45 protein-coding genes and 4 pseudogenes (1 of these 49 running past the window's edge) are annotated in these 57,671 nt (G+C 58.8%); 27 read left to right on the top strand and 22 right to left on the bottom strand.

Annotation, left to right across the window (positions count from 1 at the left end; translation table 11 throughout):
• The first annotated feature begins 620 nt into the window (after window positions 1-620).
• Entirely contained in the window at window positions 621-3,404 is a 2,784-nt protein-coding gene (gene ileS / locus NW805_RS00005) for an isoleucine--tRNA ligase (protein ID WP_414421477.1), read from the top strand.
• 88 nt (window positions 3,405-3,492) lie between these two features.
• Here ileS and NW805_RS00010 read toward each other — a convergent pair whose 3' ends face one another.
• Together NW805_RS00010 and NW805_RS00015 are read right to left on the bottom strand one after the other, a co-directional pair.
• A complete protein-coding gene (locus NW805_RS00010) occupies window positions 3,493-4,839 on the bottom strand; it encodes a dihydroorotase (protein ID WP_414421246.1) in 1,347 nt (448 codons plus the stop codon).
• A 2-nt stretch (window positions 4,840-4,841) separates the two neighbouring features.
• Window positions 4,842-6,254, bottom strand: a complete 1,413-nt coding sequence (locus NW805_RS00015) for a histidine phosphatase family protein (protein WP_414421247.1) — start codon at window positions 6,252-6,254, stop codon at window positions 4,842-4,844.
• A gap of 356 nt (window positions 6,255-6,610) precedes the next feature.
• Here NW805_RS00015 and murQ point away from each other — a divergent pair, with 356 nt between their 5' ends.
• The 5 genes from murQ to NW805_RS00040 all read left to right on the top strand — a co-directional run bounded on the left by murQ (window position 6,611) and on the right by NW805_RS00040 (window position 12,632).
• Window positions 6,611-7,540, top strand: a complete 930-nt coding sequence (gene murQ, locus NW805_RS00020) for an N-acetylmuramic acid 6-phosphate etherase (RefSeq protein WP_414421248.1) — start codon at window positions 6,611-6,613, stop codon at window positions 7,538-7,540.
• Between the two features lie 356 nt (window positions 7,541-7,896).
• Entirely contained in the window at window positions 7,897-8,847 is a 951-nt protein-coding gene (locus tag NW805_RS00025) for a recombinase family protein (protein ID WP_414421249.1), read from the top strand.
• Between the two features lie 371 nt (window positions 8,848-9,218).
• Window positions 9,219-10,055, top strand: coding sequence for a ferredoxin:protochlorophyllide reductase (ATP-dependent) iron-sulfur ATP-binding protein (gene bchL / locus NW805_RS00030; RefSeq protein WP_041437180.1), 837 nt, complete (start codon window positions 9,219-9,221; stop codon window positions 10,053-10,055).
• 158 nt (window positions 10,056-10,213) lie between these two features.
• Window positions 10,214-11,191 carry a protochlorophyllide reductase gene (locus NW805_RS00035; RefSeq protein WP_414421250.1) on the top strand — a complete coding sequence of 326 codons (978 nt, stop codon included), beginning with the start codon at window positions 10,214-10,216 and terminating at the stop codon, window positions 11,189-11,191.
• Window positions 11,192-11,231: 40 nt separating this feature from the next.
• Entirely contained in the window at window positions 11,232-12,632 is a 1,401-nt protein-coding gene (locus NW805_RS00040) for a ferredoxin:protochlorophyllide reductase (ATP-dependent) subunit N (protein WP_414421251.1), read from the top strand.
• Here NW805_RS00040 and NW805_RS00045 read toward each other — a convergent pair.
• The 3 genes from NW805_RS00045 to NW805_RS00055 form a co-directional block, all read right to left on the bottom strand.
• A complete protein-coding gene (locus NW805_RS00045) occupies window positions 12,629-12,871 on the bottom strand; it encodes a hypothetical protein (RefSeq protein WP_414373570.1) in 243 nt (80 codons plus the stop codon). The two genes, NW805_RS00040 and NW805_RS00045, sit on opposite strands and share 4 nt — an antisense overlap.
• 37 nt (window positions 12,872-12,908) lie before the next feature.
• On the bottom strand, window positions 12,909-14,219 hold the full coding sequence (gene hemL / locus NW805_RS00050; RefSeq protein WP_414421252.1) for a glutamate-1-semialdehyde 2,1-aminomutase: 1,311 nt from the start codon (window positions 14,217-14,219) through the stop codon (window positions 12,909-12,911).
• An 81-nt stretch (window positions 14,220-14,300) separates the two neighbouring features.
• Window positions 14,301-14,576: a DUF4404 family protein gene (locus NW805_RS00055; RefSeq protein ID WP_414421253.1), complete on the bottom strand. Its 276-nt coding sequence runs from the start codon at window positions 14,574-14,576 to the stop codon at window positions 14,301-14,303.
• Between the two features lie 175 nt (window positions 14,577-14,751).
• Between NW805_RS00055 and NW805_RS00060 the strand changes: the two genes are divergently transcribed.
• From NW805_RS00060 to NW805_RS00080, 5 genes are all read left to right on the top strand, one after another.
• Window positions 14,752-15,096 carry a hypothetical protein gene (locus NW805_RS00060; protein ID WP_414421254.1) on the top strand — a complete coding sequence of 115 codons (345 nt, stop codon included), beginning with the start codon at window positions 14,752-14,754 and terminating at the stop codon, window positions 15,094-15,096.
• Between the two features lie 30 nt (window positions 15,097-15,126).
• Complete coding sequence (locus NW805_RS00065; RefSeq protein WP_414421255.1) at window positions 15,127-15,873, top strand: SIMPL domain-containing protein; 747 nt, start codon at window positions 15,127-15,129, stop codon at window positions 15,871-15,873.
• A 422-nt stretch (window positions 15,874-16,295) separates the two neighbouring features.
• On the top strand, window positions 16,296-17,486 hold the full coding sequence (locus tag NW805_RS00070) for a response regulator (protein ID WP_414421256.1): 1,191 nt from the start codon (window positions 16,296-16,298) through the stop codon (window positions 17,484-17,486).
• A 155-nt stretch (window positions 17,487-17,641) separates the two neighbouring features.
• Window positions 17,642-18,037, top strand: coding sequence for a hypothetical protein (locus tag NW805_RS00075; protein ID WP_414421257.1), 396 nt, complete (start codon window positions 17,642-17,644; stop codon window positions 18,035-18,037).
• A gap of 45 nt (window positions 18,038-18,082) precedes the next feature.
• On the top strand, window positions 18,083-18,949 hold the full coding sequence (locus NW805_RS00080) for a shikimate dehydrogenase (protein WP_414421478.1): 867 nt from the start codon (window positions 18,083-18,085) through the stop codon (window positions 18,947-18,949).
• Between the two features lie 63 nt (window positions 18,950-19,012).
• Here NW805_RS00080 and glnT read toward each other — a convergent pair whose 3' ends face one another.
• The gene (gene glnT, locus NW805_RS00085; protein WP_414421258.1) at window positions 19,013-20,311 is read right to left on the bottom strand and encodes a type III glutamate--ammonia ligase; all 1,299 of its coding nucleotides are present in this window, start codon (window positions 20,309-20,311) and stop codon (window positions 19,013-19,015) included.
• A gap of 103 nt (window positions 20,312-20,414) precedes the next feature.
• Between glnT and ribH the strand changes: the two genes are divergently transcribed.
• On the top strand, window positions 20,415-20,999 hold the full coding sequence (gene ribH, locus NW805_RS00090) for a 6,7-dimethyl-8-ribityllumazine synthase (RefSeq protein ID WP_414421259.1): 585 nt from the start codon (window positions 20,415-20,417) through the stop codon (window positions 20,997-20,999).
• Here ribH and htpG read toward each other — a convergent pair.
• Together htpG and NW805_RS00100 are read right to left on the bottom strand one after the other, a co-directional pair.
• The gene (htpG, locus tag NW805_RS00095; RefSeq protein WP_414348507.1) at window positions 20,993-22,852 is read right to left on the bottom strand and encodes a molecular chaperone HtpG; all 1,860 of its coding nucleotides are present in this window, start codon (window positions 22,850-22,852) and stop codon (window positions 20,993-20,995) included. The genes ribH and htpG overlap by 7 nt on opposite strands.
• Window positions 22,853-22,959: 107 nt before the next feature.
• A complete protein-coding gene (locus tag NW805_RS00100; protein WP_414421260.1) occupies window positions 22,960-24,429 on the bottom strand; it encodes an LCP family protein in 1,470 nt (489 codons plus the stop codon).
• On the opposite strand from NW805_RS00100, the gene NW805_RS00105 reads away from it, so the two are divergent.
• The 4 genes from NW805_RS00105 to NW805_RS00120 all read left to right on the top strand — a co-directional run bounded on the left by NW805_RS00105 (window position 24,428) and on the right by NW805_RS00120 (window position 29,794).
• On the top strand, window positions 24,428-25,165 hold the full coding sequence (locus NW805_RS00105) for a 4'-phosphopantetheinyl transferase family protein (protein ID WP_414421261.1): 738 nt from the start codon (window positions 24,428-24,430) through the stop codon (window positions 25,163-25,165). The genes NW805_RS00100 and NW805_RS00105 overlap by 2 nt on opposite strands.
• Before the next feature lie 208 nt (window positions 25,166-25,373).
• Entirely contained in the window at window positions 25,374-25,796 is a 423-nt protein-coding gene (locus NW805_RS00110; RefSeq protein WP_414421262.1) for a plastocyanin/azurin family copper-binding protein, read from the top strand.
• A 66-nt stretch (window positions 25,797-25,862) separates the two neighbouring features.
• Complete coding sequence (locus NW805_RS00115) at window positions 25,863-28,355, top strand: HD family phosphohydrolase (protein ID WP_414421263.1); 2,493 nt, start codon at window positions 25,863-25,865, stop codon at window positions 28,353-28,355.
• Window positions 28,356-28,576: 221 nt separating this feature from the next.
• Window positions 28,577-29,794, top strand: coding sequence for a glycosyltransferase (locus NW805_RS00120; protein WP_414421264.1), 1,218 nt, complete (start codon window positions 28,577-28,579; stop codon window positions 29,792-29,794).
• 111 nt (window positions 29,795-29,905) lie between these two features.
• Here the strand turns inward: NW805_RS00120 and NW805_RS00125 are convergent, their stop codons facing one another.
• Together NW805_RS00125 and NW805_RS00130 are read right to left on the bottom strand one after the other, a co-directional pair.
• Complete coding sequence (locus tag NW805_RS00125; protein WP_414421265.1) at window positions 29,906-31,651, bottom strand: peptidoglycan D,D-transpeptidase FtsI family protein; 1,746 nt, start codon at window positions 31,649-31,651, stop codon at window positions 29,906-29,908.
• On the bottom strand, window positions 31,600-31,746 hold the full coding sequence (locus NW805_RS00130) for a hypothetical protein (protein ID WP_414356597.1): 147 nt from the start codon (window positions 31,744-31,746) through the stop codon (window positions 31,600-31,602). Before NW805_RS00130 ends, NW805_RS00125 begins: the two co-directional genes overlap by 52 nt.
• A gap of 560 nt (window positions 31,747-32,306) precedes the next feature.
• Here NW805_RS00130 and NW805_RS00135 point away from each other — a divergent pair.
• Both NW805_RS00135 and NW805_RS00140 read left to right on the top strand, forming a co-directional pair.
• Entirely contained in the window at window positions 32,307-33,131 is an 825-nt protein-coding gene (locus NW805_RS00135; protein WP_414421266.1) for a hypothetical protein, read from the top strand.
• A 68-nt stretch (window positions 33,132-33,199) separates the two neighbouring features.
• Window positions 33,200-34,786 carry an ArnT family glycosyltransferase gene (locus NW805_RS00140; protein ID WP_414421267.1) on the top strand — a complete coding sequence of 529 codons (1,587 nt, stop codon included), beginning with the start codon at window positions 33,200-33,202 and terminating at the stop codon, window positions 34,784-34,786.
• A 24-nt stretch (window positions 34,787-34,810) separates the two neighbouring features.
• Here the strand turns inward: NW805_RS00140 and NW805_RS00145 are convergent, their stop codons facing one another.
• From NW805_RS00145 to NW805_RS00165, 5 genes are all read right to left on the bottom strand, one after another.
• Window positions 34,811-36,175 carry a gluconeogenesis factor YvcK family protein gene (locus tag NW805_RS00145; RefSeq protein WP_414421268.1) on the bottom strand — a complete coding sequence of 455 codons (1,365 nt, stop codon included), beginning with the start codon at window positions 36,173-36,175 and terminating at the stop codon, window positions 34,811-34,813.
• The gene (gene rapZ / locus NW805_RS00150; RefSeq protein ID WP_414421269.1) at window positions 36,168-37,151 is read right to left on the bottom strand and encodes an RNase adapter RapZ; all 984 of its coding nucleotides are present in this window, start codon (window positions 37,149-37,151) and stop codon (window positions 36,168-36,170) included. The genes NW805_RS00145 and rapZ overlap by 8 nt, the downstream gene beginning before the upstream one ends.
• Before the next feature lie 102 nt (window positions 37,152-37,253).
• Entirely contained in the window at window positions 37,254-37,958 is a 705-nt protein-coding gene (nth, locus tag NW805_RS00155) for an endonuclease III (RefSeq protein WP_414421270.1), read from the bottom strand.
• 6 nt (window positions 37,959-37,964) lie between these two features.
• Entirely contained in the window at window positions 37,965-39,062 is a 1,098-nt protein-coding gene (rseP, locus tag NW805_RS00160; RefSeq protein ID WP_414421271.1) for an RIP metalloprotease RseP, read from the bottom strand.
• 132 nt (window positions 39,063-39,194) lie between these two features.
• Window positions 39,195-39,437 (bottom strand): NifU family protein, encoded by a 243-nt coding sequence (locus NW805_RS00165; protein WP_011432622.1) that lies wholly within the window; start codon window positions 39,435-39,437, stop codon window positions 39,195-39,197.
• A gap of 221 nt (window positions 39,438-39,658) precedes the next feature.
• Here NW805_RS00165 and NW805_RS00170 point away from each other — a divergent pair.
• The 5 genes and pseudogenes from NW805_RS00170 (at window position 39,659) to sppA (ending at window position 45,193) form a co-directional block, all read left to right on the top strand.
• Window positions 39,659-40,793 (top strand): annotated as a pseudogene (locus NW805_RS00170) (PIN/TRAM domain-containing protein).
• Window positions 40,794-40,837: 44 nt separating this feature from the next.
• Window positions 40,838-42,583: a sensor histidine kinase gene (locus tag NW805_RS00175; RefSeq protein ID WP_414421272.1), complete on the top strand. Its 1,746-nt coding sequence runs from the start codon at window positions 40,838-40,840 to the stop codon at window positions 42,581-42,583.
• 75 nt (window positions 42,584-42,658) lie between these two features.
• A pseudogene (gene rsmA / locus NW805_RS00180) lies at window positions 42,659-43,502 on the top strand (16S rRNA (adenine(1518)-N(6)/adenine(1519)-N(6))-dimethyltransferase RsmA).
• Between the two features lie 105 nt (window positions 43,503-43,607).
• Window positions 43,608-44,312 carry a 3-oxoacyl-ACP reductase FabG gene (fabG, locus tag NW805_RS00185; protein ID WP_414373529.1) on the top strand — a complete coding sequence of 235 codons (705 nt, stop codon included), beginning with the start codon at window positions 43,608-43,610 and terminating at the stop codon, window positions 44,310-44,312.
• A 74-nt stretch (window positions 44,313-44,386) separates the two neighbouring features.
• Window positions 44,387-45,193 carry a signal peptide peptidase SppA gene (sppA, locus tag NW805_RS00190; RefSeq protein ID WP_011432617.1) on the top strand — a complete coding sequence of 269 codons (807 nt, stop codon included), beginning with the start codon at window positions 44,387-44,389 and terminating at the stop codon, window positions 45,191-45,193.
• A gap of 111 nt (window positions 45,194-45,304) precedes the next feature.
• Here the strand turns inward: sppA and NW805_RS00195 are convergent.
• A protein-coding gene (locus NW805_RS00195; RefSeq protein WP_414421273.1) for an IS5-like element ISSoc13 family transposase occupies window positions 45,305-46,047 on the bottom strand; the annotation gives its coding sequence in 2 pieces (ribosomal slippage) (window positions 45,305-45,729 and window positions 45,729-46,047; 744 coding nt in all).
• A 42-nt stretch (window positions 46,048-46,089) separates the two neighbouring features.
• Window positions 46,090-47,330, bottom strand: a pseudogene (gene coaBC / locus NW805_RS00200) (bifunctional phosphopantothenoylcysteine decarboxylase/phosphopantothenate--cysteine ligase CoaBC).
• A gap of 339 nt (window positions 47,331-47,669) precedes the next feature.
• On the opposite strand from coaBC, the gene NW805_RS00205 reads away from it, so the two are divergent.
• The 3 genes and pseudogenes from NW805_RS00205 to NW805_RS00215 all read left to right on the top strand — a co-directional run bounded on the left by NW805_RS00205 (window position 47,670) and on the right by NW805_RS00215 (window position 50,857).
• The gene (locus NW805_RS00205) at window positions 47,670-48,038 is read left to right on the top strand and encodes an AbrB family transcriptional regulator (RefSeq protein WP_011432615.1); all 369 of its coding nucleotides are present in this window, start codon (window positions 47,670-47,672) and stop codon (window positions 48,036-48,038) included.
• A 257-nt stretch (window positions 48,039-48,295) separates the two neighbouring features.
• The gene (locus NW805_RS00210) at window positions 48,296-49,099 is read left to right on the top strand and encodes an Ig-like domain-containing protein (RefSeq protein ID WP_414329004.1); all 804 of its coding nucleotides are present in this window, start codon (window positions 48,296-48,298) and stop codon (window positions 49,097-49,099) included.
• Between the two features lie 31 nt (window positions 49,100-49,130).
• A pseudogene (locus NW805_RS00215) lies at window positions 49,131-50,857 on the top strand (helicase HerA domain-containing protein).
• On the opposite strand, the gene NW805_RS00220 reads toward NW805_RS00215, so the two are convergent.
• Together NW805_RS00220 and NW805_RS00225 are read right to left on the bottom strand one after the other, a co-directional pair.
• Window positions 50,794-51,798 carry a methyltransferase domain-containing protein gene (locus NW805_RS00220; protein ID WP_414421274.1) on the bottom strand — a complete coding sequence of 335 codons (1,005 nt, stop codon included), beginning with the start codon at window positions 51,796-51,798 and terminating at the stop codon, window positions 50,794-50,796. The pseudogene NW805_RS00215 and the gene NW805_RS00220 sit on opposite strands and share 64 nt — an antisense overlap.
• 262 nt (window positions 51,799-52,060) lie before the next feature.
• Complete coding sequence (locus NW805_RS00225) at window positions 52,061-53,104, bottom strand: glucokinase (protein WP_414421275.1); 1,044 nt, start codon at window positions 53,102-53,104, stop codon at window positions 52,061-52,063.
• A gap of 181 nt (window positions 53,105-53,285) precedes the next feature.
• Between NW805_RS00225 and NW805_RS00230 the strand changes: the two genes are divergently transcribed.
• Entirely contained in the window at window positions 53,286-54,032 is a 747-nt protein-coding gene (locus NW805_RS00230; protein ID WP_414421276.1) for a DUF3120 domain-containing protein, read from the top strand.
• Between the two features lie 25 nt (window positions 54,033-54,057).
• Here the strand turns inward: NW805_RS00230 and NW805_RS00235 are convergent, their stop codons facing one another.
• From NW805_RS00235 to NW805_RS00245, 3 genes are all read right to left on the bottom strand, one after another.
• A complete protein-coding gene (locus NW805_RS00235; RefSeq protein ID WP_414421277.1) occupies window positions 54,058-54,639 on the bottom strand; it encodes a hypothetical protein in 582 nt (193 codons plus the stop codon).
• A 74-nt stretch (window positions 54,640-54,713) separates the two neighbouring features.
• Window positions 54,714-55,238: an acetolactate synthase small subunit gene (gene ilvN / locus NW805_RS00240; protein ID WP_414381146.1), complete on the bottom strand. Its 525-nt coding sequence runs from the start codon at window positions 55,236-55,238 to the stop codon at window positions 54,714-54,716.
• A 164-nt stretch (window positions 55,239-55,402) separates the two neighbouring features.
• On the bottom strand, window positions 55,403-57,671 hold the 3' portion of the coding sequence (locus tag NW805_RS00245; RefSeq protein WP_414421278.1) for a DUF3656 domain-containing U32 family peptidase. Its footprint extends 245 nt past the window's final position; 2,269 of the gene's 2,514 nt are visible here — the last part of the coding sequence; its start codon lies beyond the right edge, outside the window; it ends in the stop codon at window positions 55,403-55,405.

The raw sequence follows: 57,671 nt of genomic DNA on the forward strand, positions 1-57,671 counted from the left end.
CTGGTAGAGCAGAGCAGGCTCAGGGCTACTGAAAGCCCGCTCCGTACCGCTTAGCGGTCGGAGCCGGGTAGTTTACACGCCCGTCCATTCCAAGCCCCGCTACAGCTATCTGCAAAACTATCCGCTCTCTCCCACCCCCAAGGCAACAACAGGCGGTCAGGGAAAGAGCGGTCTAGCGGGCCTTCAACTGGAACCTGACTGCCGGGAGGAACTCCAAGCGAGCCAGAACGCGAAGACTCTTCAGCAGACTGAAGGATCTAAGTTCAGACCGTTAGAGAACAGCCCCGGCGCACAGCCGGCTGAACCCAACTTGACGACCCTTACAACTACTACTATCTGGCATCCGCAGGAACCTCCCTTACTCAACGACACCCTGAGACTAGCACAAATCTTTTCTTGTTTTCTCGATCAGGGAGTTCATGCGGTGGTTTGTTGGAGCCGTTTGAGAGCTCCAGGCGCTCTGGGTGACCGTGGGCTTCGGATCCCCTGTCCCACAAGAGGGGTGAGGGATGGACTGCTGAGGATGAGGCGACAGCGTAGGATAGAGAGACGCCCTTTAGGTTGCTCGAGTTGCCGTGGACTACAAAAGTACCCTCAACCTGCCCCGAACTCAGTTTCCCATGCGGGCAGAGGCCGCCAAGAGAGAACCCGCCATTCAAGCCTTTTGGCAGGAAGAGCAAATCTACCAGCGCCTTGCCGACCACAATCCTGGGGATCCCTTTGTGCTGCACGATGGGCCGCCCTACGCCAATGGCGATATCCACATGGGCACCACCCTCAACAAGATCCTCAAGGATATCGTCAACAAGTACCACATCCTGCAGGGGCGCAAGGTGCGCTACGTGCCCGGCTGGGATTGCCACGGCCTGCCCATCGAACTGAAAGTGTTGCAAAGCCTCACCCCGCAGGAGCGGGAAAACCTCACCCCTCTGCAGCTGCGACAAAAAGCCAAGGAGTACGCCCTGCACTACGTTGATGTGCAGCGGGCCAGTTTTCAGCGCCTGGGGGTATGGGGATCCTGGGATCGGCCCTACCTGACGCTGTCGCCGGAGTACGAAGCCGCCCAGATCGAGGTGTTTGGGCAAATGGCCCTCAAGGGCTACATCTACCGCGGCCTCAAGCCCGTCCACTGGAGCCCCAGCTCCCAGACGGCTCTGGCGGAAGCGGAGCTGGAATATCCTGACAACCACATCTCCCGCAGCATCTATGTGGCTTTCCCGTTGCACAGCCTCAGCGCAGCGGCGCAGCCGATTTTAGAGCCCTTCATGCCGGGCCTGCGGGCAGCCATCTGGACCACCACCCCTTGGACGATCCCGGCCAACCTGGCTCTCTGCTTTAACCCCAAGCTCACCTATGCAGTGGTGGAGTCTCCCCGCTTCGGCCTGCTGTTGATCGCCGCCGATCTGCGGGAGCGGCTGGAGAAGGTTCTGGAGACGCCTCTGGAGATCAAGGCCACCCTGCCGGGATCCGCCCTGGAATACAGTCAAGGACGGCACCCCCTCTTCGACCGCGCCAGCCTCTGCGTGTTGGGGGACTACGTCACCACCGAGTCGGGCACCGGCATTGTGCACACGGCTCCGGGGCATGGGGAAGATGACTTCAAAACCGGCCAAAAGTATGGTCTGCCCATTCTCAGCCCTGTGGACGATCAGGGGAGATTTACCGCCGAGGCCGGATCCCAGTTCGTCGGGTTGGATGTGCTCTCCAAGAAGCCGGAGACCAGCGGCAATGCTGCTGTCATCCAGGCTCTGCAGGCTGCGGGGGCTTTGCTCAAGGAAGAGCCCTACAACCACAAATATCCCTACGACTGGCGCACGAAAGAGCCAACGATTTTCCGGGCCACCGAGCAGTGGTTTGCGTCTGTAGCTGGCTTCCGGGAGCTGGCCCTGCAGGCCATTAAAACCGTGAAATGGATCCCGGCCATCGGGGAGAACCGCATCACTGCTATGGTGTCGGAGCGCTCGGATTGGTGTATTTCCCGCCAGCGGGCTTGGGGCGTGCCCATCCCTGTCTTTTACGACGAAGAAACCGGCGAGGTTCTGCTCACCGCCGAGACCCTCGACCACATCAAGGCCATTTTTGCCCAGGAGGGATCCGACGCCTGGTGGAAGCGCCCGGTGGAGGAGTTGCTGCCGGAGAAGTACCGCCACAATGGCCGCACCTACCGCAAGGGCACAGACACCATGGATGTCTGGTTTGACTCCGGCTCCTCCTGGGCAGCGGTGGCCAAGGCCCAAGGGCTGGGCTACCCGGTGGATCTGTATTTGGAGGGCTCCGACCAACACCGGGGCTGGTTCCAATCCAGTTTGCTTACCTCCGTGGCCGTCAACGGCCATGCCCCCTACAAGGCGGTGCTCACCCATGGGTTTGTGCTGGACGAGAAAGGCCAGAAAATGAGCAAGTCCCTGGGCAATGTCATCGATCCGCTGGTGTTAATTAACGGCGGCAAAGATCCCCAGACGGATCCCGCCTACGGGGCGGATGTGCTGCGCCTGTGGGTCTCCAGTGTGGACTACTCCGGGGATGTGCCGCTAGGTAAGACCATTCTTGGGCAAATGGCGGATGTATATCGCAAAATCCGCAACACAGCTCGCTTTTTGCTGAGCAACCTCTACGATTTCAATCCGGCTCAGGATGCCGTTCCTTTTGCAGCCTTGACGGAGTTGGATCGCTACATTCTGCACCGCCTGCACGAGGTGGGATCCGAGATCGGCGAATCTTTTGCAAGCTATCAGTTCTACCGATTTTTCCAGGCGATTCAGAACTTCTGTGTGGTGGATCTCTCCAACTTTTACCTGGATATTGCCAAGGATCGCCTCTACATTAGCCATGCCCAAAGTCTACGGCGGCGCCAATGTCAAACGGTGCTCTCCCTGTTGCTGGAGAACTTGGCCAAGGCCATCGCCCCCGTTCTCTCCCACATGGCCGAAGAGATTTGGAGCCATCTGCCCTATCCCAAGCCCACCCGTTCGGTGTTTGAGGGGGGGTGGATGAAGCTGCCGGAGCACTGGCGGGATCCCCAGTTGGCGGCCATTTGGGAGCAGCTGCGAGAGGTGCGCCAAGAGGTGAACAAGGCTCTGGAGCAAGCCCGTACCGGTCGCGTTAGCGGGACGGAGTCCTTTAAGCCCATCGGCGCTTCCACCGAGGCCAAGGTAATCCTGAAGGTAGCGGATCCCAGCCTATACGCTCTTTTGCAGGAGCGGGCTGCCGAGTTGCGCTACTTGTTCATCACCTCACAGGTGGAACTGGAGAAAACCTCAGGTCAAGGCTTGGAGGTCTCTGTTTTTCCGGCTGACGGCCAAAAGTGCGTGCGCTGCTGGAACTATTCCACCCGTGTGGGGGAATTTGCCGAACACCCAGAGCTGTGTGAGCGTTGTGTAGCCGCTCTGGCCGGGGAGTTTTGAATTCGGGACCCCGTCCCGCTGGCGGGAAGGGATCCCCCTCTTTGAATTGGCTCTTTCTCCGGACAGGTCTTGTCGGCCTTCTTCGGGATCAAGGGGCAGAGCTGCGGGATGGGATCCCCTCGACATGGGTGTGCAACACCTTGCCGCACAGGGTTTTCTCCAGCCAGGGAGTCGCTGGCGATCGGGAGTGGAGAGTGGCAACAGAAACCGTCCAAGGGTGGGTGGGATCAAACAGCACCCAGTCGCTGTGGGGGGTGAGGGTGGGCGGATCTAGGTTTAGGCAGCGGGCCGGGTACAGGCTGAGGGCAGACCACAGTTGCAGCGCTGTCAGGGATCCCGTTGCCACCAAATGTTGCCACAGCAGCGGCAGAGCCAGCTCCAGGCCCATCGCCCCCGGCGGAGCGTCGGCAAAGGGCAGGGTTTTCTCTTCGTAGGTGTAGGGGTGGTGATCCGTAGCGATCCCCAGGCTGCCGGAACGGATCCCGGCGATCAGAGCCTCTCGGTCGCCAGCGCTGGGAAGAGGGGGCAGAAGGCGAAGGTGGGGATCGTAGCGGTGCTCAAAGACGGCCTCTTCGGACAAGATCAGGTGCATCCAAGTGGCGCTGGCGGTAACCGGCAGTCCTTCGGCTTGGGCCTGTTGGATCAGCTCCAGGCTGCGGGCTTGGCTCAGGCGCATAATATGCACAGGCGGAGGGGAAGGAACGCTCCTGATCACCTCCAAGAGACGGGCCAGAGCGGCAGTTTCGGCACTGGCAGGGATCCCTTTCAGCCCTAGGCGCAGCGCCCAGATCCCTTCGTAGAGGCTACCTTGCCCGGCCAAGGTGGGATCCCAGGCCCAGAGCAGCAGGGGTTTCTTCCCCAGCCGCAAATACTCCAGAGCCCGCCGCAGCAGAGCCAGGGAGCGCAGCGGCTGAACTTCTGCAAAACCAACTGCTCCCGCTTGCGCCAGTTCTCCCCAGGGGGTTGGGGTTTCTCCCTGGCCACCCACGCTCAGGGCAGCCCAGGGCAGCCAGCGGGGATCCCCCAATTGGCGGGGGTAGCGGTTCAAGTGCTCCGGGCGATCCAGCACCGGAAAAAAGCCGCTTCCGGGAAGGGGGGTGGGCAGAAGCCCCACCTGGGTAAAGCCTCCCGCCAAAGCCGCTGCAGCCAAAGAGGTCAGGGTTTCCCGACTGTGGGCCAGATCGCTGCCAACCATCTCGCCGCTGTGGGCATACAGATCCAGCAAACCCGGCCCCACCACCCAACCTGAGCCATCGATGGTGGGGATGTCGGCAGGGATCCCTGCCGGCTCGGTGGCCCGCAGGCGACCCTCTTGCAACCACACATCGGTTACTTCATCCCGCTGGCGCAAGGGATCCAACAGGCGCACTCCCTGGAGATGCACATTTTGTCCTGTTAGTCGTCCTGTTAGCTCGCAGAGAGGGGATGAGCCCATCTTTACAAAGCTCCAGCGGTGGTGCAGTCCAGGATCTGGCCGGACAGATGGGTGGTGAGGTTCAACACCTTCAAAACCGGGGCACCCTCCTTGCCTTCTGGATAGTCGATCACCGTAATGGCGCCATTCCCCTGCTTGAAGATCCAAAAGGCTTGGGGGGAAAGGTCGAACAACTGACAGATGATCGCCTTGTTGATGGCATCGTGGGCAACAACAACCGCCGTGCCCTGAGGAAACTGGGCTGCGGTGATGGCCAAAAGCTCCTGCCAAGCGGAGCGAGTGCGCTCCCACACCTGGTGAAGGTTTTCCCCATTGGGCATCTGCACACTGGCGGGATCCCGTTGCCAGCGCTCCAGCTCGCCGGGGTATTCGGCTTCGACTTCGCTTTGCAGCTTGCCCTCCCAGTCGCCGTGGCAGATCTCTTGCAAGTCGGGCATTGGGCGCAAAATGAGGTTGCCGTGGTTGCTGCAGATGGCATCGGCTGTGGCCCAGGGGCGCTTCAGGGGGCTGGAGAAGGCCAGTTGCAGGGGTTGAGTGGCCAAAAATTCTGCCACCTTGGCTGCCTGTTCCTCCCCGGTGGCATTGAGGGGGATATCCCGCTGCCCTTGAAAACGGCGCTCTCGGTTCCATTGGGTTTCCCCATGCCGCACCAGCAAGATGCGCATCCCCTGCTTGCGCTTGGGCAGGGCTTGGCCGAGGTGAGCGGTGATGTTCAGAGATTCCAGTTGTGGCGGCCCCTGCAGGCCCTCGGGAAAATTGAGAACGCTGATGGCGCAGTTATCCTGCCCGAGGCGGTGATAGTGGTGTGGCCCCAGGCCGATGGCGGTGCTGACCAGGGCGCGATTGATGCCGCTGTGGCCCACGATGAGGATATTGAGGGGCTGCCTTGGGGAGGGATCCGCTCCATGGTTCCAGAGGCCTGCAGCCGATTGCAGATGCAGGGCCAGCATTTCCCAAAACCCCTGCGCCTGCTGCCAGAGCTCCCGCACTGGAAAGCGGCCCTCCAGCTCCAGGTTGTCGGGATGGTGCCGCCACAGATGGTAATCCTCGGGGTATTTCTCCTTCACCTCAGCAAAGGTCAGCCCTTCCCAGGCTGTCAGGTCGATCTCCCGCAGTTGATCGGTGATGTGCAGAGGGATCCCTTCTCGGTCTTTCAAAAGGATGCGAGCTGTCTCGAGGGCGCGAGACAGGGGGCTGCAATAGGCGCAATCCAACGGGATCCCGGCCAGGGCCTCGGCTACACGCTGCGCCTGCACTTCTCCAGTGGGGGTGAGCCGGGAGAGATCGGAGCGGCCTTGAATGCGATTTTCCAGGTTGAAGGTGCTCTCACCATGGCGCACGATCAAGATGCGCAGGGCAGGCTGGTCGCGGTAGCGGGACGGAGTCCTTGCCATCGCTTGCATGGACTTACTCATCGCAGTAGCGGGACGGAGTCCTTAGAACACCTTCTAGAGTACCGCCACTGGGCGGCGCTCGCCTTCGTCAATTCACCGGTTGGGCTGCCGACTGAGGCGTATTTGGGCTGGTCGCCGCTTGTGATGGGGGCATCTTTGGAGAATGGCCGCGCTGCGTTTCCGCTGGCAGAGGTTTTGGTTGAATGGACGTTGGCGAAGGGGGCCGGCTTGGTGCTCCTTGCCCTTGTTGTGGTGCTGTTGGCGCAGTTTTTCCCTCCACTGCTCCCTCAGGAGAGCCCCCTGCCACCGATAGAATCCGAGAAGACAAAGTGTAGGATCCCTGAAGGCGGATCCCTCTTGCCTGGACAAGCGCTGCCATGGTTTCTCCACAATTGGCTTGGGATCCCGGATCCCTGACCGAAAGCCCCAACCCGGCCACAGCCGAGATCGACCGTCTCAGCACCTGGGAACTGGTGAAACGGATCAACGCTGAGGATCGGCGGGTGCCGGAAGCGGTGGCTGCTCAAGCAGAGCCGATTGCCCAAGCCATCGATGCCATTGCCGAGCGGATGAGTCGCGGCGGGCGGCTGATCTATATCGGGGCAGGAACCTCAGGTCGGCTGGGGGTGCTGGATGCGGCTGAGTGCCCGCCCACTTTTGGCACTTCCCCCACCCAGGTGGTGGCTTTGATTGCCGGGGGGGAAAGGGCCCTGACCCAGGCGGTAGAAGGCGCAGAGGATGACGCGGAAGCGGCTGCCCGCGCTCTGGAGAGTCTCCACCTCCAAGCTCAAGATAGTGTGGTGGGAATTGCTGCCAGCGGTCGTACCCCCTATGTGCTGGGTGGGATCCAAGCCGCCAGAAGTATTGGGGCGCTCACGATTGGCCTGGCCTGCAATCACCCTTCTCCTCTAACCGAGCAGGTGGATATTGCTATTGCCCCTTTGGTGGGGCCGGAGGTAATCCTCGGATCCACCCGCATGAAAGCCGGCACAGCCCAAAAGTTGGTGTTGCATACGATCTCCACCGGGGTGATGATCCGCTTGGGCAAGACCTATGGCAACCTAATGGTGGATCTCCAGGCCAGCAATGCCAAGCTCAAGCAACGGGCGGAGCGAATAGTGGCTTTGGCCTGCGATCTGGATCCCACTACGGCTGCCCAATTGCTGCAGGCTTGTGATGGAGAGGTGAAAACCGCGATCCTTGTGGCCTTGATGGGGTGCTCTGCTCAAGAGGCCCGTCAGCACTTGCAACAGGCCCAGGGCAACATTCGCCAGGTGCTTGATTCCGTTCTGGCGCAGCGGCGGTGACAATAGTTGAATGGCTTGTCCATGAGCGTTTGCGGCTACCTCTACACGCCTTCCCATGCTCCTTTGCCGGAACAGGAGTTGGCCTGGCTCAAGTTGCGAGGGGCCGATCCCATCCTGCACGATTGGGGATCCCGAACCTATCTGGAGGAGCTGTTCCGGCGCATCACAGCCGGCTTGGTGCAGGAAGTGCTGCTCTTGCGCCTGTCGGATCTGGGGGATCGGGCGGATGAAATCCACGAGCGGCTGCTGCAAATCCAAAACTCCGGGATCCGACTCAGCTTGGTCACCGAATCCGGCCTGCAAACCCCACCAAGGCTGCCGATTGTATCCCCCTGCTGGCCGAGATCCCCCATCAGTTGCAAAGCCGCCGCCTCTGCTGCAGCCAAGCCCAAAACCGCCTTGCGGGCAAACCCCCCCCTGGCCCTGCCCCCTTTGGCTACCGCCGCGAAGGGGAACGCTACGTGCTGGATCGCCGGCAGGCCAGCATCGTTCAGGATTTTTTCCAGCACTTTCTCCTCTACGGATCCCTGCGGCAGGCGGTGCGCTTCTTGGAGGAAAAACACCACAAGCGGATTTCTGTGGCCACCGGACGCAACTGGCTGCTCAACCCGGTGTACCGCGGGGATCTGGCCTATGCCGACGGCACCACCCTGCGGGATACTCACCCGGCCCTCCTCAGCCGCACGGAAGCCGCCCAGATCGATCGCTGGCTCAAACGCAACCAAGGGATCCCGCGTCGCAGCGCCAGTGCTCCCCGCGCTTTGGCCGGCCTGGTTCATTGCTGCGCTTGTGGCAGCCTTCTGCGCATTGTGCAAACCACCCCTCGCAAGGGGAAAAAGAACGGATCCCCCTACCTCTATCTGCGCTGCCAAACCTGTCGCTACAGCCTCCCCTACACCGAAGTCCTGCAGGAGGTGATCCGGCAGGTGTGCGAACAACTGCCCCAACGCGCCCAGACACTGGATCGACAAGCCCTCACCCAAGTCCGCCAAGAGCTGCAAGCCCAAATCCAGGCCAACGCCGAGCGGCTGCGGCAATTGGAAGAGCTGCAGCAATCTGGACTAATGGACGAGGCCTCCCTGGCCCAGCGTCGCTACCAGTTGCGAGCAGAGACGGCCCGCTTGGCCCAAAAGCTGGAGCAACTTCCCCCCGCCAACCTCACCCAGACCATCCAAACCCTCTCCATCCCGCCCTTCTGGCAAGACCTCAGCGAGACCGAACGGCGTGCCTACCTGCGGGAATTCCTGCGCAGGATCGAGGTGGATTCTGCAGGAGCGGTGCGAGTTACTTTTGCCTTCGATCCCTGAGAGCGAAGGGTTCCCCCCACCTTCCCCCCAGAATTGAGACCATTCTTGATTCTTTCTCAGCCCAGACCTGCCTCAGCGCCAAGCCAAGAGGACGGGATCAGCGCCATGGCATAGCTGAATCCTTCCCGATTTGGGTGAATTGTCATCTGGAATTGTTTTCTTTTGATCACTGATGAAAGTATATCTAAAACTAAAATCGGGAAAAACATCAAAAATCGACTTGAGAAGCCCTGGGAACTTTCTTAGGACCATTTGCAAGATCTGGGAACTTCTAGGTTTTTTAGGGATCCACCTTTATCCTTCGCAACAGTTCTCAGGGGGCGGGTTGGCTGCCGATAATGTCCCTTGTCTGCCCCATGGAGGAACGAGCTGTGAAATTGGCGGTTTACGGAAAAGGTGGGATCGGCAAATCCACCACCAGTTGCAACATCTCGGTGGCCTTGGCCAGGCGGGGCAAAAAGGTCTTGCAGATTGGCTGTGATCCCAAGCACGACAGCACCTTCACCCTGACCGGCTTTCTCATCCCCACCATCATCGACACCCTGGAAGCCAAGGGCTATCACCACGAAGACATCTACCCAGAAGATGTGATCTACCGCGGCTACGGCGGCGTGGACTGTGTGGAAGCGGGTGGGCCCCCGGCAGGGGCTGGCTGTGGCGGCTATGTGGTGGGGGAAACCGTCAAACTCCTAAAGGAGCTGAACGCCTTCGATGAGTACGATGTCATCCTCTTCGATGTGCTGGGGGATGTGGTGTGCGGCGGTTTTGCGGCTCCCCTCAACTACGCCGACTACTGCCTGATCGTAACCGACAACGGCTTTGATGCCCTGTTTGCCGCCAATCGGATTGCTGCCTCGGTGCGAGAAAAGGCCAAAACCCGCAAGCTGCGGTTGGCCGGGCTGATCGGCAATCGCACCAGTAAGCGGGATCTGATTGACAAATACGTCTCGGCAGTTCCCATGCCGGTTATCGAGGTGCTTCCCCTCATTGAAGATATTCGCGTCTCGCGGGTCAAGGGCAAAACTCTCTTCGAGATGGCGGAAACCGATCCCAGCCTGGAGCCTGTCTGCCAGTACTACCTGAACATCGCCGATGAGCTGCTGGCCCGTCCGGAAGGGATCGTGCCCCAACCTGCCGAAGATCGGGAGCTGTTTGCTTTGCTCTCCGACTTTTACAACACTCCAGCCCGCCAACTGGCCCTGGTGTGACGGATCCCCTGCCAGCGGGGGCAGTGTGTCCAAAAATGAAGCCACTGTTTCGGAAGACTGTCGCAAACCTTATCAATTTGTTGTCCGATCCGCTTTCCCCCCCAAGATGGATCCTGTAGGGATCCCGCTTTGGGAAGGAAATGGCACAGGAGTTGGATATGCAAGGACAAGAGCAACCCACCGTCGTGATTACCGGAGCTTCCTCGGGTGTTGGCCTGTACTCAGCTTTGGCCTTGGCCAAGCGCGGCTGGCACGTGGTGATGGCCTGTCGGGATCTGGACAAAGCCTACCGGGTGGCCCAACAAGTGGGGATCCCCCAGGGCAGCTATACCCTGATGCAGATCGACCTAGCCAGCTTGGCCAGCGTGCGGCGGTTTGTCGAGCAGTTCCGCAACTGGGGCCGTTCCTTGGACGCCTTGGTCTGTAATGCCGCCATCTACATGCCCTTGCTCAAGCAGCCCTTGCGCAGCCCGGAAGGATATGAGCTGACCATGGCCACCAACCATCTGGGGCATTTCTTGCTCTGCCACTTGATGCTGGAGGATCTGAAACGCTCCACCTATCTGGATCGGCGGCTGGTGATCTTGGGCACGGTTACCCACAATCCCAAAGAGCTGGGGGGTAAGATCCCACCCCAACCCCACCTGGGGGATCTGCGGGGGTTTGCCCAGGGCTTCAAGGATCCCATCAGCATGGCCGATGGCGGCAAATTCGATCCGGTGAAAGCCTACAAAGACAGCAAAGTCTGCAATATCCTCACCATGCGCGAGCTGCACCGCCGCTTCCACGAAAGCACTGGCATCACCTTCCTCTCCCTCTATCCGGGGTGTGTAGCCACCACGGCTCTGTTCCGCCATCACTATCCCCTGTTTCAAAAACTTTTCCCCTGGTTTCAAAAAAACATCACGGGCGGATTTGTTTCTCAGGAATTGGCCGGAGAGCGGGTGGCCCAAGTGGTGGCCGATCCCGAGTTTCGTCGGTCGGGATTCTACTGGAGCTGGGGTAACCGGCAACGCAAGAATGCCAAGCCCTTTAACCAAGAAGTCTCTGACGAGGCGGCAGACGATGCCAAGGCCAAATTGCTTTGGGATCTCAGCGAAAAATTGGTGGGTGTGCCCCAGTTGGTAGCCCTCTAGTTGGCAACGTTCCCTTCTTTTATGTTTTTAGGAGACGAGCATGAATGCTGCTTTGGATAGTGCCAACGCCCTTAACTTCCAGTGCGAAACCGGCAATTACCATACCTTTTGCCCGATTAGTTGTGTAGCTTGGCTTTATCAAAAAATTGAAGACAGCTTCTTTTTGGTCATCGGCACCAAAACCTGTGGCTACTTTCTGCAAAACGCCATGGGGGTGATGATCTTTGCCGAGCCCCGCTATGCCATGGCGGAGCTGGAAGAGGGGGATATTAGCGCCAAGCTCAACGACTATGAGGAGCTGAAGCGGCTGTGCCTGCAAATTCAGCGGGATCGCAATCCCAGCGTGATTGTCTGGATCGGCACCTGCACCACCGAGATCATCAAAATGGACCTGGAGGGCCTAGCCCAGAAGCTGGAGGGGGAGATTGGGATCCCGATTGTGGTGGCCCGGGCCAATGGCCTCGACTACGCTTTTACCCAAGGGGAAGACACGGTTTTGGCCTCGATGGCTCAACGCTGCCCAGAGCAGGTGCGGGCAGAGGAGCAGGAAACCCGCGGGGGTCTCCAGGCGCTTTTTTACGGGCTCCGCTCTGGAACAAAGAAAGAGGAGGAAGGCTTCCACAAGCATCCTCCCTTGGTGATCTTCGGCTCGGTGCCCGATCCGGTGGTGACCCAACTCACCCTGGAGCTGAAGAAACACGGGATCCGCGTCTCCGGCTGGTTGCCGGCCAAACGCTATGGAGAGCTGCCGGTGATCGAGCCGGGCACCTACGTGGTGGGGGTGAATCCTTTCCTCAGCCGCACGGCCACCACGCTGGTACGCCTCAAAAAGGCTAAGATCATAACCGCTCCTTTTCCCATCGGGCCGGATGGCACCCGCGCCTGGATAGAAGCCATTGCCCGCGAGCTGGGGATCCCAACTCAAGGCTTGGCAGAGCGGGAAGCGGAAGTGTGGAGCCATCCCCAAGTTCGGGATTATCTGGAGCTGGTGCGGGGCAAAAGCGTTTTCTTCATGGGCGATAACCTGCTGGAGATCTCGCTGGCCCGTTTCTTGGTGCGCTGCGGCATGACGGTGCAGGAAATCGGGATCCCTTACATGGACAAACGCTACCAAGCGGCTGAGCTGGCCCTCTTGGAGCGCACCTGCGAAGAGATGGGAGTGCCCAAGCCCACCATCGTAGAAAAGCCGGATAACTACAACCAAATCCAGCGCATCAAGGCCCTGCAGCCGGATCTGGTGATCACAGGTATGGCCCACGCCAACCCCCTAGAGGCACGGGGGATAACCACCAAGTGGTCGGTGGAGTTCACCTTCGCCCAGATCCACGGCTTCGGCAACACCCAGGCTCTGCTGGAGCTGGTGACCCGACCGCTGCGGCGCAATGCAGCCCTCAAAGGCTTGGGTTGGGAACGGTTGGTGCGGGAAGAAGCCCCTATCTAACCTTCCGGCTCCTCATTGTCAAACAGTAGACCGTCTAGGTGATCTGGCAGTTGCTGCCGGTCGATCCAGACCATGCCCGCCAGAATAGCTTCGGCCTCGTTTTGAAAGTAGCCGTAGGCTTTGGTGCCAATCTCCGACTCGCAAGAGCCATCTTGCTGGAGCAGCCGGCAGCGAAAGATAAACCCCTTCTCTGTAGCTTGGGTGGTGATGCTCCAGTTGCGATGGATATGCTCGGCCATAGCAGGGATCCCGGCTCGCGAGGGGGTAATTGTCAACTCAGAGGGTGCTCAACACCTCTCGCGCGGCGGCTAGAGTTTTCTCCACATCGGCCTCTGTGTGGGCCAGGGAGGTGAAGCCGGCCTCAAATTGCGAGGGCGCCAGATAGACTCCCCGCTCCAACATGCCGCGATGGAAGCGGGCAAATTTCTGCAGATCAGCAGTCTTGGCCTCTTCGTAGTTGCGCACTGGGCCGGCGGTAAAAAAGAAGCCAAACATGCCGGGCAGATAGCCCCCGCACATCTCATGCCCCGTTTCCCGCGCGATCTGCAATAGCCCCGTCGCCAACTTCTCGGTAATCCGCTCCAGATACTCGTAGGTGCCCGGGCGGCGCAAAATGTCCAGTGTCTGGATCCCTGCTGTCATGGCCAGGGGGTTGCCGGAAAGAGTCCCTGCCTGATACATCGGCCCCGCTGGAGCCACCATTTCCATAATTTCTCGCCGACCGCCATAGGCCCCCACCGGCAGGCCGCCACCGATGACTTTACCCAAAGTGGTTAAATCGGGGATGACCCCAAACTTGGCCTGTACACCGCCATAGCTGATGCGAAAGCCGGTCATCACCTCGTCAAATACCAGCAGGGCCCCGTACTTTTGGGTGAGATCTCGCAAGCCTTCCAAGAAGCCCGGCTGGGGGGGAATAAAGCCGGCATTGCCCACCACCGGCTCTAGGATGACTCCGGCAATGGAGTCGGGGTGCTGTTCAAACAGGGCCTTGACTGCCTCCAGGTCGTTGTAGGGAGCCGTCAGCGTAGCGCTGGTAGCTGCCTTGGGCACCCCCGGCGAGTCTGGCAAGCCCAGCGTGGCCACCCCCGAACCGGCTTTCACCAAAAACATGTCCGCATGGCCGTGGTAGCAGCCCTCAAACTTGATCACCTTTTCCCGACCGGTATAGGCCCGCATCAAGCGCAGCACCGCCATGCAAGCTTCGGTGCCGGAATTGACAAAGCGCACCATCTCCACACTGGGCACCGCCTCAATGACCCGCTCCGCCAGTTCATTTTCCAGAACGCATGGGGCGCCGAAGCTGGTGCCTTTCTCCAAAGCTCGGCGCAGAGCCTCAATGACCTCGGGGTGAGCGTGGCCAACAATCGCCGGCCCCCAACTGCCGATGTAGTCGATGTATTGGTTGCCGTCCACATCCCAGGCGTAGGCCCCTGAGACACGGTCGAACACTACGGGATCCCCGCCCACCGACTTGAAGGCGCGCACCGGAGAACTCACTCCCCCCGGCATGAGGCTTTGTGCCCGGGCAAAAACCTGCTTGGAGCGGGTGGTGTTAAACGAGGTGGAGTGGAGAGTGCTGGTCATAGAGCATAAGGAGCTTTCAACGCATTACCAAGGCTAGCAAGCAAGGGAGCTTTCTGGTGAGCCCTTTTACCGACCATGAAACTACAAACCCATTCCCGCCAGCGTGTCGATCACCTGCTCCAGGATCAGGGTGAGGTTGGGATGGGAGGTCTCGAACAGGCCCAGCGCCTCTCCAAGGCGATCTCTATGCCCTTGGCTCTGTTTGCTCTCGGTTCGGGATTCCAGATCGGCCAGCACCGCCTCCACTTCCTGGCGAATGGTGGCAATGTGCTGCCGCTGCTTTTCGTCCAGGCCAGGGGTTTTTTGCAGCTCAACATCCAGATCGTGCAGCAGTTGTCGCAGTTTCGATTCGGCCATTCTGTAAAGAGACCTTAACGACTTGAGAACCGATTGAGTTTTGACCACCCTGCCTCAATCATACGGTCTGATGGGTTGAAGCAGGGATCTCTTTGTCCAAGGTCTGAGGGCGGGTGAGGCGACGAAGGTGAACTTTGACCGCCGGGGATCCCAGCATTGGAGCAACCTTTGTAGGATGGGCAGTAGAGTCTATCCCCATGTCTGCCCCATGTCTGAGCTGGCATTGGCCCCAGTAGGGGCGGCGGTTGCTGCTGCCCTTTTCGTTGGGATTTTCGTCTGGGAACAAAGACGCAGCCAAGAATTGCTGCAGCGGTGGGCGGCAAAGCAGGGCTACTCCCTGTTGAGCCAGGAGGCACGGTACTGGCGGCTGGGGCCTTTTTCCGGGAGCACTTCCAAGTATCAACGGGTATTCCGTGTGCGGATACGGGATCCGTGGGGGCAAGAACGCACCGGTTGGGTGAGGTTAGGGAACTGGTGGCTGGGGCTTTTGTCGGATCAGGCTGAGGAGCGGTGGGAGTAGGCTGGGATTGAACCACAGAAGGGGAAAGCAATGAACGGGATCAGGGGTTGGAAAGGGCTGAAGGGGGTAGCGTGGCTGGGCCTGGTACTGGCGGTGGCACTGTTGGGTTGGAACATAATCGCCGGAGGTGGAGCGATGGCCAGTCCTGGTGAGGGATCCCGAATGTTGACGGTTACAGGACAGGGATCGGTCTCCGTAGAGAACTCCATTGCCCTCATTCGCTTGGGGGTGGTGATCCAGGGGGAGACGGCGCAATCGGTACAACAACAGGTGGCAGAACGCTCAGAGCGGCTGGTCAATCGCCTCAAGGAGCTGCAAGTAAGCGCTCTGCAAACCACCGGCATTTCCCTCTACCCGCAATACGACTACCGGGATGGCCAGCCTCGCCTAACGGGTGTGCAGGGGCAAAACAGTCTGCAATTCGAGGTGCCCGTGGCCAGAGCCGGGCAAGTGCTGGATGAAGCCGTGGCCGCCGGAGCCACCCAGGTGGAATCGGTCAGTTTCCGGGCCGATGAAGCCACCCTGTTGGAAGCGCGCAGCCGCGCCCTAACCCAAGCCGTGAAAGATGCCCAACGTCAAGCCCAGGATGTGCTGGGGGCCTTGAACCTGAGCATCCGTTCCGTCGAGCGCATCCAGATTCAGAGCGATGGCTACATGATCCCGCCGCCGATCCCCTTTGCCCGCGCCGACTATGCCCGTCTAGAAACAGCATCCACACCGGTGGAGGGGGGACAGCAAACCGTGCGCGCCCAAGTCACCCTCGAGATCCGTTACTGAGCCTCTGCTTTGCTGCCTCGAATAATTCACAAATGTTCACCACATAGATTTCAGCTCTCCCGCCAAAGGGCTTCTGGTCAGAGCAAGCCTTGGGCAGCAACAGACAGCGGCTCTGGACGAGCGAAGTCTCAGTGATTCAAGAGTGATTCAATCCATCTAACCAACTCGGCAAAGTGGAAGCGGCTGCTGTTCGCTACCGCATCAGAATAACGATGGAGATACCACATTCATTAGAATAGCGATGGAAAGTTGCGGGTAGTTTGCTTTCCCGGATTTTCTCGCCATCCTGCCTCAGTTTGTCTATGGATCCCAGACCGGAGAGCGCTAGTGCAGCTCCTGCGCCTGAGAAGGCGAAACTCGTCTCTGGCAGAAGTCAAGACGGCAGTCTGCAAGCCCGTGTACTGATTGTGGATGATAGCTACATGGTGGCAGAGATGCTGTCCAACTTTTTGGGCAAGCAGGGCTGCAGTATTTCTTATGCTTTGGATGGCCTCTCCGCGCTGGAGCAAATTCGCCGCCAACCCCCAGATCTGATCATTGCCGATTGGGTCATGCCCTCCCTGAACGGCCTAGACCTGTGCCGTCAACTGCGGCAACTGCCGGAATATGCTTGGGTGTACTACATCATTATGACTGCCCGCGAGGGCAACGATAGCATGGAGCGGGCTTTGGAGGCAGGCGCCGATGAGTTTCTTTCCAAACCCTTTCAGGCTGCAGAGCTGCTGGCGCGGGTGCGGGCAGGGCTGCGCATTGTAGAAAGTCGCCGCCAGCAATATCTGCTCAAAACTGGGCAAAAATCTCCTCCCTCTCCCCCCAAGTCGATTGGTTTGGAGGTGGGTAACCGTCAGGATTTGGTGGCTCGTTTGCCGCTGCGGGTGGCCCAGGCCCGTGCCCAATCGGAACCCCTCAGCTTGTTTGTGCTGCGCTTGGCCAACCTCGGTTCTCTGGCACAAGGGCTGGATGCTGACGGTCGGGCTGATCTGCTCAAACTGTTTAGGGAGCGTTTGGCCAATAACCTGCGCGATGGAGACGACCTGTTTTGCTACGACGAGGGGCAGTTTATCATTCTGCTGCCGGGGAGCACCTTGGCTGCTGCGCAAATGGCTGCCGAACGCTGCTGTCAGCGGATGATTCAGGATCCCTTTGTGGTGAATGGACGGGCGCTGCCGGTACAGCTCCAGTTTGGAGCGGCCAGCCTCATGGACAGCGATGATCCCAAGGGGGTGGCTCTGTTGCGTCGGGCTGCCCAGGCTATGCGAGATAGCAAAAACGCCCACAGCTCGGTGGTGACCGCTCCCCATCCCATCCCGGTTTCCATTCGCGCTACTCGGACGGAGTCCCTAGAGCTGCTGAAACGCCTGCAGCGTCTGGAAAAAGAAAACGCCGAACTGCGCCGAGAGCTGGAAACTCGCCTCAAGCAGATTGAGGATCTCCGCCAACACCATCAAGAGCTCAGCCAAAAAATGCAGGCTTCTGCACCGGAACTGTCCACAGCGGGATCCCTGGCCCATAGACCCTTCCGCTTGCGGCGGCGAAAACTCCGGCAGCTTTGTCTGAAGCGTCAACTGAGCCGTAGAAGACCGCGCCTGGCTTTGGGACGGCTGAGCAGGTAGCGATGGGCTGAGCGAACGGGAGAGACGGAAGGGAGATGCAAAAGGCTATGATGGGCATTCTTCAGGGTCAAGTGGCCGGATCTGGGATCTGGAGACCAGCAGGAAGATGGTTCCTAAACAACATTGAGCTCATCTTGACGGCGGTAGGAATAGGGGTGATTCTGCTAAGTGGTTTTGTGGCCAGCCGCAGCGCTTTTTCGCTAGAAACGGCAACGGCGGTCAGCGCCACTTTGGTAGGGGTCGTCCACGGGATCCTCTTTTGGCTGTTGCGACGGCGGCAGAGACAGGTGAGGCGGGAGGCAATCGGGCAAATTCGGGAAATGATAGAAGATTTGGGCAAAAACCGCCTGCAAACCATCAAGATGAGCTTGTACATGGTGCAGGCGCGTCAACCGGAGCAGGAAGAGCGAACCCGAAAAAGCTTTGACCGCGTTTACCAGATCCTGGCGGAGATGAGCACCTTGATCGACCACATTTCGGAAGAATCGTTGGCCGGCTGGCGCCATCGCTACCGGCAGACTCTGCAGCGGGTTGAGTCGGAGTCTCAGTAGTCTTTAAAGTGACTTCAGGGATCCCTTGAGGAGTTGGCTGAGCCGGTGGACGGTCGGATTTCGGGAAGCACCCAATTGCTTGGTCTGGTTGGGGATCCGGTGGCCCACAGCTTATCCCCGGCCATGCACAACGCTGCTTTGGCGGCTATGGGGGAAAACTACTGCTATGTGCCGTTTCCGGTGGCTCCAGAACACTTGGCGACGGCGGTGGCAGGGCTGGCGGCCATTGGGGTGCGGGGATTTAACGTCACGATCCCTCACAAACAGGCCATTCTCCCTTTGCTCGATCAGATTGAATCGCGGGCAGCAGCGGTGGGGGCGGTGAATACGGTTTACCCCTTGCCAGAGGGCGGGTGGGCGGGCACCAATACCGATATCGATGGCTTTGTGCAGCCTTTGCTGGGTCTGGAAAAAGGGATCCCTACTCTCATTCTGGGATCCGGGGGGGCAGCGCGGGCGGCCATCCAAGGCTGTTTGGAGTTGGGGCTGGGGCCGGTGCGGGTGGCGGGGCGATCCCCCAACCCATTGCTGGCCTTGCGACAGACTTGGCCGCAGGTGGAGACGGTGAACTGGGCAGAGTTGAATTGCTACCTGTCTCAGACGCGGCTTTTGGTCAACACCACCCCCGTGGGCATGCACAAGCCGGGATCCCCTGGCGGTCAGGAGCTCTCTCCCCTGAGCCGGGAGCAACTGGGCCTGCTGTCTCCGGGTGCCATCGTCTACGACCTGATCTATGTGCCGGATCCCACTCCTCTGCTGCGGATGGCCGCCGAGTTGGGACATACCCCCATCAGTGGACTAGAGATGCTGGTTCACCAGGGGGCCAAGGCCCTGTCGCTTTGGCTGGGAGGCAAGCCTGTACCGGTGGAGGTGATGCGGCAGGCAGCTCAGCACCAGTTGGCCCAGGTTTAGGGTCACTCCAGGCCAGTTGGAAGCCCTCTCTCAAGGTGTAATGAGATAACAACAACTACCGGGCTAGCAATCCAAGGTTGTTTCCCGCTCCCAGGGCGTGATCTGACGGTTGTATTCCTGCCACTGTTGGCGTTTGAGCTTGAGGTAGGCATTCACAAAGGGATCCCCAAGCCTGCTGCGGAACAGGGTGTTTTGGTCTAAATGGTTGAGGGCTTCGACCAGAGAGCCGGGCAACGTTGGGGCATTGGGGAGGGGATCGGTGTAGGCGTTGTTGTCACAGCGGGGGCCAGGATCCCGTTGGTGTTGGATCCCGTCCAGACCGGCGGCAATGAGACCAGCAGCCAAAAGATAGGGATTGGCGGCAGCATCGGCCAAACGCAATTCAAACCGCCCGGCATCCGGGATCCGAATGGCGTGGGTGCGATTATTGCCGCTGTAGCTGATCGTATTGGGAGACCAGGTGGCCCCAGAGAGCGTGACGGGGGCATTGAGGCGGCGATAAGAATTGACCGTCGGGTTGGTGAGGGCACACAAAGCAGGTGCATGGTGTAGCACCCCGCCGATGAAGTGATAGGCCAGTTGAGAAAGCCCCAATTCCCCTTGGGGATCGGCGAATAGGTTTTGCTCCCCCTGCCAAAGAGAAATGTGGGTGTGGCAGCCGTTGCCCGTCAGATGGGCAAAGGGTTTGGGCATGAAGGTGGCTCGATAGCCATGCTTTTCGGCAATGCTTTTCACCATGTATTTGAAAAAGGCGTGGCGATCAGCCGTAACTAGGGCATCGTCAAACCGCCAGTTCATTTCAAATTGGCCGTTGGCATCCTCGTGATCGTTTTGATAGGGATCCCAGCCCAGCTTCTGCATGCCATCGCAGATGTCTCGGATCACCGAGAAACGCCGCATCAAACTTTGCTGGTCATAGCAGGGCTTGGCCTGCTGGTCGCGCTCATCGGAAATGGCCCACTCTTCGGGCGACAGAAGCATGAACTCGCATTCGATCCCCGTCTTGACTTGAAAGCCCATAGCTTCTGCTTGGGATAACACCTGCTTCAACACCCAGCGGGGGGTTTGTGGCAAGGGATCCCCGTTGACCTGGACTAGATCGGCAGGCATCCAGGCCACTTCCGGCTGCCAGGGCAGTTGAAACAAGCGCTCGCGCTCCGGCTGGGCAAACACATCGGGATCCGCTGGAGTCAAGTCCAACCAGGCGGCAAACCCGGCAAATCCAGCCTGACCCTCTGCCATGAAGTCGATAGCTGAGGCAGGCACCAGCTTGGCCCGTTGGATCCCAAACAGGTCGGTAAAAGAGAGCAGAAAGTAGCCGATCCCTTGGGCGCGGGCAATTTCAGAAAGCGGCTGTGTCATGCACCCAAGCTAGGTCTTGGCCTCAGTGAATTAGGATGGGAAAGCGTGGTTTTGCCGTGTCGGCCCGCTTGTTCTTCTCTTGGGTAGATCTGGAGCAGCGTAGATGGCAGTTTACGAGGGCAATTTTGTTCAGACGGAGGATCTGCGTCTAGCCATCGTCATCGGTCGGTTTAACGACCTGATCACCGGCAAATTGTTAGAAGGGTGCCAGGACGCGCTGAAGCGGCATGGTGTGGATGTCGGCCCGGAGAGCAAGCAAGTGGACTACTACTGGGTGCCGGGCAGTTTTGAGGTGCCTTTGCTGGCTCACCAACTGGCCCAATCTCGCCGTTATGATGCCATCATCTGTCTGGGGGCAGTGATTCGCGGGCAAACTCCCCACTTCGACTATGTGGCGGCGGAGGTCTCCAAAGGCATTGCGGCGGCAGGATTTCGTACCGGAGTGCCGGTTATTTTCGGGATCCTCACCGCCGATACCCTGCAGCAGGCTCTGGAGCGGGCCGGGGTCAAGAGCAACAAAGGTTGGGAATACGCCATGAGTGCCCTGGAGATGGCGACGCTGATGCGCCAAGTTGCCCCCGTGCTCCAAGGCAGCTACAGCCACAGCGGCAACGGGGCCGGATCCCGTCCGTCTCTGCCCGGTGGAGCGGAAGCCCTGCAGTCTACCCTGGACAGCGCTGCCTATTGAGGGCGGGTGAGGCGAGTCAGCACTTCGTTGGAACGCTGCACAAAGGCCCGCGCGGCTGCTGGATCAAAGCTTTTCTGGGTAATCAAAGCCAAATCGTAGATGTGATTGCAGATGAGGTGAACCAAGTCGGGATCCCGACCCTGATCGGCAAGAGACTGCAGGTTTTGGATAAGGGGATGGGCCGTGTTCAGAACCAGCGTGTGCTCTTCCAGAAACTCCAGCGGCTTCTGCTGGATGACGGCGTTGAGCTCCTGTAGGCGCCGCAGCGTCTCCGGCAGCAAGATCATGGCCGGAACCGACTCTGATTTAAGAGCTTCTGCTTTGATCTGCAACTTGTCTTTGCCCAGGGCCTGCCGAAAGAGATCGACCAACTTTTGGCTGCGGGTTTTTTGCGTGACCGGATCCACAATTTCGGCGGCTTTGTCTTTATCTACCAGCGTTTCGTCCAGCTCAGAGTCCACCCGCTTAAATTGGATCCCTTCTTCTTTGTATTCCCGCTCCAAAAAGCTGCTGAAGTGGCTGTCGATCCAGCTATCCAGCATGATCACTTCCAGTCCTTGAGAGCGGTGGAGATCGATGTAGGCACTCTGGGCAGCCTCATCGGTGGCGTAGTAAACTCGCTTGTTTTGCTTGTCGCGGGTGCGCTCCAGGTACGCTTTCAGGGTCACATATTCGGGTTTGTCAGCAGGGGATCCGGCCACTCGGAAAATGAGAATATCCTTAATCTGGGCAAAGAACTTGTCGTTGTTCATCGCCCCAAACTTCATAAAGAGGCTGATGTCGGGCCAGACCTTGACGTATTTTTCGTAATCTTCCCTGTACAGTTCATTGAGACGATCCGCCACCTTTTTGGCAACGTGATCCCCAATGCGTCTTACGGTGCGGTCATTTTGCAAGAAGCTGCGAGAGACGTTGAGGGGAATATCCGGACTGTCGATGGCCCCCCGCAGAGGTAGGAGGAACTTGGGGATAACTTCCTCACAGTTATCTTGGACAAAGACTTGATTGCAGAACAGCTTGACTTGACCCTTGGTGGGATCAATATCCGGGCGCAACTTGGGGAAATAGAGGATCCCTTGCACGATGAAGGGATAGTCGGTGTTGATGTGCACCCAGAAATGGGGATCCTCTTGAAAGGGATAGAGGTAGCGATAAAACTCTAGGTAATCCTCATCTTTGAGTTCGGAAGGTGAGGTTCTCCACAGGGGCTTTTGCTTGTTGATCACTTCCCCGTTTAACTTGATGGGAACGGGGATGAAATCGCAGTATTTACGAACCAATTCCCGAATGCGGCTTGGCTCCAGGTATTCTTCGTTTTCGGGGGTGATGTAAAGGGTAACGGTGGTGCCGATGCTGGAGCGCTCAGAATCGGAGAGGGTAAAAGTAGTGGTGCCGTCACAAGCCCACTTCACCGGCGTGCTGCCGGGCCGATAGGAGAGGGTGTCGATCTCCACCCGCTGCGACACCATAAAAGAGGAGTAGAATCCTAGACCAAAGTGGCCAATGATTGCTTGCTCTGCGTCTTTGCCCTTGTACTTTTGAATGAACTCTTCAGCGCTGGAAAAAGCCACCTGGTTGATGTATTTTTTCACTTCCTCGGCAGTCATGCCAATGCCGTTATCGGCCACCGCTAAGGTCTTGGCCTCCTTGTTGAGGGCAATCGTAATCTCCGGCTCTGGGAGATCTGCCACTTCGCCGGCAAGGCTGGCCATCTTCAGCTTGGTGATGGCATCAGCAGCATTGGAGATCAGCTCCCGCAAGAAGATCTCTCGATCCGAGTAGAGAGACTGCTTGATGATGGGAAAGATGTTCTCGGTGTGGATGGTGATGGATCCCTGTTCCAGCACGGTCATAGGTGGCTCAGCACTCAAACAAGCTCAGTGCTAATCTACAGAGACCGAAAAGTCCCCGACAAGCAGGCTCTTTTTCGGAAATCCGCACTCGCAACCGAACCGGCTCTCTAGAGCTGAGCTGCTCCGGGCGGAGCTTGGGTTTGGCCGTTGGCGTCAGCGGCGCGGAGTGCTTCATCCAAAGCCAACTGTTGAGCCCAATCTTGGCCGACTCGAATGGTGACATCGGAGTTGAGAACGCCAGTAGATTCTACCCGCACTTCTCCCAGGCCAATGGCGGCGCGGATCTGTTTAGCCCCCTCCCGATCCCCGCTCTGGGCGAGGATCTCCGTTTGCTGCAGCACCTGAGTGCTGTCTTCCACGGCAAAAGCATGGGCGTATCCTTGTCTCACCAATTCTTGCACCATACGGCGGGCCATCCCCGGCTCTCCGGTTGCGTTTTGCACGGCTATGCGCAGGCGGTGTGGAGGAATGCGGGCTACCTCTGCCTCCAGGCCAAAGTGGGAAACGGCCACCCGCCGAATCGCGGCGGGATCCGGCAGCCAGTAGCTGGTGGAGAATTCTCCCGGCTGACTGAAGCGGCCCGGCAGCAGCACCAGGTCGATGCGATCGCCCCCAGAGGTGAGGACAAACTTGGCCAAGCTCAGAACCTCTTCCCAGGTGAGGTTGGTATCGAGGTTGGTGCGGATAACCTGCAAAATCTTCGGGATCCGCGGCCAGACAGCAGGGGAGAGCAGTTCCCGGCTCAGGGCCCGCAGCAATTCCTGTTGCCGTTGCACCCGACCGATATCCCCCAATCCCAGGTGATCGCGGCGAAAGCGGGCAAAGTGGTGGGCTTGTTCCCCGTTGAGGCGTTGCCAGCCGGGCTCCAGGTGGATGAACAACTGCTGGGTGTGATCCACGTATTGCATCGGTTCCGGCACGTAGATTTCCACGCCGCCCACCGCATCGATCAGCTCTTCCAGAGCATCGGTATTGAGGCGAATGTAGCGGTCAATCGGGATCCCACCCATCAAGTGGCTGACCACCTGAGCCGTCAGCGCCGGGCCCCCTGCCAAGTTGGCAGCATTGATCTTGGCCACACCAAAGCCAGGCAAGCGCACACGAGTGTCGCGGGGGATGGACAAAACGGTAATCCGCCGCGCCTGGGGATCAAAGCGGGCCAAGAGAATGGTGTCGCTGCGGGTGTGGAAGCGATCTCGCTCTGTGGGCAAGGGCAGGGTGGGATCCGGGTTGTCCGTGCCGAGAATGAGGATATGCAACGAGCGATCCAGAGCCGCAGCCCGTAAGGCATCAGGACGGAAGGCTTCTTGTTCTGCAGGAGTGAGGGAAGTTGGGATCACCTGACGGGGCAACATCACGGCCAGGAGGGCACCGGCAGAACCCGCCAACACAGCCGTGAACCCCAACAACAGCCAGAGGATCCCCTGACGAATGGCCTGCTGACGAGCTGCGCGGACACGGTCAGGACGGGGGGGATAGTGGAAGGAGGGCATCAGGTCAGACCAGGCCTCGCGAGCGCGTACAGGAAAGGGTGTACTGTCTGGGTGGTGTTGCCAACTCCACCAATTCAAGGCCATGTTACCCTATCCTCAGTTTTCAGAGTTGTCTGGATCCAACTTCAGCGAGGTAGCAGTCGCCACAGGGGGATCCCTGCAGCCGTTGTCGGGAAAGTCAGAGGTGCATCTTTGGCTGCAGACAGTCCCCCCGTTGGAGAAGTTGCTCCCCCAGCTCGACTTTCTTTCTCCTGAGGAACGTCGGCGGGCAGAGCGTTTACAACTGCCGGCGGATCGGTGCCGCTTTCTGGCCGGTCGTCTTGGGTTGCGGAGCTTGCTCAGCCGCTACAGCGGCATTCCGCCCCAGGGGATCCCCCTCGACCACAGTTCTACCGGCAAACCCTACTGGCGGGATCCACCCCTACCGCTGCAGTTCAACCTCAGCCACTCCCACGAGCGCGTCCTGATCGGCCTGAGATGGCAATACCGCATTGGAGTGGATCTGGAATGGGTTCGACCTGTGCCCCGCTGGCAGCGCATCGCCCAGCGCTACTTTTCGGCTGCCGAGCAGGGCCGTTTGGCCAACTGTCCAGCTCCAGAGCGAGATGCCCTTTTCTTTCAAATGTGGACACAAAAAGAGGCACTCCTGAAGGGAACAGGCAGGGGTCTGGCCGGCTCTGCAGCTTTGGGCGAGGACTCCCGCTGGGTGACCTTACCGCTTCAGGTTGCCGGTGGCTACGTCGCTGCGGTAGCCCTTGAAATAAGGAAAGACGGAGAGGAAGCCCCAGCCGTGCGGCTCTACGAGGATGTGGATGGCTAGACAGGGCAGAAGGGAATCAAAACCTCTCCGCCTAGAGATGCTATCTTGAGTTTCCAGGCTACTCGCAGAGGAGTGAGAAGGGAGGAGTGAGAAGTGAGAAGGAGGAATCTCTTCTCTTTGCTCTTTTCTCTCTCCTCGTTGCTCTTTTCTCTTTGCTCTTTCCTCTCTCCTCGTTGTTGCAATGTTAAACAGGTTCTGTCATTTCCTGGTGCTGGGAATCTGGCTATCGGCCCTCATGATTGGGATCCCGCATCCGGTATGGGCGCGGGATCTCTCCAGACAAACGCCGCAGGAGAAGGTGGTTGAGTTGGGCACTGCCGACAATCAGTTGGTGTTTGCGCCCAAGGAACTGTCTTTTCACAACGGCAGCCTCTACCGTCTCCGCCTGAGCAACCCCAGCCAATTGAAACATTATTTCAGCGCCAAAGATTTTGCCGATGCCGTTTGGACCCGTAAGTTGGAAGTGGCCGGTGTGGAAATCAAGGGCCAGATCCGAGAATTGGAACTGAAGCCAGGCGCTTCGGTGGAGTGGCAATTTATTCCCCTGAAATCTGGGGTCTATTCTCTGGTTTGCACCATCCCCGGCCATGCAGAAGCAGGTATGGTGGGGCAGATTACCATCGGCGATTGAGATCCTCTTCCTGGGCTACCCGGCCAAAAGGGGATAGAAAAGAGAAAGACGCTGCCAGGCCAATCCATGAAAAACCCGCTCACGCCCAAAGCCCTTCGCGCCACCGACGCGAACGCGGAACACTGGACTCGGCGACGCCAGGCAGCTTCCCCTCGAAAGAGCAGGCCCCCCCTTTCGGAGCGGATTGCCGGCTATGCCCTCGCGCTTCTCTCCCTCACTGCCGTCCACGGGATCCGCTACTACAACGAACCACAACTGACCGTCGGCAGCCGTTCTCCGCAGACGTTTCTTGCCCCTGCTGCGGCGGAGATTGAAGATGTGGAGGCTACCCAGGCCCGACAAGCTGAGGCGCGACGGCGGGTGGTTCAGGCCCTCAAAATCAACAGCACCGCCAACGACAGCATGCGGCAAAACCTGGAGGGTCTCCTGGCTGAGGTGGAGGCCATCCGCCAAGAGGCAGGGCCTCTGCCCTATGTTTCTGTCCAGTTGCTGTCTCTGCCAACGCAGATCTACCTGCGCCAGCTTTCCCCGGAGGAGTGGGAACCCTTCCAGGCTCGCGTCCGACAAGAGGCCATCCGCGGAGCCACCCCATCTCCTTTGGAAGAGCCTTCTTCGGGGCGACCGGAGCAGCTTCCTCCGGAGCAGCGGGCCAAGCAAGAGCTTGTCGAGGTTTGGCAGCGGGCTTGGTTGGATGGATCGGCCACCCAGATGGCGGGGACGGATCCCTATACTCAGCTAATTGCCCAGGTGGAAGCGGCGCAGCAGCGCTATCGGGCAGCTTTGCCGGCTCTGGAGCAGCTCACCCCCCCTGTCCCGGCCACCGTTCTCAATTTGGCAGATGCGGATTGGCAGCATTTGCAAACCTTGAGTCGGCGGGTCTTGGAGCGTCTGCAGAAGATAGGGATCGTGGATGGCCTGCCCCGCGAAGTTCGCGCCGAAGGGATCCAAGCCCAACTGGACGATTTGATTTTTCCGGGCAGCGCCGCCCAACGACAGGAGCTGCAGGCCCTGGTCTATCAGTGGCTGCAGCAGGTGCTCATTCCCAACGTGGAGGTGGATCCCCAGCGCACCGAGCAGCGCATTCGCGCCGAGCTGGAAAAAGTCGAGCCGGTTCTGATCTCGGTTGCCGAGAACCAGGTGATCGTGCGAGCAGATCAGCTCATCACTCCCGAAATTTTTCTCATCTTGGACCACTTTGGGCTCACCCAGCGCGGGATCAACGTCTGGGGCTTGGTGGGGGTGGCCGGCGTGATGGGCCTGGGCCTGGCTGTCTTTGTGCCTCTGCAACAACGCTTGCGGCCAGGGTTGCGCCGCCGGGATCGAGTGTTGATCCTCATGGTTTCCCTGACCGCTCCCCTGTTGGCGGCCTTGTTCAAGCTGGAGTTCAGCTCCTTGCCGGCGGTGGGGCTGTTGCTGGGCAGTTTTTACGGGGCAGGGCTGGGCCTGGTGGTGGTGGTGGGCCAGGCGTTGTTTTTGCCCTTGGTCTCCTCTGCCAACCTGCTCACCGTCGTGCCCTTGTTGTCCGGCAGTGTGGTGGCCTCTGCCTTGGCCGGGCGTTCCCGCTCCCGAGAAGAGCTGGCCTTGTTGGGAGGAGGAGCGGCAGCGGTGCAGATGCTGGCCTACGGGGCGGTTAGCTTGGCCACCACCGGTGGCATCGACCTGTTGGCCATGGCTTTGGCAGGGGGAACCAGCTTGGGATGGAGCATTGTTGCCCTGGGAGCCAGCCCCTACCTGGAGCGCCTATTTGACTTAGCCACCCCCATTCGTCTGATCGAGTTGAGCAATCCCAATCGCACGCTGCTGCGGCGGCTGGCTGCAGAGGCCCCCGGCACCTTTCAGCACACTCTGTTTGTGGCCACTTTGGCAGAACGGGCTGCCCAAAAGCTGAACCTCAACGTGGAGCTGGTGCGCACCGGCACCCTCTACCATGACATCGGCAAGATGTTGCAGGCCCGCTACTTCATCGAGAACCAGATGGGCAGCCTCAACCCCCACGCCCAACTGGACGATCCCTATCGCAGCGCTCAGATCATCAAGGCCCACGTCAGCGATGGCCTGCGCCTGGCCAAGCAATACAACCTGCCTACCGCCGTCCAGGCGTTTATCCCTGAGCACCAGGGCACAATTCTGATTGCCTACTTTTACCATCAAGCCCAGATGAAAGCCGGGGATCAGCCGGTGCCCGAAGAACCGTTCCGCTACGATGGCCCGATCCCCCAGAGCAAGGAGACGGGGGTGGTGATGATGGCCGATGCCTGTGAAGCCGCCCTGCGCAGCATGACTCTGAGCGATGGCTTCGGCCCCGATGTGGTCGAGCGGGCAAAAGCTGTTGTCCGCAAAATTGCCCAGGCCCGTTGGCAAGATGGCCAGTTGGTTGATAGTGGGCTGACGCTGGAGGATTTGGAGGTGGTGGCGGACGCTTTTGTGGAGGTCTGGCGGGAATCCAACCACGAGCGCATTCCTTATCCCAGTTTCACCCCTGCCCCCTCGCTGCCTGAGACTGCCTCTGCTCAGGCCCAGATCCCGGTGTCGATGAGCCACTCCACGGGATCCCCTTAGCCAGGTGACCTCTCCCGTTCGCGTCAGTGAGACGGAGTCCTCAGAAGCTAAGTAGGTGGAGAAAGGTCTAGCCCTGCGGCTCATCGATCAGTACGATAGGGGATCGTTCTGTGGATCCAATGTGAACAAAGGCAGTCCTGGGATCTGCAGCCCTGGGCTGAGAGTCTTTGTTTCATTGTTTTTGGATGGCCTGCTGTTCGCGTCAGCGGGACTGAGTCTTTATGCCTTATGTAGCTCCTGCTTCATCCACCCATCCCCCTGTAGTCCCTCTTCAGATCCCGCCTTTGTCTTGCCCCAGCCCTGTGCAACTTTCGCTGGTCATTCCCACCTACAACGAAGCCTCTAGCATTGGCAGCTTAGTCAGACAATTGTGCGCCCACCTCGACACGATTCTACCGGGGGCCTATGAGCTGATTGTGGTGGATGACAACAGCCCGGATCACACCGCCAAGTTGGCCCAGGAGCTGCAGGAGGAGTTTCCCCAACTCAGCGTTATCTGCCGGCAGCGGGAACGGGGCCTGGCTACAGCAGTGGTGCGAGGATGGCAGGCTGCCCGCGGAGAGGTGTTGGGGGTTATGGATGGGGATTTGCAGCATCCGCCGGAGATTGTCCTCAAATTGTGGCCGCTCATCCAGAAAGGGGCAGATTTGGTGGTGGGCAGCCGCTATGCACCATCGGGAGGGGTGAGCCACTGGAGCCTGGGCCGGCGCATTGTCTCCCGCGGGGCCCAATGGATTGGGCTGGTTCTGCTGCCGGGAGTTTTCAGCCGTGTTTCCGATCCGTTGAGCGGACTGTTTCTGGTCAGACGCCAAGCCATTGCCGGGATCCCGCTCAACCCCAAGGGTTACAAGCTGCTGATCGAGGTGCTGGCTCGGGGCCGGGTGAAAACCATTGCTGAAGTCGGCTACATCTTTCAGGAGCGCCAGAACGGCGAGAGCAAAATTCAATTGCAAACCTGTCTCCAGTATCTCCACCACCTTATCTACTTGCGCTTTTCGCTGGGGCAGGTGGGATCCTTTTTGCGCTTCAGCACGGTTGGCCTATCCGGCACCTTGGTGGACATGGCTTTGCTCTATGTTTTGCACGATCCCACCAACTTAGGATGGGATCTCATAACCAGTAAGCTGGTTGCTTCGGAGGTGGCCATTCTCAATAACTTCCTCTGGAACGACCTGTGGACTTTTCGCCATGTGACCCGCTTGCAGCCGGGGCTCTTGAATCGCCTGCAGCGGTTGGCGAAGTTTAACGTTATCTGCTTAATTGGCTTGGTTCTCAACACTTCACTGGTGACCTTGCTGAGCGAGCGCTTGGGCATTCATTATCTATTGGCCAACTTAATTGCCATCGGTATTGTTGTATTCTGGAACTTCTACCTCAACTCCAAGCTGAGCTGGAGGAGTGCAGAGGTTAAGTCGGACTCTGTGGGTGGCCAGTCTTGAGTATGGCTTTTTCCAGGAAGAGCCAATCCGGAGGTATGGGCATTTCGCTCATTTCCTCACTGTCTGGGCCCCCTTTGGCATCCACCTTCGCCCCTTGTTCCTATGGCTGCGCTAAGTAGAGTTAGGGCGGATCCCCTCTAGGGCGATGATCTCCTGGATCACCGAGCGAACAACGGGAGCAGCCGTCGTCGAGCCGAAGGCATCTTCCCCCTGGGGCTCGTCGATCACCGCCAAGATCACGTAATTGGGGCGAATGGCCGGGAAATAGCCCACAAAACTGGTGATGCGCTTGCCGGGCAAATAGCCCCCCCGTGGCCCGGCTTTCTGGGCAGTGCCGGTTTTGCCAGCGATCTCATACCCCTCGATCTTGGCCGATTGCCCCGTGCCAAAGTCCACCACATCCCGCATTTGGATACGCACTGCCAGCGTGGCTTGCTCGGATAGTACCCGCACCGGCTGCGGCTGCGGGGATCCCCAAACCAGAGTATCCGTATCCTTCTCCACCAAGCCTCGCACCACATGGGGCTGTACTTTCAGTCCGCCATTGGCAATGATGCAGTGCATGGCAGCCAACTGTAGAGGAGTGAGGGCCAGCCCCTGGCCGAAAGCGACAGTGGCCCGCTCCACCGGCACCGTAACAAACTGTCGCAGCGGTTTCAAACGGCTGGCCGGCTCAAAGGGCAAATCCACGCCACTGCGCTCGTTTAATCCCAGCCGCAGCAGGGCGTTGTAGTACTGGCGGGGATCCAGCTTGCGCATTAGATGTACCATGCCCACATTGCTGGATTGCCGCAGGATATCCGTGACGCTCATCCAGCCATGGGCCCCTCGCTGGTGGTAGTCGTAATTTTGAATGGGCCACTGACCGATGAGAATCCGACCCTCGTCATAGACCCGCTCATCTGCCCTGAAGGCTCCAGCATCCAACCCAATGGCAATGTTGATGGGCTTGAAGGTGGATCCCGGCTCATACAAATCCGTTACGGCCCAGTTGCGAAAAAGACCGGGGTCATACTCAAAGTAGCGGTTGGGGTCATAGGTGGGCTCGCTCACCAGAGCCAAAATCTCCCCCGTGTGGGGCTGCAAGATGATCACCGTACCCCGCAGCGCTCGAAACCGTTGCAGTTGGGCTTTCAGGGCAGCGCGGGCAGCTCTTTGCAGGCGCATATCTAGGGTAAGTTGCAGCACCGTCTCGCCAGATTGCAGCAGCCCTTCCGGCACCTCGGCAGCCAACAGTCGTCCGTAGCCATCGCGAGGAATAGTAACAGGTTGAACGGTACGCTCCAGCAGCTCTTGCCGGGAATATTCGACTCCTGCTTGGCCCTGATGATCCAGATCTACATAGCCTACCACCTCAGCGGCCATCTCTTTTTGGGGGTAAACGCGTTGCCGCTCGCTCACCAGCTCCAGGCCATCCAGATGCAGAGCCTGAATTTGATCTGCCACCTCCTGGGATACCCAGCGCTCCACCCGCACTGCCTGATTGGCCGATAGCCGCTGCGCCAGTTGCTCCACCGGACGCCGCAACAGGGGAGCAAGAGCGGTGGCAATTTCCTCTGGAGTGCGTTTGCCAAAGAGGCGGGGATGGGCCCAGAGAGTATAGACGGGGCGATCTACGGCCAGCAATTCTGCCTGCTGCTTGGCAATAGAATGACGATCCACAATTGAGCGACGAGGAATGAAAGGTCTTAGCTGGGCTCGCTGCTGGGCTTCGGCTCGCTGCTGCAATAGGGGTGCCTGTTGATGTTGCAAATAAACCAGACGTGCTCCTGTTACAAATAGGGCGATGATCAAAGCTAGTCCGGTCATGCCGGCGCGAAAGTCAAGCTGGCGGGCCGTCGGGATCCGATCCCCCAAGAGCCATCCCAGCGCTGTTCCCCACTGCCTAGAGCTTCGCGGTGAAGGGATCCAAGAACCTCTGCGTCGGCGCCGTTGAGCAAGTTGCCGGCCATTTTGCCTTGTCTCCAGAGATTTCGGCACAGGCCGCCCTACCCTAGCCCTAGGTCTGCCTTCCATTGCAATCCTCACATGAGCACCACCGCTAGTTTGGCGCTCATCCCACTGTTATGCCACCCCACAGCTTCTGGGAAAGACCTTGGGATCCCGAAAAGCAGCCAGGACATTTTAGAGGTATTGGAGATAACATAATACCTCAGAACATGAATTAGGTGCGGGCAAATCCTCAGACTTTTCGCACTTGGATCCACAGTTTTAAATCACATTCAAAAGAAACTGGGAAGACATTAAAAACCTAACTCACTTGCGTACATTCAACAGCTCAAACCTTTAACTTGCTTGATTTAATTTAAAACCTCTTCCCGGCGCCTCGTGCAGTCAGCCACTCAATTTCCGCTCCTGGTTGGAGAGAGGGGAAGTTGAATACAGCACAGCGAAAACCGGAGGACTTACTGCTTTTCATAATTTTTTAAACGCTTCGTATTCTCGGAAACAGACGACCAACAGACTAGCAAGTTATAATCTGAGCAAATCCGGCTTTCTTGGAGTTAAGTCTATGAAATGCGTGAAGGAAAGCCCCAGCAAGCGCGTATACCAAGAGAAAGTTTCGTGTTTGGGCCCTTTTCTTACCTTCATGTACCTCTCGTTCTTGGCTTTATTGTGGTTTTCCCTAGGCGATCGCCACTTCACCTGCTTTCGAGTTGCCCAGTCTGCGGTTAACTGCGAAGTGTTTTTCAAGCCGCTTCTGCCTTTGCCAAGTACGACTGAGCTCTACAAGGACGTGAGAGGGGCTGAAACCAAAACCGAAATCGAGACAGATGAAGATGGAGACAGAACAACCTACTACTATGTCACGCTGAAAACTCCTGCAGGAGAAAGGGAAGCCTGGTCGGCTTCCAGTGAGAGTGAGGCTCAGGGACTGGCAAGGCGCATTCAGTCTTTTGTGAACGGCACAGAGAGTCAGCTCTTGGTAGATAGCGATAAGTTCGACTTAGGAGATTTAGTGATTGTGATCTTGTTTTCCCTCATCTCATTGCCATTTCTTTTGATAGGGGTTTCTATGCTGATATCGGCTTTGTGGCGCCGCCGCGTGACTTTGGACAGCTCCCTGTACCAAATCCAGGAGGAGTACCTCACTCCTTTTGGATCGCGAGGGCAGAAAACTTATTCCTTCCGAGATGTGCAGCAGGTCACGGTTCAGGCCAGGACAGATTCTGATGGCGATACTAGCTTTTCGGTAGAGGTGACATTGCAATCACAGAAGCCTTTGCTATCCATCTTCAGTAGCAGTGAACGGGAGGCGCGGGCAGAGGCCGAGAAGCTAGGTCAACTTTTGGGGCGTCCGGTCATTTTGCTGGAGACAAAAAAATCAGATTGCTAAAGGGACGTAGACTCGGAGGGTGTTAAAGGTAAGTTAGATCTGTCGATTTGCCAAAAGGGATCCCCTTGGTGCCCAGGGCCGTTTTGCTCATTCTAGGGCTGAGCTTGCTGCTGCGCTGGCTGGTGGCTGCCCTTTTGCCGCCGGGCTTTGACGAAGCCTACTACTACCTCTACACCCGCCATCTGGATTGGAGCTATTTTGACCATCCGCCGCTGGTGGCCTGGACAACGGGCTTGGGGCCTGCCTTGACCGGCCAGGTGTCGGCTTTTTCTATTCGACTGGGATCCCTGCTGCTCTATTCTGGCTCTTCCCTACTCCTTTACTACACCGGAGCGCGCCTTTTCTCTGATCGGGCAGGACTGATCAGCTTGGCGGCTATCAGCATCGCGCCGATCCTTTGGATTGGGTTTGGGGTGCTGACCTTGCCGGATAGCCCGCTGATCTTTTTTACGGCAGCAACCTTGTGGGTGGCCGCTCAGGAGTTTTTTCCGGCTCCTTTGGGGCAGGGGAAATTGGCTGTCTATGGGGCGGCTCGCTATCGGCCAGGGCCTAGGCTAGCACTCACAGGTCTCTTGGTGGGGCTGGCCTGCTTGGGGAAGTACCACGGCTTGGCTTTGGGGTTCGGCCTGGTACTCTTTTGTCTGCTCAGCCCAGTTCATCGCTGTGCCTTGAGGTCGGGCTGGACGGTGCTGGCGGTGCTGGGTTTTGTGCTGGCCTTTAGCCCGGTGCTGCTCTGGAACGCTCAGCAGGATTGGGTCTCCTTTCGCTTTCAGGCGGGGCGGGCAGTGCCGGAGACAGGGTATCAACTGCCAGCGCTGGGGCTGACAATCCTTTCTGAAGTCTTTTACCTGTTTCCCAGCTTGGGGATCCCTTTGTGGTGGGCGAGTTTGGCAGGGATGGGTCGGGTGGCGCTGCAAATTCTCCGCGGGATACGGCTGACGGATGAAGAGTTAAAGCACCTTTTGATCCTGGCCTGTGGGTTGCCGCTGGTGTTGGCCTTTACCTTGATGGGAAGCTACCGGCCCATTCTGCCCACCTGGCCCATGCCGGGGTTTTGGGTGCTGACGTTGCTGCTGGGATCCTTCTGGGAACGGTGGCCGGGAGCGAAGCGAACCTTGGTGGGGACGGCAGTGATGGTGAGTTTGGTGGTGGGGGTGGGGCTGGCCCATGTGCGCTACGGCCTGCTGCAAGAGCCGGGAGGGATGGGGCTGTGGCCGGTGGAGAGGGATCCCTCTACTCAGCTCATTGAAATTGAGCAGTTGCGGCAGCGGTTTCGGACAGATCCCCACCTGGCCCAAGCCCTTGAGGAGGCAGAGTTCGTTTTTACCAATGCCTATTTTTTGGGCGGTCAGATCGCCATGGCCCTGGCTCCGCTGACGGACAAGCCTCTGACCTGCCTGGATGCGGATTTGCGGGGCTTTGCCTTTTGGTCGCAGCCGCAGGATTGGCTGGGGCAGGATGGGCTGCTCATCACTTCCAAGCTGTTCCAGCCGAGGGCAGGGATCCCGGCCACCTATGGCGACTACTTTGCCCAAATCGAGCCTGTGGCCGAGGTTCCCCTGGTGCGGGCAGGGGCGGTGGCGCAAACCTTTCAGGTGTACCTGGCTCGACAGATGCGCAAGCCCTATCCCCGTCCCTATTCCCGCCTGCAATAACAGCAGAGGACATCCTGGGCAAAGCTAGAGGGGGCGATGTCTGTCGAACCAGCGCATCAGCATTGCAGCCAAGCGTTCGGGGTTGTGGCGCACCAAGCCGGTCTCTGGATCCTCTTGCATGACGTTAGCCAAAACGGCACGGCAGCCCAGGTAAGCCAGTTTGTCGGGATCCAGCACCACAAACTCAGAACCGCTGCGGCGGTAATGCTCCAAAGCGCGCGGGGAGGGTGGCTCCCGCTGCACCAGCACGCCGTCAAATAGGCGCACTCCTGCCACCCGATCCAAAGCCATGACGTGATCCCCAACGGTATAGCCGTCGGTTTCCCCCGGCTCGGTCATGATGTTGCAGACGTAGATGTGGGGGGCCATATTTCTGGCGATGGCCTCGACAATTTCCGGCACCAACAGGTTGGGAATGATGCTGGTGTAGAGGCTACCCGGCCCCAGCACCACAAACTCTGCCGCCTCAATAGCCTCGATGACTTCCGGTAGGGCGGGAGGGTTGGGGGGGTCACAGCCGATTCGGCAAATGCGTCCTCCGGCTTTGGCAATGTTGGACTCTCCCACCACGCGGCGGCCATCGCTCAGCTCCGCCCAAAGGGTGACATCCGCCAGGGTGGCCGGCAGCACCCGCCCCTGAATGGCCAAGACTTGTGAGGTGGCAGTGATGGCCCGAATCAAGTCGCCGCCGGTTACCGCGGTGAGGGCAGTGATGAACAGGTTGCCGAAGCTGTGGCCGCTTAGCCCTTCCCCCGACTGGAAGCGATATTGAAACAGCTCGGTGAGCAGCTTTTCCTCGTTGGCCAGAGCAGTGAGGCAGTTGCGGATATCGCCGGGGGGCAAAACGCCGATCTCCCGCCGCAGACGCCCTGAGGATCCCCCGTCATCGGCCACCGTGACAATGGCCGTGATGTTGGAGCTGTAGCGCTTCAGACCCCGCAGCAGATTGGAGAGGCCGGTACCGCCCCCCAGCACCACAATGCGGGGACCACGGCTGAGACGCCGCCGCGACAACAGCTTATCCACCAGCGCTTCATCTCCCTCGGGGATCAGCACATCCTCGATGGAGCGCATGGCGCTGCGAAACCCCAGCACCACCATCACCAGCCCGATCCCAGTCACCAGGGGGCCACTGATGTTGTTCGGGATCCAAGTGGTGATCAGGCGCAGGGTGATGTCGATCAGCCGCTTCAGGCGAAAGATGGGGGTCAACTCCGTCCAGATGGCAATGCCCAGCACCATCAGCAGCACGCCCCCAACCGCCAGGCTCAGCCAGCGTTTAACGGCTAAACCGGGAAAGAGCCATTTCCAGCCACTTCCCGGCCAAGCAGCCTTGCGGCGGCGAATGCCCCAAGCGGCGGACTTGTTGCTGGGCACAGGCTTAGGCATGGGAAGGTGCAGGAACGCCGGCCAAAGGGATCCTAACCTGTTGCTGGGCAACGCCGGCTTCGCCGGGCGCCGGGCCAAAGCGGGCTTCCAGCTCCCGCTGAGAGTCGAGCAGATGGCGATGCTGAACCTGAACATTCAGGTCGGGAAGAACGTGGTTGCCGGCAGGGACAGTCCAAGGCTGCAGATCCTGGGCCAGGCGCTCCACCAGAGCCACCGAGCGGTGCTGGCCGCCGGTACAGCCGATGGCCAAAGTCAGGTGGGGGCGACGTTCTGCGCGATAGTGGGGCCAAAATGCTTTGACCAAGGACAAGATGTGCTGATAGGTGGACTGTGTAATGGGATCCGCAAACAAGAACTCCTGCAGCAGGGGATCCTGCCCAGTGAGGCGACGCAGATGGGGCTGAAAGAAGGGGTTGGGCAAAAAACGCACATCGAACAGCAAGTTGGCATCGGGGGGAACGCCGTATTTGAAACCGAAGCTGACCAGCCTTAGGTTGAGGGGCTGGGGGATCCCTTGCACCAAAGCTTGCAATTGCTGCCGCAGTTGCTGGGCATTGAGGTCGGAGGTATCCAACCAGTGGGTGCAGCGTTCCCGCACCGGGGCCAGAGCCAGCCGCTCTTGCTCAATGGCCTCCAACAAACCGGCAGCTTCCCCGTAGGGATGGGGACGGCGGTGGGCGCTGAGACGGTTGAGCAACACTGGGGAGCGGGCCTCCAAGAATAGGAAAGGGATCCCTTGCGATTGCACCCAAGCAGCCAGGGTGGGAACTTGATCCCGGTACTCCTGGGCGTGGAGATTCAAGCTGATGGCCAAAGCAGCGTGATGGGTCCGCATCGCCTCAACCAAGGGGATCACCTGGGCGGGCGGGATCCCTTCTAGGCTGGTGTACCCCAGTTGTTCCAACTGCTGGATGGCCAAAGTTTTCCCGGATCCCGTCAGGCCGGCAATGACCAGAACGGGGGGCGCGACTGACATGGGTTTATCCTGCATGGAGCTTATTCTAGGGCGAGAGGCGGCCAAAACAAGCGCCGGAAGAATGGGGGGCTCAGCCACGCGGGGCGCCTAGAAACCATCATCTCAGGCCGGCGAGGCTTTTGTAGCTTTTTTATCCGTTTTCTCGGCCGGTGCAGCCGATCCCAGAAGAGGAGCGCTGGGGCAGAGATCCGCCAAAAAACATTGCTGGCACAGAGGCCTGCGGGCAGTGCAGATGGCCCGCCCGTGGTCGATCAGACGGATAGACCAGTTCTCCCAATCCGCCTGCGGCAACAACTGCATCAGATCCTTTTCGATGCGCACGGGATCCTCATGCTCGGTAAGGCCGAGGCGGCGGCTGAGGCGCTTGACATGGGTATCGACGGTAACCCCGGCATGGATGCCAAAAGCATGGGCCAGCACCACATTGGCCGTCTTACGGGCCACACCGGGTAGGGTGAGCAGCTCCGGCATGGTGCGGGGCACTTGGCCACCGAAATCGCTCAAGATCTTGCGGCAGGCTTCCTGAATGTGTTTGGCCTTGTTGCGATAGAAGCCGGTGGAATGGATGAGAGCCTCGATCTCCTCTCGCGGCGCTGTCGCCAGGGCCTGGGCATCCGGGAAGCGACGAAACAGCTCTGGCGTTACCTGATTCACCCGCTCATCCGTACACTGAGCCGAGAGGATGGTTGCCACCAAGAGCTGCAGCGGCGTCCGGTAGTGGAGGGCACAGGTGGAGTTGGGGTAGTGGCGCTTCAGCCGGAGCAGGATCTCCAAAGCTCGCTGGCGCAAGGCCCGTTTGCTGGCCATCTTCCCCTAGCCCGACCCGGTGACAATGGCGAGGGTGTCTTTGAAGATCAGCACCACCCCCAATCCCAGCAACAACACCAAGCCCGTCTGCATCACCCGCTCCTCCAGATGCTTGGGCAGCCGTTTGCCGCGAATCGCCTCCAGGATCAAAAAGGCAATGTGTCCCCCGTCCAAGGCGGGCAAGGGCAACAGGTTGAGAAAGGCCAGGTTAATGCTAATCAAAGCGGTGAAATTAAACAGGCTGGCGGCGTCATCGCGGGCCAGATCCGCCCCAATCTTGACGATCCCCACCGGGCCGGAGACCTGAGCAGCCGTGCTTTGGAAATTCTGAACCAACTGCTGCAGGCCGTTCAGATTGAGCATCACCACCCGCTGGTAGGCATTTCCCGCCTCCGTGAGGATCTCGGCCACGCTCTGGGCGGGGCGCAAGGTCACCTCTTGATTGGGGGCCAAGGTCACCCCAATGGCCACCGTCTCTCCCCGCGCCGCCGGGATCACCGTCAACTGCAGGGGATCCCCTTCCCCACGCTGCACCTCCAGGGGAATGGCCCGGTTCTCGCTGCTGCGGATCAGCACCTGAAAATCGTTCAGAGCTGCCAAGGCCGCCGTCTCGTCGGCAATCCCCCTGTAATCGCGATCAGCTGCCTGCAACACCACATCCCCTGCCTTCAGGCCGGCCTGCTCCGCCGGGCTATCGGGCATCACCTGAGGGATGAGAATGCCGGGATGGATGCGCGTTACCGAGGGGATCCCCACCGAGGCGAACATCAACGCCAGCACCAGATAGGCGAAGAGCAGGTTGGCCATCACCCCTGCACTCATCACCACCAGGCGATCCAGCACGGGGCGGTTTTTCAGCAGATCCGGGTCGTCGGGCGGGTAGGGAGAATGTTCATCCTCGTCAGGAAAGCCCACGTAGCCCCCCAGCGGCAGGGCGCGAATGGCATACTCTGTCTCCCTGCCCTGGTATCGCCACAGCACCGGCCCAAACCCCAGCGAGAAGCGGTTGACATGGATCCCTTGGAGTTTGGCTGCCGCAAAATGGCCTGCCTCATGCACCAGGATCAGCAGGGCGAGAATGGCGATGGAGAGGAGAACAGACATGCGCTAGCTCTGAAGAAGGCACAGAAGAAAGAAGTGGGGAGCAGAGAGCCACCCGAGGCTATTTATCAAGGCACATAATCCAACACATGATAAAGAACCCTAAAGGAATCTCACAAAAACCTACAGGGCCCCTCAGAATACCTGCTCCACTTCTAAAATGTCGGGGATGCTTTCCCGCAACTTGCGCTCAATGCCCATCTTCAAAGTCATGGTTGAGCTGGGGCAGGCTCCACAGGCCCCTTGCAGGCGCAGCTTGACCACCGGGCCATCGATTTCCACCAATTCCACATTGCCCCCATCGGCCATCAAGTAAGGACGCAGCTCGTTCAGGACTTTCTCGACGTTCTCGGTATTGAGTTCCAGTGCTTGTGCCATGGTTGCTTTTAGCCTCGTTGAGATTTGGATTGTAGCGGTTTCTCCACAGACCCCTCAAGTCGGCAAGGGATCGCTATGATTTCAGCATAGTCTGAATCCTTCTGGGGGAGGGCTGGTTGGGTTGTCCGGATCCCTCCAACGCCAGACGACTAGAATGAGTAGGAAGCAGATTTGCCTATTCCCAGCAGCATCACCCACTCAGCAGGGCCGTCTTTTTCCTTATGCTAGACGCTTTACTGGTCATGATCTTCATGTTGGCGGGAGCTGGCCTCGGGTTTTATGGCCTGGATCTGCTCCCTCCTGCCGCCATTCAGGGGGCCAATGTGGAAGGAGCCCGTGTCGTCACCAGCGGCTTTGGCCTGCTGGCAGGACTGGCTTTGGGATCCCTGGTGCGCTGGAGCTACCGTCGCTTCGAGGCCAATGTGCGCTCCTTGCCGCCGGACGTGTTGATCAGCCGCTCGGTGGGGTTGGTGATCGGCTTGGTGATTGCCAATCTGGCCATGGCTCCTGTGTACTTGCTGCCCCTGCCCCCCCCAACTCAATAGGTTCCTCGAGCCACTGGCTTCGGTCTTTTTCAGCTTGGCCTTTGCCTATCTGGGGGTCAGCCTGGCCGATACCCACGGCCCCTCGCTGCTGCGGCTGTTTAACCCCAACTATGCTTTGCAGGCAGCCCTCTGGGCGGAGGGCAATGTGGTGGCTGCCACGGCCAAGGTTTTGGACACCAGCTCCATCATCGATGGCCGAGTGGCTCAGTTAATCGAGACAGGTTTTTTGGAAGGAACCCTGGTGGTTCCTCGCTTTGTGCTGACGGAATTGCAGACCATTGCCGACAAAGCCGATGCCCAAAAACGAGAGCGGGGCCGCAAAGGCTTGGATACCCTGCAGTCTTTGCGAGAGGCCTACCCCGATCGTTTCGTCATTCACGAAGCCAACTATCCGGATCTGAGCACTGTGGACGAAAAGCTGGTGCGCCTCACCCAAACCGTGGGGGGAACGCTGCTCACCACCGATTACAACCTGAAGAAGGTGGCGGCTCTGCAGGGGGTCAAGGTGCTGAATGTGAATGAGTTGGCCGAGGCGCTGCGGCCCATCTATGTTGCCGGCGACAGCTTTGATATCAAGATCACCCGCGAAGGAAAAGAGCCAGGTCAAGGGGTAGGCTACTTGGAAGACGGCACCATGGTGGTGGTGGAAGAAGGGCAGCGCTCTGTGGGCAAAACCCGCTCTGTGGTTGTGACCAGCGCCATTCAAACCTCAGCAGGCCGCATGATCTTCGCCCGCCTCAACAAGGACTCTGCCCCACTAACCCGCCCGGCCTCTGATCCGGCCAGCCCGGCTTCCTCTGGAAAAACCTGAGTTTTGGCCTACGTTCCCCTAGCGCAATGGTGGCTTCATCCCAAATGGGCGCCCTCCGACCCACTCCGATGTTCTACACGCAGGATCGCCAGAGGCGCTTCTGGAGTTTTTACTGGGAAGATGCCGAGAAATATGGCATCCACCCTCAGCACATCGTGAGCGGACAGCAAATCTGGGAGGTGGCCAACGCTGGAGAGTACGAAGCCAAGCTCAACCAGGTCTTTGCAAGCGGGGATCCCCTCTCCTACGAATGCCAGGTGCTCTCGCCCCGCTACAAGTTGCATCTCCATCTTTCGCTCAACCCTGTACGGGACATGGAAGGGGAGGTGGTGGCGATTTCGGTGGTGGGCAAGTTGCTGGGGGCCACGCCTTTTGCGCTGGCCGGAGGAGCCAGCAGCCCCAACAGCCAGCCCCATCCTGTCCTGGCCGACCCGGTACAGGGGATCACGACGCAGTTGGTGCGCAACATCCGGCATTCCCTGGATATCCGGCAACTGTGCCAGCAGACCGTGGAGCAGTTGGGGCAACTGTTTGGGGTAGACCGCTGCCTAATGGCCCTCTACGAGGTGGGGCAGGACTCCCTCACGGTCAATGCCGAGTACCGCCGCCATCCTGGGGATCCCTCCCTCCTCAACCAGACCCTGCGGCTGGCAGATTACCCCCATTTGTTGCAGGCCCTCAGACAGGAAGAGCCGGTGGAGGCGGGGCGACATCTGGCCATTGCCATGTCTTACCAGGGCTACGCCAACAGCCTGCTCTGGCTGGAAATGCTGGATCCGAACAGGGTTCCTGTTTGGCAGCCAAGCCACATTCAGGTGCTCCAGAGCATTGCCACCTACCTGGGCGCAGCCATTGCCCACGCCATTTTGCTGGATCAAAGTCGCCAACTGGCAACCCGCTTGCAGTTAGCCAACCAGACGCTGCGCCAGAAAAATAAGGAGCTGGAGCAGGCCCGTGCCCAAGCAGAATCGGCCAACCAACTGAAAAGCCAATTCCTGGCCAACACCTCCCACGAGCTGCGCACCCCCCTAAACGGGATCATCGGCTTTATCAAGCTGGTGCTGGACGGGATGGCCGAAAACCGCGAAGAGGAGCTGGACTTCTTGCAGGAGGCCTATCGCTCTGCCCTGCACCTGTTGGCCCTGATCAACGATGTGCTGGATATCGCCAAGATCGAGGCGGGCAAAATGCAGTTGGAGTTCCAGCCCTGCGACCTGCGAGCCTTGTTTAAGGATGTGGAGGCCAAGACCAGCTTGCAGGCCAGCCAAAAGGGCTTACAACTGAGCTTTCACTTGCCCAACACTGCAGATCAGATTTTGCTCTTGGGAGATTATCAGCGTCTGTTGCAGGTGATGCTCAATTTGGTGGGGAATGCCATCAAGTTTACCCCCAAGGGCTCGGTAACCGTGCGAGCGGATATCCTGCCCGGCAACCCGGGTTTGGCCCGCATCCGCGTCATCGACACAGGGATCGGGGTATCGCTGGAAAAGCAGCAAAAACTGTTTCAGGCTTTCACACAGGTGGATGGTTCCACCACCCGCCAATATGGGGGGACGGGCTTGGGCCTGGCCATCAGCCAACGCCTGGTGGAGGCGATGGGAGGAGAGATCAATTTCTACAGCTTGGGCGAAGGGCTGGGATCCACCGTCACCTTTACGGTGCCCCTCTACCGCAAGCCGCTCCTGAGCGGGGATCCGAACCCAGAGGCGCTCCCTGCTCAACCCGCCCGAGATAGACCTGAGGATGCGGATCCCACCTTGATTTCTGTTCCCAACTCAGTCCAGCGATGACCCACCCGGCCATTTCTCCTTCAACCGCTCTGGGTACCTCTCGGTTGCGGCGCAGCACTGCGCGAACATTCCCCCATGCCCTATCCTCGTAAACGGTTTGGTCAGCATTGGCTCAAGGATCCCGCTGTTCACGAGGCGATTTTGCGGGCTGCCCAGTTGAATGATCTGGAGAGAGGGGCGGATCCCACTTGGGTGCTGGAGATCGGCCCCGGCACCGGCCAACTGACGCGGCGATTGCTGGCCCAGGGCGCCCAGGTGGTGGCGGTGGAGATCGACCGGGATCTGTGCCGACTGCTGCAAAAACGGTTCGCCGGCCAACCCCGTTTTCACCTGCTGGAGGGAGATTTTCTCCGCCTGCCGCTGCCTCCTCAACCCCGCCTGCTGGTGGCCAATATCCCCTACAACCTGACCGGCCCCATTTTGGAAAAGGTGCTCGGATCCCCAGCCCAGCCAGTTCGGCAGTTCGAGCGCATTGTCCTTCTGGTGCAAAAAGAGCTGGCAGAGCGCCTTCAGGCAAGCCCCGGCAGCAAAGCCTATGGTGCCCTCAGCCTGCGGACGCGCTACTTGGCCGATTGCGAGCTGATCTGCAGGGTGCCCCAACCGCTTTAGCCAGCCCCCAAGGTGGAATCTGCCGTGATTCGCCTCACCCCCGCCCGCCCCCACCCCCGCCCGGGATCCCCGCTGGTTTCACCAACTCCTCCGGCAGGGGTTCTCCACCCGTCGCAAGAAGCTCGTCAATGCCCTGGGAAGCTTGGTGGAGCGAGAGGTGGTCGCAGCAGCTTTGGCTCAGCTCCGCCTCAACCCCGATGCCCGCGCCGAAGAGCTGGATCTGCCCCACTGGCTGGCCTTGAGCGATCTGTTGCTAGAGAAAGCGCCCAAAAGGGCTGTTGTTCCTCAAGAGGAGCAGGAACCAGGGTAGGGTAAGAGAGGGAAGCTCAGTTGGATGGATCTCAAAATCCTCTGAGTTTTTTTGCACTCCCCTCCCAATTTGTTTTGGATCCCCTTCGCCAATGCAGGTGCATCCATGCAAAGCAACCAAGGCAAGCAAATCCTCTTGACCGGCGGCACAGGCGGGCTGGGTTTGGGGGTGGTTCCCGTGGTGCTGGCCAGCGGCGCAGAGCTGACCTTGACCTATCGCCAAGAGAAAGATCTTGCCATTTTGCGGGAGCGCCTGCCGGCCAATGCTCTGGATCGGGTTCGCTTTGTGCAAGTGGATTTAACAGATGAGGCGGCGGTTGCCCGCGTCATTGCCGACCTACCCCGCGTGGATGGGCTGATCCACCTGGTGGGGGGCTTTGCCATGGGCCCCACCCACGAGTACAGCTTGGCGGACTGGTATCGCGACTTCGACCTCAACCTCACCACCACATTCCTGACCTGCAAGCACAGCCTGCGCAGAATGTGGCAACAGGGCTATGGGAGGATTGTAACGGTGGGATCCCGAGGAGCGGTGGAGCCGGGCCCGCAATTGGCCGCCTACTGCGCTTCCAAAGCGGGGGTGGTGGCCCTGACCCGCACCATTGCCGCCGAAACCCAAGGCACAGACATCACAGCCAACGTCATCCTGCCCAGCATCATCGACACGCCGGCCAACCGAGCTGCCATGGGATCCGAGCGAGCCAAGCTGTGGGTCAAGCCAGAGTCCATCGGGCAGGTGATCGCCTTTTTGGTCTCAGAAGCAGCGCGGGATCTGCGAGGGGCGGTGATCCCGGTGTATGGCAACGTCTAGGCAACTGGTTGACCAAGCCATGAGCCGCCATTCATGATACAGAATATGCACTTATCCCTATCCAGTTCTTTTCCATGCTGAAGCGATTATTCTTGGGTGGTTTGCGCCGGCAAATCGGTCGCATTGAGGTGGCAGGGGCCATTGATGGCAAAACTCGCGAGCGGGTTCTCAAGGCCCTGAAAGAGGTGGAAGAAAACCAGATCCCTGCTGTGGTGCTGCGCATCGATAGTCCAGGTGGGACGGTGGCCGACTCCCAAGAAATCTACAATGCCCTCTTGCGTTTGCGAGAGAAAAAGGGCACCCGTATTGTCGCCAGCTTTGGCAACATTGCCGCCTCTGGGGGGGTTTATATTGCCATGGGAGCCGAAAAAATTGTCGCCAACCCAGGAACGATCACCGGTAGCATTGGCGTGATCATTCGAGGCAATAATATCGAACGCCTCCTGGATAAGGTGGGGATTTCATTTAAGGTGATTAAGTCTGGCCCCTACAAAGATATTCTCTCGTTTGATCGCGAGCTAACCCCGGAAGAGCGAAACATCCTGCAAGAATTGATCGACATTACCTACGGCCAGTTTGTGCAGACGGTTGCCGCTGCCCGCAAGTTAAGTTTGAATGTGGTCAAAACTTTTGCCGATGGTCGCATTTTCAGCGGAGAGCAGGCCCTTCACTTGGGTGTGGTGGATCGCTTGGGCACAGAAGAAGATGCCCGCCTTTGGGCGGCAGAGCTGGCGGGTTTGCCGACGGATGCGAAGTTCTACGACCTGCTCCCGCGGCGCAGAGGTTGGTCTCGATTTCTGCCGGCAGCAGAAGCCTTGGCCCGTCTGCAGTTTGAAGTGAGCACCTCGGGCTTGCCCCTGTGGCTTTACACAGGTTCTTGAGGCAGTTCGCGAACAGCTATTCCGGGAAGTTTAGCGTTCTGTACCGCACAGCCCCCACCCCCGGCCCCTCTTCCAGAGGGAGAGGGAGTTTAACTAGGTTGTGTTGATCTTTCATTTGAGCCAAAAGAGAGCACTGACGAGATAGAGAAAACTCAAGAAGTTCCTGGCCAATTTGTCAAAACGAGAACATAGATGCCGGTACTGCTTTAACTTATGAAAAAAGCATTCGATTAAATGCCTCTCTTTATACAGATGCTTGTCATAATGCCGCTGCGTCTTTCTATTCCTTTTAGGCGGAATAACCGCTTGAGCTTCCCCTATCTTCTTAATCAACTTATCCGCATCATATCCTTTATCCCCAATTACTTTGGTATCCTTTCTCTGCCAGCCCTCTATCAATTCTTCCCCTTGAGTAATATCGCTCTTTTCTCCGCCAGTTATTCTCAATTCCAGCGGATTTCCCAACCCATCTACACTCACATGAATCTTGGTGCTGTATCCGCCTCGGCTTCTCCCCAAAGCTTGCTCCCCTTTTTTCCGGCAGCACAGGAGTGCGCTCGAACCGTGGTTGAATCAATAATGAGATGCTCTAAATCAGGGTCGTCAATAAAATACTTGAACATCCGTTCCCACACTCCAAAACGACTCCACCGGTGGAATCTTTGATAGATGGTGTACCATTTGCCATATCCTTCTGGGAGGTAGCGCCAAGGAGCACCGGAACGGGCTATCCAAAGAACTGCTTCAATAAACTGTTTGCAGTTTGCTTCTTTCCCAATGTTAACTCTCTCTTCTGTCTGTAAAAAAGCCAATATCTTCTGCCATTTGTTTTCATCTAAAAAAACCAACTTCATCCTCTTTCCTCTATAAATTACTCTCTCTATCCTAACATAAGATCAACACGACCTAAAGTAGCCCAACTCCAATTGCCGGGCCAGATCCAGCAGCCGGTGGGCCAGGGTTGGCTTGGTTGCCAATGGGATCCGCTCTGGACTTCCCTGCTGGGGGATCCAATAGCCTTGGTTGTGGCTGCTGCCGAAGCCGCTGTCCGGCTGGTCGATGGGGTTGGCCACAATAGCATCCAGGCCCTTCTGGCGGAGCTTTTCTCTGGCCGGCGGCAAGGGATCCCCACTTTGGGCGGCAAAGCCGATGAGGCGCTGGCCAGGGCGTTTGTGGCGGGCCAGGGCTGCCACCAGGTCAGGGATCGGCTCCAACGGCAACATCTGGGGTAGATCGGCTTTGGGCAGCTTCCCCGCGTAAACCTGAGAGGGGCGCACATCCCCCACAGCAGCAGCCATCCACAAGAGATCCGCCTGGGGAAATTCCGCCTGCAAAGCCGCCTCCAGTTGGGCTGCCGTCTCCACCGGAATGGCCCGAATGGCGAAGGGCGCTGGATCAAAGGGGATCCCCAACGGCCCATGGACCAGCGTCACCGTCGCTCCTCGGCAGGCCGCCGCCACCGCCAATGCCACGCCCATCCGACCACTGGCCGGATTGCCGATAAAACGCACCGCGTCAATGGGCTCCCGTGTCCCCCGCCGTCACCAACACCCGCTTGCCTTGCCAATCTTTTTCCCCCTGTCCAGAGCAAAGCCCGCACGATCTCCTGCAGCGCCTCCGGCTCCAACATGCGCCCTTCCCCCACCGCATCACAGGCCAGGCGGCCACTGGCCGTCGGCAAGGCCCAAAAACGGGGATCCTGGTGTAGCCGCTGCCAATTCTCGGCCACCTTCTCCGCCTTCCACATCTGCGTATTCATAGCCGGTGCCACCGCCACCGGACACCGGGAAGCCAAAACCACATTGGTGAGCAAGTTATCCGCCAGCCCATGAGTCAACTTGCCCAAGGTGTTGGCCGACAAGGGTGCAATGAGGAGAGCCTCCGCCCATTCCCCCAACTCGATGTGCAGCGGTCGTCCTCGTGTTGCTTGCCAAAAGGCGGCATCCGTAAAAGCCGGCTGGCGGGACAAGGTGGCAAAAGTCAAAGGAGAAATAAAATGTTCCGCAGCTTTTGTCAAAACCACCTTGAGCTCTGCTCCCTGCTGCACCAGAGCAGACACCAAAGCTGCCGTTTTGTAAGCAGCAATCCCCCCGCTCACCCCAATGAGGAGACGCCGCCCCGACCAAAAGGGATCCATATTGAGTGACACGCAAACAGCCTTGTTTCCAGTTTCCCTGCTTTTGCTCAATTCCGGCGGCAAAGCGGGGATCCCTCGCCCAAAGATACTTTGACTTGGACGGATGACCCTGTCGAGAATAGGGCCTGAGAGCCTATCATTCCCCATTTCAGCCAAAGTCTCCCCCATAGGTTCTGGCCTTCAGAGGGAATTCCCCACTGCTGTTTTGCGCAACCAGCCCTCAGATCCCATTGCAGTCGCGCACTCATTCCCTCTAATTAAGAAGAGTTGGATCAAACTCTATTGCAATCGCTGTTTGTTTCTGGCTACACTAACAGTTGTCCCTAAAACCATCTCGATATGGCTACAACCAGTAAACCAAAACCACTCACTGGCCAAGAGCTCCTCGACAAGGTAACTTCAATGGGAAATGCGGATCGCAAGGAAAAAGCTCGCGCCTGTGGTTATGTCACCTACACCAAGAATGGTCAGGAGCGAGTGAATCTGATGCAGTTTAACAACGCCCTGTTGAAGGCCGTTGGCGTGGATCTCGGCGCTAGTGACGAAAATGGATCCCGTGGCCGCGCTCCTACCTTCCGGGTTTCGGTTCATAAGAATGGCAATCTCCTGATCGGAGCTGCCTACACCAAGAAGATGGGCCTCAAGCCCGGAGATGAGTTTGAGATCAAGCTGGGCCACCACAACATCAAGCTGGAGCGGGTCAACTGATTTGCTGTCTCCCTGTGCCGCTTTTCCCTGCTGGTGAGTTCATCTCAGCTTGGGTAAAGCCTTTGGTATTCCTTTCGGCCTCTAGGGGCTTGGGAGCAGCGACCTCTTCCCTTCGCTCCGGTGCTCATTGTCTTTCTACTTTTCAGAACAAGGGATCCTCATGATCCGCTGGGGATCCCTGGCAGTTTGTACCTCATCAATGGCTGAAGTGTGGGTAAGTTCGCTATTCTGACAACAGTTAAATTGGGTCTGCGGCAATGAACACTCCGACCGTACAAAATGTCTTTCGCCATTGGCGGCGGTGGCGAACTTGGGCGGGGCTGTTGTTGTTGGCAGCAGCGTTCTTTGTCATCGAGTCTCATCGGCAAGTTTGGCCTCAGTCGAATGCTTCTCAAAGTCAGGCATTTTTGGAGTGGGTGTCTTCCCAGCCTACCCCCGAACAGCAGGATGTTTTTGTGGATGGAGTCATTCGGCTGCAATTCAATCGGCCACTGGATCCCAATCTACAACGTCTGGCGGTTCAGTTGGATCCGCCGGCAGCGGTTATTTTTGATGTGCAGGGAGACGAGTTGTTGCTTAAGCCTCGGGATCCCTTGCGCTTTAGCACCCGTTACACCCTCACGCTTTCTCCCCAAGAGGGGCTGCCCCTCGAGCAGGCCATTCAGCTGAGTTTTCGCACCGAACCGCAATTTACCTACGAACGGGATGTCAAACCGCTGCTAGAAGCCAGTTGTGTGGGTTGCCATCAGCCGGCAGGACGGCAGCGCACCCAGTTGCTGGACAGTTATGAGGCCACGATGGCCTATGTCAGGCCCGGGGATCCCAATAGCGAGTTGATCAATCCCCGGTGGACGAGCCGCCACGCCTACATCCTCAACGCCAATAACCCCAACCGCCCCCAAGCTCGCGGCGGATCCCCTGAGATTGCCTACATTCAAGCCCGCGGGCTGCCCCTGTCCCGTCTGGGCTTTTGGACGCCGGAGGAAGTGGAGATCGTCCGCACCTGGATTGTGCAGGATGGCGCCCCCCGCACCAGCGCCCGCTTACAGATGGGCAACTGAATAAGGCATCTGGAACCCAACCCCCACTGCCATGACCCCTCCTCAACCTTTGGCCACCGTGATTCAGGGATCCCTGAGTCGAGGGCTGGAAGCTCGCCTCAATCCCGGTGTCTCGGTAGAAGACTTGCGGGTGGGCAAATTCGTGGTGATCCAGGGGCAGCGCAACCGCTTCTTTGGCCTGCTTACTGACGTTACCCTAGAAACCAGCAACCCCAAATTCTGGTCAATCCCCCCCGCCCGGAAGAGACCTTGCTGCAGGAGGTGCTGGCAGGTACCGGCACCTACGGCATTATTGCCCTCACCCCGATGCTGATGTTGGTGCCGCGGCAAACGGAAGGGGAAAGGCTGTATCCCCTGGTCAATCCCGAACGGCCAGAAGCGTTGGCAGCTCCCCTCGGCCAAGAACCCCCTTCCGCTGGCGCCATGGAGCTGCTGCCCGTGAAAACAGTGCCCGCCCATTTTTCGCAAGTGTATGAGGCACGGGAACTGGACTTTCGCACCGTCTTCGGCTGGGAAGACGACCCGGAGCGGCGCAACTTTGCTATCGGCCAGCCCCTCGACATGGCTGTGCCCATCTGTTTGGACTTGGATCGCTGGGTGGAGCGCAGCAACGGCATTTTCGGCAAATCGGGCACCGGCAAGTCCTTTCTAGCCCGCCTGATCCTGGCCGGCATCATCCGCAAGCGGGCAGCGGTGAACTTGATCTTTGACATGCACTCCGAGTACGGCTGGGAGGCGGCCAGCGAAGACAAACACGCCAGCACCGTCAAGGGCTTGCGGCAGCTCTTTCCCGGTCAGGTACAGATCTATACCCTGGATCCCGATTCCACCCGGCGGCGAGGGGTGCGGGATGCGCAGGAGCTCTTCATCGCCTACAACCAGATCGAGGTGGAGGATCTGGCCCTGTTGGCAGAGGAGCTGAACCTATCGGAAGCCAGCTTGGAAAATGCCATCATCCTGCGCAACGAGTTTGGCCGCGACTGGATCAGCCGCCTCTTGAGCCTTTCCAACGCTGAGATCCAAGAGTTTTGCGAACAGAAAATGGGCAACAAAGCCTCGATGATGGCTCTGCAGCGCAAGCTCACCCGCCTTGACAACCTCAAGTACATCCGCAGCACCCTGCCCCACAACTACATCGGCCAGATTTTGGATGCCCTCAGCCGCGGCATTCACGTGGTTATCGAGTTTGGATCCCAGTCCAACTTGCTTTCCTACATGTTGGCTGCCAACGTCATCACCCGCCGCATTCACCAGGCCTACGTGCACCAGACGGAGCGGTACTTGCAATCCAAAAATCCCCTCGACCGGCCCCGTCAACTATGCATCACCATTGAGGAGGCCCATCGCTTTTTGAATCCGCGGGCAGCCAAGCAGACCATTTTCGGCACCATTGCCCGCGAGATGCGCAAGTACTTTGTCACGCTGCTGGTGGTGGATCAACGCCCTTCCAGCATCGATAGCGAAGTGATGTCGCAGTTGGGCACTCGCATTACGGCACTCCTCAACGACGACCAAGATATCGAGGCGGTGTTCACAGGGGTGGCGGGCAGCCAGAACTTGAAAACGGTGCTGGCCAAGTTGGACTCCAAACAGCAAGCCCTAATTCTGGGCCATGCCGTGCCCATGCCGGTGGTGGTGCAAACCCGCCCCTACGACCAGCGGTTCTACGCCGAAATTGCCGACCCCGACTGGTCTCAGGCTGAGGATGCGGAGGTGCTCCTGGCCGCCCAACAGGCTAAGTCCGAGCTGGGGCTGTGAGCAAAAGCTGCCCGCACCGCTCGGAACATGCCAAAGCGACACAGCCCTGTGCCGAAAGCAAGCCGCATCAGCAAAAAGGTGGGTACCTCCCGCAAGGACTTCACCAAGCCGACCAAGCCAAACCTGAGAAAGCCCTCAGGGCGGACAACACCCTGCCAGATGGAATCCAGCCAAGAGGGAAGGGTCTCCTGAGTCCAGTCGGCGGTTTCTACCCGTCCCGCCACCAGGCCAGTAGCCTCCAACTGCTCGGCAAAGCCTTCGATGCTGGAGAAGGAAGGGTGCGACCATTGATCCAACAATTGCCGCATCACCAGCCGTTCCCACAGGTTGAGGGGCTTTTGCCGGTCGTCCCGCTGGTTCCAGTCCGCCACCACCAGGATTCCCCCTGGCTTCAACACCCGCAGCATCTCTTGGGCATAGCGGGCCTTGTCCGGCATGTGGGGCCCTGCCTCAATGGACCACACCACATCGAAGCTGGCATCGGGGAAGGGCAGGTCGAGGGCATCTGCCACCTGAAACTGGACAGGCAGATCAGGGGGGGTGAGCTCCTGGGCCCGCTTCACCTGCTGAGGACTGATGGTGATACCGGTTACAACAAAGCCGTAGTCGCGGGCCAAGATGCGGCAGCTCCCACCAATGCCGCAGCCCACATCCAACACGGTCGTCCCTGCAGGCAGCCGATCCAACCCGCCCCAGCGCACCATCTCGTGAACAAAGTCGTGCTTGGCCTGCAGAAAATCTTTTCGTTGGGGAGGAGAGCCGTAGTGGCCTAGGTGAATGTGTTCGCCCCAGTAAAACTCTAGGATCCCATCCCGAGTCCACTCGTCGTAAGACTTGGCCACAGAGGCGGGAGACTCGTATTTGCGAGCGGTCAACAGATAGGCTGCCAAGCCCACGGCCAGCAGCACAGCTATGCCCAAAGCCCAAAAGATTGAATTCATCGGATCAACCATGAAGTTTCTATGAAGTCCCTCTGCGTGGTGGCAATCATTGTCGGTTGGATAGCGCAGCCCCAGGCGGAGTGCTTTCCGGTATGGGGCCAGCCAAGCAAAGGCGCAATCCCATCTTGACCCATCTGCTGGCTCAAGGAAGAAGTCTGGGATCCGGGCAAAGGGCAGCTGGGCGAGATTTTCCAGCACCCATTGGGATTACTGCGATCGCCTGCTGGGCCGGGGCGGCAACCTCAGTAGCAGCGGCTACTCCCTACCAAAGGTTGGCGGCGTAGCGAGCAGCTCCCCTCAGCCCCACCTGCGCGTTCACCACCACCTGCACCGACAGTTGCTCCAGGAGAGGACGCATCCGCCCTTTGTCCAAAAACGAGGACAAAAACTCCCCTTCGTGCAACAGGCGCAAGAGCTTGGGCGCGATCCCCCCGGCGATGAACAGGCCCCCGCGCGGCAACAGGTGTAGGGCAAAGTTCCCGACTGCAGCCCCGTACAGGCTGATGAAAAGCCGCAGACACTCCACCGCCAGAGGATCCCGTGCTTCCATGGCAGCATTGGCAATTTGGGCTGCCGGGTCAATATGCTTAGCTCCCTTTTCCCAAGCCTCAATTTGGGCCAGCAGCTGTTCTTCTCCTGAGCCCCACTGGCTATCCCGCAAAAATTGATAAATGGCAACGATCCCCTGCCCCGAGACCACCCGCTCGGTGGAGACACGTCCGTGCCGTTTTTGCAAATACCTCAAGAGCTCCCACTCCAGAGGGGTGCGCGGGGAAAAGTCCACGTGACCGCCCTCGCTGGCATGAACTTGGTAACCCCCTTCTCCCCAGGTAAGGTAAGCCTGCCCCAAACCCGTGCCTGCTCCCATCACGCCAATCGGAGCCCGCGGTTGACGCTCGCCCACTTGCAAGGTGTCCAGATCCTGGTCGCCGAGGGCAAGCACGCCATACCCCACAGCGCTGAAGTCGTTGATCAAGGCTACGCGCGGGATCCCCAGCTCTGCGGCCAATTGGCTCGACTGCAGATCCCAGGGCAAGTTGGTCACTTTGGCAGTCTGTCCCTCAGACCCTGAGCCCCTTGTTTCCATGACGGGGCCGGCCACTGCAAAACAGGCGGCAGCAGGCTGTGGATCTCGCCCCAGCTCCCGCCGAGCCTGGGCCAGAAACTCTCCCACCATTGGGGCGAGGTTGGCGTAATCTTGGCTGGCATAGCGGCAGTGGTAAAGGCTGTGCTCGGGATCCTCGGCATTGACAAGGCTGAGGCTGGTTTTGGTGCCCCCGATGTCTCCTGCCAAAAGCAAGTCCATACGGTTTCCTCCGGCCAGCACCTCCTTCCCACCCTGGCATTTCTGGAGAGGGGATGCCAATTTCAGCCCCCAAGGAATCCCAGGGCTTCTTCCCTCCTGCAAACGAACATCCGCTGCCGAGAAGAGAGAAGGGCGAAGAAAGTGGTATGTTAACTGATGTGAAGTTTTTTAATATCGCATTTTGTCTTCTACACCTTTTTTACCCCCTCTCCAGGATGAGCTCTGGCTGTCCTCTGAGCATTTGGCCGGGCTGGATCCCCGCCCTCTCTCGGCTCAAAGGCGTTTTCGATCCCACTATGCCATTGGGGGAGTGGCAGCTCTGCTCGTGAGTCTGCCCGTTTTTGTGCAAGCGCCCCTGGTGCGGTATGCCCCTTGGGTTAGCTTGGTGATGTCTTTGGGCTGGCTGGGCCTTAGCTTGCATCTCTACTCCCAGCCCCGTACCCGCCTGTGGGGAGATTTGCTGTACGGCTTTACCCTGACTTGGCTGGCAGGATCCCTGTATTGGGGATGGCTGCGCTTTGAGCCTCTTTGGCACATGCCCATGGAAGCCTTGGGGATCCCGATTGTCTGGTGGGGGACACGGCGACGGTTTGCCCGCATCGGTACCTGGTTTTATCTCGGCTCCCTGTGGGGTACGGCGGTTACAGATCTCTACATTCACTCGGTGGGGCTGCTGCCTGAGTGGCGGCAGGCGATGCAGTTTGACCGGTTGGAGCAGGCGGTTGTCCCTTTTAGGGCGGCCCTCGACAAAATGGCTACCCCCTGGGGCCTGGGTTGGGGCATCGGCTTGGGCCTTCTGTTGCTGGGTGTTGGATTGTGGAGAGTCCAGGGATCCCGCCGCTTGCACCATTGGGCATTTGCGGGAGCAGTGCTGAATACCCTGTTGGTGGATGGGCTATTTGGCTGGGGGGCAGCTCTGCTGCGGTGAGCTGGGACATCCCCATAACTCTGCTTCAGGTGGGAGTAGAAGTATTGGTAGGGCTGGGAGCTCCATCGGACTCCGTCCTGCCAACGTCGGCGGCAGCAGGTGCAATTGCCGGCAGTGTAGGTTCTGGCCCGGCAGGAGGCAACTCCGGTGCCGGTGCGGGCTGAGGCAGAAAGTCGATGACCTCCCAAGTCTTGGAATCCGGTGAGCTGTAGGCCAGCAGCCACCGTTCAGGCACGGTTTTGACGCGGTCGGGCGAGCGTTGTGTAGCAACAGTTTGTGCCTTTTGGTGGGCCAGGGTGAGCTGGAAGGGATCCCCTTTGCGGCGATAGGGGCGGCGGGATCCCGGCGGCTGCACGCTCAGGGTGTAGGTGCCGCTGAGGTGATGGCCTTCCAGGGTTTCTCCTGAGACTAACAGCAAAGGTTCACGGCGATCCTGGCGGATTTTCACATCCTGCAATTGCAGGCGGGCTGCTAGCTGGTCACTGCCCACCAAGGATCCCACCGGCCCGGACAAATGAGCGATCTGATAGGCGAGGGCCTGCTGCACAATCGGCTTTGGCGGTCTAGGGCCGCAGCCGGCCAGCAGCCCCACCAGCACAATAGCCACAAGGCTAATCGTGCCCCGCAGAACCGATCCCCTACAACTCCACCCCAGTTTTGGCATCGCTTCCCCTGAGGCCATCAGACGGTAACTAAGGTGGGGTGGTGCTTCAGGTATTCCGTATTCACGCCGGACTCGCGGGTGAGAGCCACCAGGCCGGTACGGGCGATCTCACGGATGCCAAAGCTGGTCAACATCTTGATGATGGCCACCATTTTGCCGGGATCCCCGGTTACCTCGAGAGTCAAAGACTCCTCCGCCACATCCACAATCCGGGCGCGAAACATTTGGGCCACATCCATAATGGCGGAGCGGGTATCGGGGCTGGCATTGACCTTGACCAGCATCAGCTCCCGTTCCACGCAGGGAACATGGGTGATATCGGTAACTTTCAGCACGTCGATGAGCTTGTAGAGCTGCTTCGTCATCTGCTCCACATCGTGTTCATCGCCCTGCACCACCATAGTGATGCGAGAGATCCCCGGTCGTTCGGTGGGGCCAACGGTGAGGCTGTCGATGTTAAAGCCGCGACGGGCAAACATCCCCGCAATGCGGGTTAAAACGCCAGGCTGATCCTGCACGAGGGCGCTGAGGGTGTGTTTCACGGCAACCAGAGGATAGAGAAGAAGCTGAGAAGAGGTTGGGGAAGCACCTGGGAATAACAATACCCTGAGGAAATTTTACGCCAACTTTGCCGGAATGTTTTTCGCATTGCTCCGGTCGGAGCACAGCTGCAGAGCCGGCGCCCTAGAGAAAGACAGCGCAGCCGTTAACTCTCCAAAGACCCGCGAGTAACCCCCAATTGGCTGTGTAGCTTCAGCTCCTGCCACAGTTGGGATCCGCTGAGTTGACCTTGTAGGAGTTGCTGATAGCGGTGCAGGGTTTGTTGGATCTCGGCGGGGGATTCATGCAAAAATTCGATGCGCAGATAGCGCAGGCCCAAGGCCAATAATTTCGGCACATATTCTGCCCCCGTTTGGGCCTTGCCGTTGTAGAGGGTATTCCGACAGCCGGCATCGGCCTTCAAAATGTGCTCGACATTGGCCCTGTCCCTCAGCTTCACCTCGTGTTTTTCACATGGGCGACCACAATTGGTGTAATCCGTTCCGCTGGATAAAAAGGCGCAAAAGACGCAGTGCTCCATGTGGAACAGGGGCATATGTTGATGAAGGGTAACCTCATACCTATGGGCGGGGCCGGCTTGCAGCAGGGATCCCAGTTGCTCGTGGTTGAGGTCATAGGAAGCCGTCAGGCGCTCCAGGTTGTAACGGGTTTTGAGATAGTGGGCCGTGATGGGATTGGCCACATTCAAGGAAAAATCCCCAATGCAGCGCTGACCGGCAAAAAAACGGAGATGGTCGTAATTTCTCACCAAGTAGCCATCGGCTCCGCCGACCAACACTTGCTTTAGGATCCAGGTTTCTCCTGGCTTGGTGATGCGGGGCGGAGCGACCCACAGTTCCACCTCGGGATGGGCGGCTTTGGTTGTGCGGATCACCTCCCGATAGCGGCGGGGATCCTCAAACTCCAGATAGATCTGCCTAATACCGCTGGCTATCGCCGCCAGCAGTTGCGCCGGATCCCGCACCAACACCACCAACTGCGGGGATCCCCTTTCGGGCTCCTCCTGAGAAGGCACCAGATCTTGCCAGCGAGCTTCGGGATTGAGTTGCCAGCGCGGGGGCTGAGCTCGCAGAGCTTGTAGGCGTTCCACCGCTTGTCGGCGCATCTGGTTGAGCAGGCTCACCGGCAGCATTACCTCCCCCTGCAAGGCATTGTGCAGGGATCCCAACTTGAAGGGAGTGGAGCCCAAACGGCCCAGTTGCTGTCGCAGTTTTTCGGTGGTGAGGGGTTGGCGGTGGGCAGCTTCCAGGGGCAGCGGCGAATCCACCCGCACCGTGTGTCCCTGCTCATCCCGCACGATCAACGTCAGCGGGGATCCCACTTGGCCGTGAACCTCCATGTGGACAGGCCGCTGAAAGCGGGGGTGATCCCCGGCGTAGCTTTGGCGCAGGCGCTTTTCCAGTTCCGGGTCGCTGGTCTTCCAGAGGCGATCCCCCACCCGCAGACGTTTGAGATCAATGACCCCCTCTCCAAAGCTGAGCCAGGCCAGCCCCTGCTTCTCTTGCACCCGGTAAACTCGCCCCCCCTGCTCCGGCAACTCCGGCTGCCCCTGGTCAAACACCACGCCGTCCCCAGCTTTGAGGGGTGCCTCCAGCCGGATCCCCACCTGATCCTGTTGGATCCCCACCACTTGCCCCAGGTAAACCCCCCGTTTCTTGCCAAACCGCGCGTGCACCAGCTCCTGGTTGTTGATGCCCCGCAGCCAGCCTGTGTAGAGCCCACGAGAAAAGCTCATCTCCAGCTCGTAGCGTTCCTGTTGCGAAGGCTGCCACGGCTGTCCCACCCCCAGCGCATCCAAGGCCTGCCGATACACCCGCGTTACATTGGCTACATATTCTGGGGATTTCAGCCGGCCCTCAATTTTCAGACAGCGGATCCCCAGCTTCACCAGCTCCGGTAGCACCTCCAGCCCGGCCAAATCTTGAGGGCTGAGCAGATACCGCTTCTCCCCCAAGTCGCGGCGGATCCCGTCTACCACCAGCTCATAGGGCATGCGGCAGGCTTGGGCACATTCCCCCCGATTGGCCGAACGCCCCCCCAGCGCCTCGCTGGTCAGACATTGCCCCGAGTAGGCCACGCACAACGCCCCATGCACAAAGACCTCCAGAGATAGGGAGGATCCCTTCTCTTGCAGATAGGCCTGGATCTGGGCGATTTCCTGGAGGGAACATTCCCGCGCCAGCACCACCACCTCACAGCCCAGCTCAGCGGCAAACTCCGCTCCCACTCCACTGGTGATGGTCATTTGCGTGGAAGCATGGATGGGGAAATCGGGGGAAAGATGCCGGATCAGGCGGGCGATGCCAATATCCTGCACAATCACCGCATCCACCCCCGCCGCAATCATCGAGCGGATGTATCCCTCGGCTTCCGTCAGCTCCCTTGGAAAAACCAGAGTATTCAAAGTAACATAG

The sequence above is a fragment of the Synechococcus sp. W60.1 genome, from assembly GCF_047461575.1.
GTDB lineage: Bacteria > Cyanobacteriota > Cyanobacteriia > Thermostichales > Thermostichaceae > Thermostichus.

Coding starts and splice junctions, on each gene's coding strand:
- ileS (WP_414421477.1), top strand. CDS start 621: ATGCGGGCAGAGGCCGCCAAGAGAGAACCCGCCATTCAAGCCTTTTGG.
- NW805_RS00010 (WP_414421246.1), bottom strand. CDS start 4,839: ATGGGCTCATCCCCTCTCTGCGAGCTAACAGGACGACTAACAGGACAA.
- NW805_RS00015 (WP_414421247.1), bottom strand. CDS start 6,254: ATGAGTAAGTCCATGCAAGCGATGGCAAGGACTCCGTCCCGCTACCGC.
- murQ (WP_414421248.1), top strand. CDS start 6,611: ATGGTTTCTCCACAATTGGCTTGGGATCCCGGATCCCTGACCGAAAGC.
- NW805_RS00035 (WP_414421250.1), top strand. CDS start 10,214: ATGCAAGGACAAGAGCAACCCACCGTCGTGATTACCGGAGCTTCCTCG.
- NW805_RS00040 (WP_414421251.1), top strand. CDS start 11,232: ATGAATGCTGCTTTGGATAGTGCCAACGCCCTTAACTTCCAGTGCGAA.
- NW805_RS00045 (WP_414373570.1), bottom strand. CDS start 12,871: ATGGCCGAGCATATCCATCGCAACTGGAGCATCACCACCCAAGCTACA.
- hemL (WP_414421252.1), bottom strand. CDS start 14,219: ATGACCAGCACTCTCCACTCCACCTCGTTTAACACCACCCGCTCCAAG.
- NW805_RS00055 (WP_414421253.1), bottom strand. CDS start 14,576: ATGGCCGAATCGAAACTGCGACAACTGCTGCACGATCTGGATGTTGAG.
- NW805_RS00060 (WP_414421254.1), top strand. CDS start 14,752: ATGGGCAGTAGAGTCTATCCCCATGTCTGCCCCATGTCTGAGCTGGCA.
- NW805_RS00065 (WP_414421255.1), top strand. CDS start 15,127: ATGAACGGGATCAGGGGTTGGAAAGGGCTGAAGGGGGTAGCGTGGCTG.
- NW805_RS00070 (WP_414421256.1), top strand. CDS start 16,296: ATGGTGGCAGAGATGCTGTCCAACTTTTTGGGCAAGCAGGGCTGCAGT.
- glnT (WP_414421258.1), bottom strand. CDS start 20,311: ATGACACAGCCGCTTTCTGAAATTGCCCGCGCCCAAGGGATCGGCTAC.
- ribH (WP_414421259.1), top strand. CDS start 20,415: ATGGCAGTTTACGAGGGCAATTTTGTTCAGACGGAGGATCTGCGTCTA.
- htpG (WP_414348507.1), bottom strand. CDS start 22,852: ATGACCGTGCTGGAACAGGGATCCATCACCATCCACACCGAGAACATC.
- NW805_RS00105 (WP_414421261.1), top strand. CDS start 24,428: ATGTTACCCTATCCTCAGTTTTCAGAGTTGTCTGGATCCAACTTCAGC.
- NW805_RS00100 (WP_414421260.1), bottom strand. CDS start 24,429: ATGGCCTTGAATTGGTGGAGTTGGCAACACCACCCAGACAGTACACCC.
- NW805_RS00115 (WP_414421263.1), top strand. CDS start 25,863: ATGAAAAACCCGCTCACGCCCAAAGCCCTTCGCGCCACCGACGCGAAC.
- NW805_RS00120 (WP_414421264.1), top strand. CDS start 28,577: ATGCCTTATGTAGCTCCTGCTTCATCCACCCATCCCCCTGTAGTCCCT.
- NW805_RS00130 (WP_414356597.1), bottom strand. CDS start 31,746: ATGGCCGGCAACTTGCTCAACGGCGCCGACGCAGAGGTTCTTGGATCC.
- NW805_RS00135 (WP_414421266.1), top strand. CDS start 32,307: ATGAAATGCGTGAAGGAAAGCCCCAGCAAGCGCGTATACCAAGAGAAA.
- NW805_RS00145 (WP_414421268.1), bottom strand. CDS start 36,175: ATGCCTAAGCCTGTGCCCAGCAACAAGTCCGCCGCTTGGGGCATTCGC.
- rapZ (WP_414421269.1), bottom strand. CDS start 37,151: ATGTCAGTCGCGCCCCCCGTTCTGGTCATTGCCGGCCTGACGGGATCC.
- nth (WP_414421270.1), bottom strand. CDS start 37,958: ATGGCCAGCAAACGGGCCTTGCGCCAGCGAGCTTTGGAGATCCTGCTC.
- rseP (WP_414421271.1), bottom strand. CDS start 39,062: ATGTCTGTTCTCCTCTCCATCGCCATTCTCGCCCTGCTGATCCTGGTG.
- NW805_RS00165 (WP_011432622.1), bottom strand. CDS start 39,437: ATGGCACAAGCACTGGAACTCAATACCGAGAACGTCGAGAAAGTCCTG.
- NW805_RS00175 (WP_414421272.1), top strand. CDS start 40,838: ATGGGCGCCCTCCGACCCACTCCGATGTTCTACACGCAGGATCGCCAG.
- fabG (WP_414373529.1), top strand. CDS start 43,608: ATGCAAAGCAACCAAGGCAAGCAAATCCTCTTGACCGGCGGCACAGGC.
- sppA (WP_011432617.1), top strand. CDS start 44,387: ATGCTGAAGCGATTATTCTTGGGTGGTTTGCGCCGGCAAATCGGTCGC.
- NW805_RS00205 (WP_011432615.1), top strand. CDS start 47,670: ATGGCTACAACCAGTAAACCAAAACCACTCACTGGCCAAGAGCTCCTC.
- NW805_RS00210 (WP_414329004.1), top strand. CDS start 48,296: ATGAACACTCCGACCGTACAAAATGTCTTTCGCCATTGGCGGCGGTGG.
- NW805_RS00220 (WP_414421274.1), bottom strand. CDS start 51,798: ATGAATTCAATCTTTTGGGCTTTGGGCATAGCTGTGCTGCTGGCCGTG.
- NW805_RS00225 (WP_414421275.1), bottom strand. CDS start 53,104: ATGGACTTGCTTTTGGCAGGAGACATCGGGGGCACCAAAACCAGCCTC.